Source organism: Companilactobacillus musae (assembly GCF_003967595.1).
Classification (GTDB): Bacteria; Bacillota; Bacilli; order Lactobacillales; family Lactobacillaceae; genus Companilactobacillus; species Companilactobacillus musae.
The window spans coordinates 57,672-115,342 of record NZ_BIFW01000003.1; the positions used below are offsets into that span (position 1 = coordinate 57,672).

Annotated in this window: 50 protein-coding genes and 1 pseudogene (2 of these 51 cut by a window edge); 17 read left to right on the forward strand and 34 right to left on the reverse strand. The window is 34.4% G+C overall.

Annotated elements, in window-relative coordinates; all coding sequences use genetic code 11:
- Nucleotides 1-413 carry the 5' end (the start) of a 2-dehydro-3-deoxy-D-gluconate 5-dehydrogenase KduD gene (kduD, locus tag LAB100_RS05935; protein ID WP_119325460.1) on the reverse strand. 415 nt of this gene lie to the left of the window's left edge, so only the first 413 of its 828 coding nucleotides appear in the window; it begins with the start codon at nucleotides 411-413; its stop codon lies beyond the left edge, outside the window.
- 166 nt (nucleotides 414-579) lie between these two features.
- Here kduD and LAB100_RS05940 point away from each other — a divergent pair, with 166 nt between their 5' ends.
- Entirely contained in the window at nucleotides 580-1,335 is a 756-nt protein-coding gene (locus LAB100_RS05940) for an IclR family transcriptional regulator (RefSeq protein WP_119325459.1), read from the forward strand.
- Nucleotides 1,336-1,430: 95 nt separating this feature from the next.
- Here the strand turns inward: LAB100_RS05940 and dagF are convergent, their stop codons facing one another.
- From dagF to LAB100_RS06010, 14 genes are all read right to left on the reverse strand, one after another.
- Nucleotides 1,431-2,168, reverse strand: coding sequence for a 2-dehydro-3-deoxy-phosphogluconate aldolase (gene dagF, locus LAB100_RS05945; RefSeq protein WP_119325458.1), 738 nt, complete (start codon nucleotides 2,166-2,168; stop codon nucleotides 1,431-1,433).
- A 15-nt stretch (nucleotides 2,169-2,183) separates the two neighbouring features.
- Nucleotides 2,184-3,290 (reverse strand): DgaE family pyridoxal phosphate-dependent ammonia lyase, encoded by a 1,107-nt coding sequence (locus LAB100_RS05950; RefSeq protein ID WP_281273979.1) that lies wholly within the window; start codon nucleotides 3,288-3,290, stop codon nucleotides 2,184-2,186.
- Between the two features lies 1 nt (nucleotide 3,291).
- Entirely contained in the window at nucleotides 3,292-4,404 is a 1,113-nt protein-coding gene (locus tag LAB100_RS05955; protein WP_119325456.1) for an amidohydrolase/deacetylase family metallohydrolase, read from the reverse strand.
- A 52-nt stretch (nucleotides 4,405-4,456) separates the two neighbouring features.
- On the reverse strand, nucleotides 4,457-5,119 hold the full coding sequence (locus LAB100_RS05960; RefSeq protein WP_119325455.1) for a DUF4310 family protein: 663 nt from the start codon (nucleotides 5,117-5,119) through the stop codon (nucleotides 4,457-4,459).
- Between the two features lie 19 nt (nucleotides 5,120-5,138).
- Nucleotides 5,139-5,918, reverse strand: a complete 780-nt coding sequence (locus LAB100_RS05965) for a DUF4311 domain-containing protein (RefSeq protein WP_119325454.1) — start codon at nucleotides 5,916-5,918, stop codon at nucleotides 5,139-5,141.
- Complete coding sequence (locus tag LAB100_RS05970; protein WP_119325453.1) at nucleotides 5,918-6,289, reverse strand: DUF4312 family protein; 372 nt, start codon at nucleotides 6,287-6,289, stop codon at nucleotides 5,918-5,920. Before LAB100_RS05970 ends, LAB100_RS05965 begins: the two co-directional genes overlap by 1 nt.
- A 31-nt stretch (nucleotides 6,290-6,320) precedes the next feature.
- Nucleotides 6,321-6,683, reverse strand: a complete 363-nt coding sequence (locus LAB100_RS05975; RefSeq protein ID WP_119325452.1) for an SFCGS family glycine-rich protein — start codon at nucleotides 6,681-6,683, stop codon at nucleotides 6,321-6,323.
- Nucleotides 6,684-6,695: 12 nt separating this feature from the next.
- Nucleotides 6,696-7,040 (reverse strand): transcriptional regulator, encoded by a 345-nt coding sequence (locus LAB100_RS05980; protein WP_162894142.1) that lies wholly within the window; start codon nucleotides 7,038-7,040, stop codon nucleotides 6,696-6,698.
- A complete protein-coding gene (locus LAB100_RS05985) occupies nucleotides 7,030-8,901 on the reverse strand; it encodes a BglG family transcription antiterminator (protein ID WP_119325450.1) in 1,872 nt (623 codons plus the stop codon). The genes LAB100_RS05980 and LAB100_RS05985 overlap by 11 nt, the downstream gene beginning before the upstream one ends.
- Before the next feature lie 370 nt (nucleotides 8,902-9,271).
- Complete coding sequence (locus LAB100_RS05990; RefSeq protein WP_119325449.1) at nucleotides 9,272-10,219, reverse strand: FAD:protein FMN transferase; 948 nt, start codon at nucleotides 10,217-10,219, stop codon at nucleotides 9,272-9,274.
- 45 nt (nucleotides 10,220-10,264) lie between these two features.
- Nucleotides 10,265-12,040: an FAD-dependent oxidoreductase gene (locus LAB100_RS05995; RefSeq protein WP_119325448.1), complete on the reverse strand. Its 1,776-nt coding sequence runs from the start codon at nucleotides 12,038-12,040 to the stop codon at nucleotides 10,265-10,267.
- 56 nt (nucleotides 12,041-12,096) lie between these two features.
- Entirely contained in the window at nucleotides 12,097-13,596 is a 1,500-nt protein-coding gene (gene glpK / locus LAB100_RS06000) for a glycerol kinase GlpK (protein ID WP_119325447.1), read from the reverse strand.
- 133 nt (nucleotides 13,597-13,729) lie between these two features.
- Nucleotides 13,730-14,665: a nitronate monooxygenase gene (locus tag LAB100_RS06005; RefSeq protein ID WP_119325446.1), complete on the reverse strand. Its 936-nt coding sequence runs from the start codon at nucleotides 14,663-14,665 to the stop codon at nucleotides 13,730-13,732.
- A gap of 692 nt (nucleotides 14,666-15,357) precedes the next feature.
- Nucleotides 15,358-16,137: an alpha/beta fold hydrolase gene (locus tag LAB100_RS06010; RefSeq protein ID WP_119325445.1), complete on the reverse strand. Its 780-nt coding sequence runs from the start codon at nucleotides 16,135-16,137 to the stop codon at nucleotides 15,358-15,360.
- Nucleotides 16,138-16,300: 163 nt separating this feature from the next.
- Between LAB100_RS06010 and LAB100_RS06015 the strand changes: the two genes are divergently transcribed.
- On the forward strand, nucleotides 16,301-17,203 hold the full coding sequence (locus LAB100_RS06015) for a LysR family transcriptional regulator (RefSeq protein ID WP_119325444.1): 903 nt from the start codon (nucleotides 16,301-16,303) through the stop codon (nucleotides 17,201-17,203).
- 105 nt (nucleotides 17,204-17,308) lie between these two features.
- Here the strand turns inward: LAB100_RS06015 and LAB100_RS06020 are convergent, their stop codons facing one another.
- The 3 genes from LAB100_RS06020 to LAB100_RS06030 form a co-directional block, all read right to left on the reverse strand.
- On the reverse strand, nucleotides 17,309-18,904 hold the full coding sequence (locus tag LAB100_RS06020; RefSeq protein WP_119325443.1) for an acyl CoA:acetate/3-ketoacid CoA transferase: 1,596 nt from the start codon (nucleotides 18,902-18,904) through the stop codon (nucleotides 17,309-17,311).
- Nucleotides 18,905-18,990: 86 nt separating this feature from the next.
- Nucleotides 18,991-20,202, reverse strand: a complete 1,212-nt coding sequence (gene fabV, locus LAB100_RS06025) for an enoyl-ACP reductase FabV (protein ID WP_119325442.1) — start codon at nucleotides 20,200-20,202, stop codon at nucleotides 18,991-18,993.
- A gap of 691 nt (nucleotides 20,203-20,893) precedes the next feature.
- Nucleotides 20,894-21,646, reverse strand: a complete 753-nt coding sequence (locus LAB100_RS06030) for an MIP/aquaporin family protein (RefSeq protein ID WP_119325441.1) — start codon at nucleotides 21,644-21,646, stop codon at nucleotides 20,894-20,896.
- 374 nt (nucleotides 21,647-22,020) lie between these two features.
- Between LAB100_RS06030 and LAB100_RS06035 the strand changes: the two genes are divergently transcribed.
- Nucleotides 22,021-22,827 (forward strand): enoyl-CoA hydratase-related protein, encoded by an 807-nt coding sequence (locus tag LAB100_RS06035; RefSeq protein ID WP_246001274.1) that lies wholly within the window; start codon nucleotides 22,021-22,023, stop codon nucleotides 22,825-22,827.
- A gap of 130 nt (nucleotides 22,828-22,957) precedes the next feature.
- On the opposite strand, the gene LAB100_RS06040 is transcribed toward LAB100_RS06035, so the two are convergent.
- Nucleotides 22,958-23,392, reverse strand: coding sequence for a MaoC family dehydratase (locus LAB100_RS06040; protein WP_119325440.1), 435 nt, complete (start codon nucleotides 23,390-23,392; stop codon nucleotides 22,958-22,960).
- A 338-nt stretch (nucleotides 23,393-23,730) separates the two neighbouring features.
- On the opposite strand from LAB100_RS06040, the gene LAB100_RS06045 reads away from it, so the two are divergent.
- From LAB100_RS06045 to LAB100_RS06055, 3 genes are all read left to right on the forward strand, one after another.
- Entirely contained in the window at nucleotides 23,731-24,651 is a 921-nt protein-coding gene (locus tag LAB100_RS06045) for an aldo/keto reductase (RefSeq protein WP_119325439.1), read from the forward strand.
- Nucleotides 24,652-24,838: 187 nt separating this feature from the next.
- Nucleotides 24,839-25,480 (forward strand): FMN-dependent NADH-azoreductase, encoded by a 642-nt coding sequence (locus LAB100_RS06050; protein WP_119325438.1) that lies wholly within the window; start codon nucleotides 24,839-24,841, stop codon nucleotides 25,478-25,480.
- Nucleotides 25,481-25,539: 59 nt separating this feature from the next.
- Nucleotides 25,540-26,400, forward strand: a complete 861-nt coding sequence (locus LAB100_RS06055) for an NFACT RNA binding domain-containing protein (protein ID WP_119325437.1) — start codon at nucleotides 25,540-25,542, stop codon at nucleotides 26,398-26,400.
- Between the two features lie 3 nt (nucleotides 26,401-26,403).
- Here LAB100_RS06055 and LAB100_RS06060 read toward each other — a convergent pair whose 3' ends face one another.
- The 7 genes and pseudogenes from LAB100_RS06060 to LAB100_RS06090 all read right to left on the reverse strand — a co-directional run bounded on the left by LAB100_RS06060 (nucleotide 26,404) and on the right by LAB100_RS06090 (nucleotide 34,824).
- Nucleotides 26,404-26,994, reverse strand: a complete 591-nt coding sequence (locus LAB100_RS06060) for a helix-turn-helix domain-containing protein (protein WP_119325436.1) — start codon at nucleotides 26,992-26,994, stop codon at nucleotides 26,404-26,406.
- Between the two features lie 131 nt (nucleotides 26,995-27,125).
- A complete protein-coding gene (locus LAB100_RS06065; RefSeq protein ID WP_119325435.1) occupies nucleotides 27,126-28,955 on the reverse strand; it encodes a glucose PTS transporter subunit IIA in 1,830 nt (609 codons plus the stop codon).
- Nucleotides 28,956-28,960: 5 nt separating this feature from the next.
- Entirely contained in the window at nucleotides 28,961-30,394 is a 1,434-nt protein-coding gene (locus LAB100_RS06070) for a glycoside hydrolase family 1 protein (RefSeq protein ID WP_119325434.1), read from the reverse strand.
- A gap of 121 nt (nucleotides 30,395-30,515) precedes the next feature.
- Nucleotides 30,516-31,262 (reverse strand): MurR/RpiR family transcriptional regulator, encoded by a 747-nt coding sequence (locus LAB100_RS06075; protein WP_119325433.1) that lies wholly within the window; start codon nucleotides 31,260-31,262, stop codon nucleotides 30,516-30,518.
- Nucleotides 31,263-31,376: 114 nt separating this feature from the next.
- Nucleotides 31,377-32,905, reverse strand: a pseudogene (locus LAB100_RS06080) (glycoside hydrolase family 13 protein).
- Nucleotides 32,906-32,998: 93 nt separating this feature from the next.
- Complete coding sequence (locus LAB100_RS06085; protein WP_119325432.1) at nucleotides 32,999-33,748, reverse strand: YibE/F family protein; 750 nt, start codon at nucleotides 33,746-33,748, stop codon at nucleotides 32,999-33,001.
- Complete coding sequence (locus LAB100_RS06090; RefSeq protein WP_119325431.1) at nucleotides 33,748-34,824, reverse strand: YibE/F family protein; 1,077 nt, start codon at nucleotides 34,822-34,824, stop codon at nucleotides 33,748-33,750. The genes LAB100_RS06085 and LAB100_RS06090 overlap by 1 nt, the downstream gene beginning before the upstream one ends.
- A 380-nt stretch (nucleotides 34,825-35,204) precedes the next feature.
- On the opposite strand from LAB100_RS06090, the gene trpX reads away from it, so the two are divergent.
- The 3 genes from trpX to LAB100_RS06105 are packed head-to-tail and all read left to right on the forward strand — an operon-like array spanning nucleotide 35,205 to nucleotide 37,845.
- Entirely contained in the window at nucleotides 35,205-36,212 is a 1,008-nt protein-coding gene (trpX, locus tag LAB100_RS06095; protein WP_119325430.1) for a tryptophan ABC transporter substrate-binding protein, read from the forward strand.
- A complete protein-coding gene (locus tag LAB100_RS06100; RefSeq protein ID WP_119325429.1) occupies nucleotides 36,209-37,099 on the forward strand; it encodes an ABC transporter permease in 891 nt (296 codons plus the stop codon). The genes trpX and LAB100_RS06100 overlap by 4 nt, the downstream gene beginning before the upstream one ends.
- Complete coding sequence (locus LAB100_RS06105; protein ID WP_119325428.1) at nucleotides 37,096-37,845, forward strand: ABC transporter ATP-binding protein; 750 nt, start codon at nucleotides 37,096-37,098, stop codon at nucleotides 37,843-37,845. The genes LAB100_RS06100 and LAB100_RS06105 overlap by 4 nt, the downstream gene beginning before the upstream one ends.
- A 69-nt stretch (nucleotides 37,846-37,914) precedes the next feature.
- Here LAB100_RS06105 and LAB100_RS06110 read toward each other — a convergent pair whose 3' ends face one another.
- The 4 genes from LAB100_RS06110 to LAB100_RS06125 form a co-directional block, all read right to left on the reverse strand.
- The gene (locus tag LAB100_RS06110) at nucleotides 37,915-40,047 is read right to left on the reverse strand and encodes an SLAP domain-containing protein (RefSeq protein ID WP_162894141.1); all 2,133 of its coding nucleotides are present in this window, start codon (nucleotides 40,045-40,047) and stop codon (nucleotides 37,915-37,917) included.
- A 404-nt stretch (nucleotides 40,048-40,451) separates the two neighbouring features.
- On the reverse strand, nucleotides 40,452-41,831 hold the full coding sequence (locus LAB100_RS06115) for a DUF438 domain-containing protein (RefSeq protein ID WP_119325426.1): 1,380 nt from the start codon (nucleotides 41,829-41,831) through the stop codon (nucleotides 40,452-40,454).
- Nucleotides 41,815-42,060 (reverse strand): DUF1858 domain-containing protein, encoded by a 246-nt coding sequence (locus LAB100_RS06120; RefSeq protein ID WP_119325425.1) that lies wholly within the window; start codon nucleotides 42,058-42,060, stop codon nucleotides 41,815-41,817. The genes LAB100_RS06115 and LAB100_RS06120 overlap by 17 nt, the downstream gene beginning before the upstream one ends.
- Before the next feature lies 1 nt (nucleotide 42,061).
- The gene (locus tag LAB100_RS06125) at nucleotides 42,062-42,388 is read right to left on the reverse strand and encodes a metal-sulfur cluster assembly factor (RefSeq protein ID WP_119325424.1); all 327 of its coding nucleotides are present in this window, start codon (nucleotides 42,386-42,388) and stop codon (nucleotides 42,062-42,064) included.
- 185 nt (nucleotides 42,389-42,573) lie between these two features.
- On the opposite strand from LAB100_RS06125, the gene LAB100_RS06130 reads away from it, so the two are divergent.
- Nucleotides 42,574-45,726 (forward strand): Cna B-type domain-containing protein, encoded by a 3,153-nt coding sequence (locus LAB100_RS06130; RefSeq protein ID WP_119325423.1) that lies wholly within the window; start codon nucleotides 42,574-42,576, stop codon nucleotides 45,724-45,726.
- A gap of 41 nt (nucleotides 45,727-45,767) precedes the next feature.
- Here LAB100_RS06130 and LAB100_RS06135 read toward each other — a convergent pair whose 3' ends face one another.
- Nucleotides 45,768-46,655, reverse strand: a complete 888-nt coding sequence (locus LAB100_RS06135) for a helix-turn-helix domain-containing protein (RefSeq protein ID WP_119325422.1) — start codon at nucleotides 46,653-46,655, stop codon at nucleotides 45,768-45,770.
- 341 nt (nucleotides 46,656-46,996) lie between these two features.
- Between LAB100_RS06135 and LAB100_RS06140 the strand changes: the two genes are divergently transcribed.
- Nucleotides 46,997-48,421, forward strand: a complete 1,425-nt coding sequence (locus tag LAB100_RS06140) for an amino acid permease (RefSeq protein WP_119325421.1) — start codon at nucleotides 46,997-46,999, stop codon at nucleotides 48,419-48,421.
- An 87-nt stretch (nucleotides 48,422-48,508) separates the two neighbouring features.
- Here LAB100_RS06140 and LAB100_RS06145 read toward each other — a convergent pair whose 3' ends face one another.
- A complete protein-coding gene (locus tag LAB100_RS06145; RefSeq protein WP_119325420.1) occupies nucleotides 48,509-49,927 on the reverse strand; it encodes an NAD-dependent succinate-semialdehyde dehydrogenase in 1,419 nt (472 codons plus the stop codon).
- Nucleotides 49,928-50,140: 213 nt separating this feature from the next.
- Here LAB100_RS06145 and LAB100_RS06150 point away from each other — a divergent pair, with 213 nt between their 5' ends.
- Nucleotides 50,141-51,079 carry an AEC family transporter gene (locus tag LAB100_RS06150; protein ID WP_119325419.1) on the forward strand — a complete coding sequence of 313 codons (939 nt, stop codon included), beginning with the start codon at nucleotides 50,141-50,143 and terminating at the stop codon, nucleotides 51,077-51,079.
- A gap of 210 nt (nucleotides 51,080-51,289) precedes the next feature.
- On the forward strand, nucleotides 51,290-52,681 hold the full coding sequence (locus LAB100_RS06155) for an amino acid permease (protein WP_119325418.1): 1,392 nt from the start codon (nucleotides 51,290-51,292) through the stop codon (nucleotides 52,679-52,681).
- A gap of 112 nt (nucleotides 52,682-52,793) precedes the next feature.
- On the opposite strand, the gene guaB is transcribed toward LAB100_RS06155, so the two are convergent.
- Both guaB and LAB100_RS06165 read right to left on the reverse strand, forming a co-directional pair.
- A complete protein-coding gene (guaB, locus tag LAB100_RS06160) occupies nucleotides 52,794-54,272 on the reverse strand; it encodes an IMP dehydrogenase (protein ID WP_119325417.1) in 1,479 nt (492 codons plus the stop codon).
- A 131-nt stretch (nucleotides 54,273-54,403) separates the two neighbouring features.
- Nucleotides 54,404-54,757: a hypothetical protein gene (locus LAB100_RS06165; protein WP_119325416.1), complete on the reverse strand. Its 354-nt coding sequence runs from the start codon at nucleotides 54,755-54,757 to the stop codon at nucleotides 54,404-54,406.
- A gap of 150 nt (nucleotides 54,758-54,907) precedes the next feature.
- Between LAB100_RS06165 and LAB100_RS06170 the strand changes: the two genes are divergently transcribed.
- The 4 genes from LAB100_RS06170 to LAB100_RS06185 form a co-directional block, all read left to right on the forward strand.
- Entirely contained in the window at nucleotides 54,908-55,219 is a 312-nt protein-coding gene (locus LAB100_RS06170; RefSeq protein WP_119325415.1) for a nucleoside triphosphate pyrophosphohydrolase, read from the forward strand.
- A 101-nt stretch (nucleotides 55,220-55,320) separates the two neighbouring features.
- On the forward strand, nucleotides 55,321-55,692 hold the full coding sequence (locus tag LAB100_RS06175; RefSeq protein WP_119325414.1) for a DUF1304 domain-containing protein: 372 nt from the start codon (nucleotides 55,321-55,323) through the stop codon (nucleotides 55,690-55,692).
- A 49-nt stretch (nucleotides 55,693-55,741) separates the two neighbouring features.
- Nucleotides 55,742-57,352: a putative polysaccharide biosynthesis protein gene (locus LAB100_RS06180; RefSeq protein ID WP_119325413.1), complete on the forward strand. Its 1,611-nt coding sequence runs from the start codon at nucleotides 55,742-55,744 to the stop codon at nucleotides 57,350-57,352.
- Between the two features lie 146 nt (nucleotides 57,353-57,498).
- Nucleotides 57,499-57,671, forward strand: partial view of a nucleoside deaminase gene (locus LAB100_RS06185; RefSeq protein ID WP_119325412.1) — the 5' end (the start) only. 304 nt of this gene lie beyond the right edge of the window; only the first 173 of its 477 coding nucleotides appear in the window; it begins with the start codon at nucleotides 57,499-57,501; its stop codon lies beyond the right edge, outside the window.

Consider the following 57,671-nt stretch of genomic DNA (forward strand, 5'->3'; position numbering starts at 1 on the left):
ATATTAATTACTCGATCCCAATCCTCATCTTTTGATTCCAAAATTGGATTACGTTTGATCATACCAGCATTATTTACCAAGATATCAATATGTCCAAATTTATCAATTGCAGTATCTACAACTTTTTTAGCAGCACCAGGAGCAGTCAAATCCAAATCCATAAATTCTACTTTTTGACCAAGACTTTCGATTAGTTCACGTGTGTTGTCCCATTCCTTTTTACCAAATGTAGGAATAAAAATATCAGCACCCGCTCTAGCCATAGCAATTGCATAACCTTGTCCTAAGCCCGTGTTTCCACCAGTAATGATAGCAACTTTACCTTTTAGACTAAACTTACTCATACCAAAATTATTTTTTAGTTCCTCTTCGTGTTGACGAATTTCTTCTGCTGTTTCATGAATTTCTGACATTTCAGAATCCTCCTAAAAGTTTTTGCATTTCTTAATAAGAAACCTCATTTCTTATTTATGAATAAAGTGTAAATCATTATTTCTCCATTTGCAAGCCCTTTCATATTTTTTACTAATCTGATATAGTCCAATATTAGGTATAATGTAAGAAAAGAGAGGCATTATAATGGCTGAAAAACATCTATATGGCACCGTTTTGCTGAAGGCAAAGGAAATCTTAGACTTTATTTCCAATTCAAAAACTGCACCTGGGTTAAAAGAAATTAGTATGAATGTTGAAATTTCTAAACCCACTGTTCTTAAAATCTTACAAACTCTTGAATATTGTGGATTTGTAAGATCATATGGGACTATAAAGAAGTATTACTTAGGTACTATATTTTTGAAATATGGCGATCAAGTCGCTCAAGAATTTGATTTAGTTAAGATAGCGACCCCATTCTTAAATGATTTACGGGACAAAACTACAGAAGCAGTCAATCTTGGCATCGTTGAAGATGATAAAGTAGTACTTTTAGCCAGAGCTAAAAGTACTAATAGTATTCATTTTGATTTGGAATTGGGTGGTGCTATGGATATGTACTCTTCTGCAATGGGAAAGGCCATTCTGGCACATTATCCAGATGATAAATTAATTGACTATCTTAATAAAACACCTCTTAAACCTAAGACCCCAAATACTATTGTTACTCGTGAAGATTTTCTGAATAATATTACTGAAATAAAAAAAGATGGTTACGCCATCGATGATATTGAAAATCAGGAAGGCGTCTATTGTATTGGATTTCCACTGATCAAGGGAAATCAAATCTTTGGTGGATTTAGCATTAGTGCTCCTGTATTTAGAATTGACGATAAGAAACGTCAAGAATGGATTGAATATGGTTTACAAACTGAAAGAAAAATTTTGAGTAATTTTTAGCAAACTCATATCGTTATAACGATGTGAATTTGCTTTTTTTGTACAAAAAAGTAGCAACCCAAGTATTTATACTTAAATTGCTACTTTTCATAACTTTATCCCAATACCTTTTTAACAATTTCATACAACTTCTTAACATCCTCTGGTCTAGTTAAGCCGTCATCACCAATGATTGAACTATATACATGAGGAATAATCTTCTTAACTCCGGCATCAACCGCAATTTGTAGAATTTCTTCAAAGTTATCTAAGTCAATTCCACCAGTTGGTTCCAAATTAAAGTCATATTTAGCACAAGCTTCAGCTACGGCTTTGAACTCTACCTCATGTTTCAAACCACCCATTGGGAAGAATTTAATTGCTGTTCCACCCATATCTTTTAATAAGGCAATGGCTGTTTCAATTGGAACTTCAGCAGCAGGTTGTTGACTGCTTAAAGGACCTGTAGCAATATTTACCAAGCCTACTTTTCCGGTTGGTGAAACTAATCCATTAATAACTGTTTCATCTTCACCTAACAAAGCACGTGATGTTCCAACACCTGTAAATACTTGATTGACATGTTGTGGTTTCAAAACTTTTGATACGCGGCTAACCATTTGACTTTGCTTGGGATCACCAGCGCCTAAACCAACTGAAATAGCATTTTCAACTTCTGCTTGATACTTCTTCATATCTTCAATGGCAGCTTCGTCTGTATCATAATTTTTTGTCAAAACTCCGACTACTGTGTGACCTTCAGCTGCGGCATAAATATCTTTAGCATTCTCCACAGAACCTGCAAGTACATTAATAGCAACTCTATCTTTATAATAATTAGGAATTAGTTTCATCTTTATATAAGCTCCTTAGTCCTTTTGAATTTCTTGTAATCTATTTACAATTGCTTTCATTTCATTCGCATCAACTGCACGAATGTCAAATTCAATAATACCTTCGTTTGCTCTGTATTCACGTGTATAAATAGCAGGATCGCCTTGCTTTAATTCTTTAGTTACTTCTTTAGCGTCTTTCTTAGAAGTTTCTTTAACGGTCACGGCTGCACGATAAATTTCACGACCTGCACCATCTTGAACTTCCTTAGCCTCAATATCAGGAACCTCATTTAAATCTTTTAAGAATGGTGCTAATCTTTGACGCATATGTTCACCATCTTCTGGTCCAATCTTGAGATAGCGTTCAATTGCCGCAGTTAAACCTAAGATATTTTCCTTACCGATCTTCATGGCACGGCCAATACCTTTCTTTTGTAGACGAATCCAATTAATATACTTAGCTTTACCATAAACTAAGCCTGATGCTGGTCCTTCTAGTGCTTTGGCACCACTAAAGATAATAATATCTACGCCTAGATCCAAATATTTCTTCATATCTTCTTCTGCAGCAGCATCAAGAATCAATGGCAAATTATTTTTATGAGCTACTTCTACAGCTTCTTTGACGGATAGCATACTCTTTTGAACTGTGTGGTGACTCTTTACATAAAGTACTGCTGCTGTTTTATCAGTTATCATCATTTCAATATGTTCTGGGGTACACATATTAGCATAGCCAGCTTCGACAACATGTCCTCCACCAAGACTAATCATTACTTCTTCTGGAGTACCATAGTCGACATTGTGACCTTTAGGCATAATGATTTCACGTTTTTCAAAACGTGGATCATTTGCATGATAAACATGATACATACTCCCCTGACCAATTAGAGCTGCAACAGACATTGCAATACCAGCTGAAGCCGAATTTACGACGATTGCATCTTCTGCACCCAATAATTTTGCTAAATGTTTTCCAGTTTGAACGTCCAAATCTGCCATTTCAAAGAAATGTGTATCACCAAATTGTTGAGCATCAATAACATCTTCAGGCACTTGTGAAACACCCAAAATTGTCATCTTACCACTAGCATTAATAACCTTCTTTAATCCATATTCACTGTAAATATCTTCAGCCAATTTACTTTCCTCCAATTGAATATTCATTACCGGCAATAACCGAATAAATAGGTTTGATTAGCGTATCTGTCTTTCTTTGATTTCCATTTGAATCCGTTAAGACTTTTTCACCTTTTTCAACATTGAAAATTGTTAGATCTCCATCGTATCCTAAACGTAGAGAACCTTTGCTTTGTAAGTTGAAATTATCAACTGGAGCCCAAGTTACCATTCTAATTACTTCTGGTAGTGAGTAGCCAATCAACAACATCTTTTCCAAAGTCGTTGCCATATCATAAACGGGACCATTGGCCCTATTTCTATGATAAATATCGGTACTTACTGACTTAGGAATCAAGCCTTCATCACGTGCAATTTCTCCAGTTCTGAAGTTAAAACTGTCTGTTCCATGGCCAACATCAAAAATCACACCACGATCATAAGCATCGAGTACGAAGTCCTTAATATGACCAGTCTTATCTAACATTCCATTAGGTTTTCCATTATAGGCATGTGTTAAGATATCGTCTCTAGACATTGAGTTTAAGACATCTTTTAATTCTGGGGGATTAGCTCCAACGTGAACCATAATTGGTAAATTAAGTTGTGCCTGAAATCTTTTAGCTTCCAATAGTGGTTTAACATCGTTATCAACAACTACTGAATGACTCTCTCTTACCTTAATACCAACAATGAAATCTTGTAATTCCTTCACTGCATCATAAAGAGGAGCTTTTTGAATTCTAGTAATATCGCCTAACTCATCCTGAGCCAAAATACCAGTCTTAGAAATATTAATCATTGCTAAAACATTAGTTTTCTTATCACGAGTAATCTTATAAAAATCGCGAATATTGTCTGCACCAGTTGAACCAGCATCAATAACCGTTGTTACCCCAGTTAAATAACCATCTTTATCGGGATCATCATAATAGAGACTTAGCTTTTCATAAGAATGTACATGATCATCAATCCATCCTGGAGTTACATATGATTCATGATGTAAATCAATCGTCTTTTTAGCAGTTATTCCCTCTAATTTTTCTCCGACTGCCGTAATTTTTCCATTTGTAATTGCAATTTCAATTGGTTGATTACGTTCTGTTTTACCATTCTTGATATATAAATCTTCCATTATAATTACACCTCAAATTTTTAAATATAAATTATTTCATTATTATTGGTAATTAAACTGCAATTGGGAAGAAGAAGCCGAAAAGCATTGCACCTAAGATTGCACCACCTGGCAATGGTTTCTTCCAAGCATAGAATATAGCAGCTCCGGCAGTTGCACCGATACCAATTGGAATTGATGCTGAAATGGCACTCAAGATGATCAATGGTCCTAAGAAACGACCAGTTTCATTACCAGCACCCATCATAACGTCAGCTCCAAAAGTTGCATTTGACTGTCCAACCGTATACTTACGAACAAAGAAAATTATCAAACCGATAATAATTCCAATCACTAATCCTGTAAGTAAAGCTAGTGGAAAGTTTTTAACAGGGGCAGTTAGTCCCATACTTAACATAATTGCTGGAATACCAATTCCAACACCAGTTAAAATCGAACCACCTAAATCCAAGATACCTACAAGTGAACCTTCCAAAACACGAGCAAATAAGAAACTTGCACCAAATGCTGCGGCAGGTCCAAATGACTTACCAGTTAATCCAGCCTTCAACATGGCTACAATAGCAACTTCATTAAAGGCACCCACTCCATAATTTACATACATTGATGTTCCGGCAAAAACACCCATGGACATTAATCCGACAATAATAGGAAATGACCAATCTGCGTACCAGAAACTTTTTGCATGTTCTAGATCTTTCAAATCATCTTGCATGAGTTATTTCCTCCTTTAATTATTTTGGTGTCACTACTGAATGCATATTGTTCAACCATGTTGGAATTCCGACTTTAAACGCCTTCAACATGTTGATATCGAATCCTCTGAAGAAACCACTCAAAACAAACAATGCTATTGTGGCGATAAGAATGATTCTTGTAATTCTCGTCCAACCTAATTCATCGACACCTTTACCAACTAAAATTCCTAAAACAACACCAGGAACTGCATTGCCCATTATTAAAGCGGCTACACCGCCAAATACTGTTCCAAACAATCCAGAACGACGACCAGCATCAATGGCAGCTAACCAGAAAAGAATAGGCATAACCATATTGATCAATGTATCTGCGGCTGGAACCAAAACTTTAACCGCTGTAACTTGTAACGATGCGGGAATTGATGCTGAAGTTACATTTAAAAACGGAACCAAGACTGCACCAATAATTCCACTAACAATACCCATCTTTTTAGGATTGTGGACTGTTTCCGCAACGTTTTTATTTTTTAATAAAAGAATACTTGCCGCCCAGTTTGGAATAACACGATGAGTTATATCCTGTGTAAAAGCACCAGCACCAACTGTTGATGCCCATGCATTGAAGAAGAAACCTAATCCAAATGAAAAGTGAGAAGCTGGATCGCCTTCTGCGGCATTCATTTCTCCAAGCGTTCTAAATGCACCTAGAGCTTGAACTGTTGGTGCATTGAACATACGAGCAGCACCAACACCGGCAGCAAATCCAACAGCAAGTCCAACAATTATGGACTCAATTAAGATTGTTAATATTTGCATTATTTATCGCCCCTTAATAATTTCGTGAAATCAGGTATATTTATATGATCTGGTGACGGTATTTCATTATCAATAAAATTAATATCAGACAATTTAACAGCATTTAATTCAACATCTACATCCAGAGTTAATTTGTAATTAACTCTGGTTCTCTTAAAGAAGAAGAACAGAAACTTTTCTTGATAAGAGACTCTTTCTGCATAAAGTACTCTGACTTCCTTAGGAATTATTTGTAAGGTTACTTGAGATTCATCTTTAATAACTTCATTACGAATATTATTTAAAGCACTGGCAAACGCACGCTGCCTAGTTTCGCCATCACCAGAGACACGAACTGTTTTCACAAATTTTTTATTCAACTCTGAACTCATTTCTTTCACCCTCCAAATTAAAGCTCTATCTTTATGCCTTGTCAGGATATTGTTTTGCAAAAGTTTCAAGTAACTTCTTGCCTAATTCTTCCTTATCCATAAATCCAAATCCAAGAACTGTTTTTCCTTCTTGAATAGCTGTGATGCCTTCTTGAATTGATCTCATACCATGTCTTTCAGGATATCCATATTGTGTATTAGCGGTAATAGCACCTGCACCGCCTGAACCACAGAATGAAATTCCCATATCGGCATTCTCATCATGCATAACTTTTCCTAGACGCATATCGGCTCCCATTCCTGGAACAACAATTGCTTGCCCACCTGCATCTTCAATTCCTTTAGCAACTTTTTGGCCTTTACCCATTCTGTCTGCAATAACAACTTTAATCATAATAAATTCCTCCTAATTATTTTCTATAGCATTTTCAAAATGTATTGATAAAACAAATGGTTCTGATGGTGCTAAATTTCCGATTTTATTAGTAATATCTTTAGCAATGTTTAACGCCGTATCAGACACTCCGCTGAATAATGATTCATCAACTGGATCTAATGATTGATTATCTTTTGATCTCATTACCATCTCTCCTAAGTGATTTGCCAATACAGTCAATTGGAGATCAGTTAGATTCAAGTGATTCGTCGTGAGTTCTTTCATTGCAAATTTAAAAATACTGTATGTTTCATCCGGATATTTTGATTCTTTAATAATTTTGGCTATCTCGGGAATATCCCATTTATTTTGCATCAACTTGACCCCTCCTAGTATCAGATAAATGTACATATTCTAATATTGCGTTTATTTCTGATTCATTAATATCTAATCCATACTGATTAAATGTTTCCTTTAATTGCTTCTTGATCACTTGATTCGATGCTTGAATATTGTTTGTATCTTTATATTGTTCATTGAATTTAATTCGATGTATTGCCATAAATATATGAAGCATTAAAGCATCTTTATATTCATCAGAAACCTTATATTTCAATAAATTCATAACATCCTCATAAATCGAAAACATTGTCATTATCATTTCTCGGGATAACTTTTTAAATGAAGCATTGTTTTCAATTTTTGTTATCGAAGAATCAGGTTCCTTTTTTAAAGTATCAGGATTAACTTTTAAGATATTCGCTACCTTATTTTTTATTTGCTCAATATCTTGGCTAGTAGGTAATGGACTAACTTGAATTAACGGTGCATTCAGATCAGTTAAGTCGAAGATACTAATTACCAAATCCGGTTTAAGTTTGTTTATTTGCTTTTTTGCGGCAATGAGTGAAGTAAAACCAGCAATTTCAATGTTCGGAATATTTTCTTCTATTTTTTGTTGTATCAGATTAGTAACACCTAAACCTGTTGAACAAACATAAACAACTCTCACTTTTCTTTGATTGTTATGAATCCTTTGCTCTGAAACCATAAAATGCAAAGCTAAAAATGAAACGAAGGAATCATTTACTATTGTTGGACTTGAAGAAACCTCTTTGATACAAACCTTATACAAAGCATTGAATAAACCTGGATAATTTGTCTTGATATCTTTTACAAACGGATTATATTCATTGGTAAATTGATATTTGCTATTAAATTTGCTCATTAAGTGCGATAACAAACTATCGAATAATTGCTTATCTTCACTGAATGGCTGGTTAACTTCCTCGCTAACTTCATTGATAATCAACTTTGTTAGAGTTACCAAATTATCATCTTGAGGAATCGTTTGACCACCGTTTATAACATATTGATATTCGTCTTGATACAATGGAAAATCATATTCATCAAACATTCGTTTAAAGAGCTGAAAATCAAAAGTATCAAGCTTAACATCATTAAAATTTATCTCTTGGTAACTGTTAATCGGTTTATTAATACTTAACCTAGCAATAGAGATAGCTAATCGACAAGAAATAGTTAATATATCGTTATAATCTAATTCTGAATTATCTTTATCAATTAGCCTGCTAGCATGTGTCAAAACTCTTTTTAGGATATATTCAAATTCATTATTGAGACCTAGCAATAATCCAGTAACCTCATTAGAATTTAATTGCAATAAGTGAATAACCGAGTATATATCAAATTTTGAGATCACATCTTGTATTGAAGATTCCATATATGATCTAATTGAGATTTCGCTACCAGTTAAGGTATATCCATAAAAATCTTTATGCTTTAGATGTAAATCAAATGTCCGCAAATTTTCTTTTATTTTGTCCAAATCATTCAACATCGTACTTTCACTGACATTTAATTTATTTTGAAGCTGTTGTAAAGTAACAGTCTGGTCTGTCAATGAAAGTAAAAATACTATTTGTAGTATTCTTTTTTGTGGAGCTGGATAATACTCAAATCCCGTTTGACCAATTAATTGTTTCCTAATTTCTTGTCTCACAGTTAACTCATTTTTTAACCAAATGCCAACGTGAGGTTTAGTTTGAAAAACTTGATTATCTTCTTTAAACCATTCTTTCAAATCTTTTAAATCATATTTAATTGTTCTAACACTTACACCATATATATCCGAAAGCCTTTGAATAGTAATTGGATCATCCCGATTCAACAATAGATAGACTATTTTGATTTCCCTATCTGTTAATTGCACCATTTACACCTCCAATCAGCTTTTCTATTTATCCCCTGCTTTCACAACAAACTATAAAGCGCTTACAAAAATTCCACAACACCTAATGTATGCACCATAAATAGTGCAATTGATATATTTATAAAAACCAATTGGGTAATTAGCTCACCTATAAGTCTATGAAATCTACTAGAAAGTAGTTATATAGAGAAAATACAGGTATAGACCAATTTTTATATTTCATAAAAGGTAATTTAAATATAAAAATATTTTTTTGCAGGTAATTATTAAACACTTAATAAAAAAAACGTGTGGTAATATTATTGTAAAAAATTTATTATTCTTAAAAACACATAAAAACACCCATATCGTTGAGAATATGGGTGTTTTTTGATCAATCCAATTTAAAAGAATGATCAGTAAGCGTAAATCTGTTTTTTATATTATCCGTTAAACGAATCGTTCTATCTTTGTAAACAAAAATCAAACCTATAGAATCATTATCTAATAATTCCAAAGTACCTTCATAATCATTATAAAATCCTAAGCTAGACCAAATCTCGCCATCGATTGATCTCGGACTTACAACCGTGACACCCACTAAATCAGTTTTTACTGGATATCCCGTCTTAGGGTCCATAATGTGATGGTAACTGTGACCTTTCTTATTTAAAAATCTTTCATAAATACCAGAGGTCACAATTGAATAATCTTGTGTTTTTAAGACTCCTAAATAATCATCTCTTGTATCAAAGGGCGACTGAACGCCTACGTTCCAAAAGCCACTCTCATGCGTGCTCTGGCCTACCAGAAGAACGTTTCCCCCTAGGTCAATAATTCCTTGATCGACTCCGGTTTCCAGCCATAGTTCCTTGATTGCATCAGCAATATATCCCTTGGCTATTCCACCTAAATCAAGCTCCATTCCTTCATCTAATAAGTAAACTGACCGATCTTTATCATTTAACATAATACGTCCAGGATTAGTCAATTTTAAACGATGAGCAATTTGCTTATCACTCGGAACTTCCGCATCGGAAAATCCTATGTGCCAAAGTTTTACTAAGGGTCCAATAGCTGCGTTAAAGCCATGATTTTCTTGACTAACCCGTACCGCTTCCTTAACTAGATCATAACTAATCTTAGAAACAGGCACTGCATACTTTCCAGAAGCATGATTGATCGACATAATTTCTGACTCTGTCCGATTGACGGTCAATAAGTCTTCACAGTATTGAACCAATTCATAGGCTTTATCAAGAGCTGGTACTTGCCCTTCTTGAAAAACAGTCAATTTAATCTCTGTACCTAATGCATGATAGACCTTAGTAAAATTCGACATAATACAACTCCCAATAACAAAATTTCTCAGAAGTTAATCAGTTTATTATGCTTTAACGGATTCATTTTCTTTCAAATAATCCAATTCAGCTTCACTGATTAATTCGTTTGTCTTTTCTGTATAATCCTTGATTTGATCATCTGTCCAATCGTAGTATTTAGCCATTTCACTAATTACACCATCTTTAATGCTCTTAATTTCGTCATGGTTAAATAGTAAGTTATTTGTACGACGGAAGAGATAATCTTCTGGTGTTAGAGTCATTTCATTTTCCATTGAATAGTGCAAACTCAAAGTTTCTGCCAAACTCAATCCAGCAATTGGTTTAACATCCTTAGCTTCAGCAATGACTTCTTCAGTATTTGAACCAAAGATATTTGCCATCTTCTCGGCTCCGACTGGATCTACACCTGCGGCAACAGCCTCTTGAGCATACTTTTTGAGTTCTTCTTCAGCGTGATTTGAATCAAAGTCACCACCGGAAACTTTGATATTAGCTGAATCAACTGGCTTATAATCACGAGCATATTGTGTATTCATAATTTCAATAATCATCTTCATAGCACCATCAGCCATCTTACGATAGTCAGTCAACTTACCACCGGCTAAGGTAATCAAACCATCATCAGCACGTTTCAATGAGCTACCTCTAGATACTTGAGAAGCAGTCAACTTATGACTACCAGAATCACTAGCACCAGAAACTACATCTGGCTTTTCTTCTTTTTTATCATCTACCGGAGCAGGTTCTTCGGCAACAAGAGGTCTTACACCAGCCCAACTTGATTCAACATCATCAAGTGTAATATGAGCTTCTGGATACTTCTTGTTGATGATCTTTAATAAGTAGTCAACATCGCCTTGTTCTACCTTAGGATGTGTTAAATCACCCTTAAAGTCAGTATCAGTTGTACCGAAGTATGTCTTACCATCTCTTGGAATTGTAAAGATCATACGACCATCATTAGTACCTGATCCAAAGTATGTTGGCTTTGGTACATTCAATCTAGATTGATCAACGACTAAATGAACACCCTTAGTTGGACGCATTTGAGTCTTAGCTTGATCATGCTTGTCATCCAAATCTTTAACAAAGTCTGACCATGGACCTGAAGCATTAAGAACGATCTTGGCTTTAACATCAAACTCTTCACCACTGATCATATCTTTAACAGTTACACCGCATGCATTGCCAAATTGATTATGAATAACCTTGACTGCCTTCATTCGGCTGACCATAAGTCCTCCGAGTTCATGAGCCTTCTTAATATTTTCAATAACCAAACGAGAATCATTATTCAAGTAATCTAGATAAATTCCACCACCTGCAAGATTTTCAGGATTTAGTTGTGGTTCTAGTTTCAATACTTGTTCTTTATTCAAAGTGTAATTAGCATACTTCTTCAAATGTTCTGATTCGTTGATTCCTGCCAAACGATCATATAGATCCATGGCAACTTTTACAGAAAACATTGAGAATGTCGTTCCAGGTTCATCATAAATTGGTAGCAACATTGGATCTGGTCTAGTTACGTGTGGTGCAACATGTTGAATAACTGCACGTTCTTGGACCGTATCAGAAACAACCTCAACATCAAAGCTCTTGAGATATCTGATCCCACCATGAACTAGTCGTGTTGATCTTGATGAAGTACCAGCTCCAAAGTCTTGCATATCAATCAAAGCTGTTCTCATACCAGCAGCGCTAGCTTGTAGAGCAACACCTGCTCCGGTAATACCACCACCAATGATTAGTAAATCAAGTCTTCTAGTTTTTAATTTTTTTATTTCTTCTGCTCTACTTTTAATTGAAAATGTCATAGTTCGTCCCTCGTTACTACGCAAAAGATAATCAATTTGATCATCTGCAATGCATTTTAATTTTTAAAACTTTGTGCTGATTTAATAGCACTTTGCCAACCTGTGTATAGATGTTCACGTTCATCTGCACCCATTGCTGGTTTGAAAATTTTACCTGTTGCATGAATATTCTTTAAATCATCAATACTCTTCCAATACCCGACACTTAATCCAGCTAAGAACGCTGCACCTAAGGCAGTTGTTTCTAGGTTAGCTGAACGATCAATTTCAGTGTTGAGAATATCAGCTTGGAATTGCATTAGATAATCGTTGTTGGCTGCACCACCATCAACTTTTAATTTTGCTATATCAATTCCAGAATCAAGCTTCATTGTGTCAATAACATCACGACTTTGATAAGCCAATGATTGAAGTGTGGCCTTAATAAAGTCTTCTCTAGTAGTTCCACGTGTTAATCCAAAAACTGAACCTCTCACGTCTGAGTCCCAATATGGGGCACCTAAACCAGTAAATGCTGGTACAACGTAGACTTCATTTTCGTTATTAGACTTCTCAGCTGCAGCTTGTGACTCTGAGGCATGTTCAAATAGTCTCATTCCATCACGTAGCCATTGAATAGCTGATCCAGCAACGTAAATACTTCCTTCTAGAGCATAATGCATCTTGCCATCAATACAATATCCAATCGTTGTTAAAAGATTGTTAGCAGATAATTTTGGAGTATCACCGGTATTCATAACAACGAAAGCACCTGTACCATATGTGTTCTTAACCATTCCCGGTTCAAAAGCTAATTGACCAAATAATGAAGCTTGTTGGTCACCAGCCATACCAGAAATTGGAACTTCGCTACCATAGAAGTGATATGTTGCTGTACGTCCATAAATTTCAGAATTAGATTTTACTTCTGGGAGCATAATCTTAGGAATATTCAACATCTTTAAAATATCGTCATCCCAGTCCAAATCGTTAATGTTGAACAACATCGTACGACTGGCATTTGAATAATCAGTTACATGTTGTTTGCCACCCGTAAGCTTCCAAACTAACCATGTATCAATTGTTCCAAATAGTAATTCTCCCTTTTCGGCTCTCTCTTGAGCACCTGGAACTTGATCTAAGATCCAACGAATCTTAGTAGCTGAGAAATAAGCATCAACGATCAATCCAGTTTTTTCATGAATTTGATCCTTATAGCCTTTCTCAATCAATTGATTAGCAATCTTTGAACTCTGACGTGATTGCCAAACAACTGCGTTATAAATAGGTAACCCTGTTGTTTTATCCCATATAATGGTTGTTTCACGTTGATTAGTAATACCAATCCCACTAATTTGACTAGGTTTAACACCTGATTCAATAAATGCATCGGCTATTGTTGATAGAACACTGTTCCAAATCTCATTAGCATCATGTTCTACCCAACCTGGTTCTGGAAAATATTGTGTGAATTCTTTTTGTGAATCAATCACTTTATTTCCCTCATGGTCAAAAATTACTGCCCTTGTACTTGTCGTACCTTCGTCGATTGATAAGATATATTTTTTCTCTGTCATTTTAACCTCTCCATATAGGATTTATGAAAGAGGTGTGACTAGCTTAGTAGTCCCACAATTGCCACCATCCCTGACGACAAATACTAAGTTAACTTTTATTAACTCCTAACATAAATCTAAATCTTACTTTCTTTTAAGCTAATTCAATTTTTTTGTTAAGAACTTCTTGTGCTTCATCCATTAATTTCTTGACGATTTCTCCAGCTGGTAATGATTCTTTGATTAGGCCTGAAACTTGTCCACTAAATACCAAGCCATCTTCAACGTCATCTTTTTGAACGGCGTTTCTCAAGCCTTCATTCATAACTGAATTGAATTCATCACGTGATACTTGATCTAATTCAAGTTCTGTCAATTTGTTAGCAATGTTGTTCTTGATAATACGTGAAGCATCTTTGATTGTGGCACCAGCAACAACTGTTGATGTATCAGTAGCATCAATAACTAATTTTCTCCAGTTATCTCCAACAGGACTTTCTTTAGCAATTGAGAAGATTGTTCCACATTGAACACCCTTAGCACCAGCAACAAAGGCATTTACAACACCACGTCCATCACCAATACCACCAGCAGCGATAAGTGGAATTGAAACTGCATCAGCAATTTGTGGCCAGAGAGTTTGTGAAGTCAAGACACCAATGTGACCTCCACCTTCCATACCTTCGGCAATAACGGCATCAGCACCCATTTCTTCCATCTTCTTAGCGATTTTAACGTTAGGAATAACAGGACATACCTTAATTCCAGCGGCTTTCAAATCTTTCATATATGGCTTTGGTGTACCAGCACCAGTTGTGACAACTTTAACGCCTTCATCGATAACGACCTTAACAACTTCTGGTGTGTTAGGATCCATCAACATCAAGTTAACGGCGAATGTATTATTAGTTAATTTCTTAGCCTTTTGAATTTCTGCTCTTACTTGTTCAGGTGTTTTACCACCAGCAGCGATAATACCAAGGCCCCCACCATTTGATACGGCAGCTGCTAGATCAGCAGTAGCAACTTCTTGCATAGCTCCTTGTACAACTGGGTATTTGATTCCTAAAAGTTTACATACTTCATTCATTTTTAACATCCTCCAATAGAAAATTAAGTGATAACCAAATCCATAAATGAAATTCATAGTTTTAAAATCAATTTTCATTTTCCTAGGCTAAATATTGAAAATTGATTTTCGTTTGCAATAATTTTTATTATGCAAACGATTACTTGTGAAAACCATTTCTTTAATCTCTCGAGCGCTCCTACAATTTATAATACAAGCGATTATTCTAATTGCAAATTACGTTCAAATTTTTACTATTTATTAAATTATCAAAAATGCTGATTTAACAGCTTTTTGTAAATTCAGCAATTGTAAGCGTTTACCTGATTTTTGTGGCAATTGTTGATAAATTATAGCCACTACCGCTTTTATATCAACGTTTTTACGTAGTATAACTAGCTATTATGGTTATTATGATAAACAGTAAAGCATTTTTTTGCTTGAATTCATCAAATTAGCTTTATTGTTGATATATGTCATTTTAAGATATTTATTTTTGGATATTACGATAACATTTGCATAATTTAAAGTTATAGTATCTATATACGTTCTTTATTGCTCTGGTTTTTATCAAAAATTAAGCATTACAATTTTTAGTTATTGTATTCAAATAATAGACTTATTTTATTATAAATATCAAACTACATTTTAACCAGAAAAATCGTATAATTTAAGTATAGTAGTTTGTATCTATTTAAAACAATTTTCATTAATTATTTTTCTAAGAAATCCAGCATGATCGTATTAAACAATTCCTGTTGTTCGGACATTATTATGTGTCCTGAATCTGGAACGACGATTGCTGTACCATTTTTACAAAGTTTTGCTGAAGCAATCGCATGGTCAGGTGACCAAAAAGGACTTTCTTTTCCAGAAAGAAACAGAACCGGTACCTTTATGTCCTTGATGACATCTCGCCAATCTTGAAAAGCATGATCAAATAACAATGGACGATTCAAGACGTAGTCAAACTTTCTACCATCTTGAACTGACTTAACCAACTTATAAGTTTCATCATCAATATTTCGATAAGTCGTATGAACTTGGTACATTTTTTCAGCTTCATTAGGAAAATTATCCCAGTTAAGATTCAATAAACCATATGGCCAATTTGCATCAGATATCATCTTTGGTGATTGATCGACACTAATTATTTTATCGATCCTCTTATCACCATAGAGTGAACAATATGCCCAGATTGTTGCAGCACCCATAGAATTACCCATCATACTGATCTTATTTATTTTCAAATAATCTAATAATTCAGCAACATCTTTTCCTTGGCGACTCATGCGTAATCCTTTAGTAGTTGTCTCAGACCGTCCATGATTTCTTCGGTCTAAATTAATGACTCGATAATGTTGACTTAAAACTTCAACTTGGGAACGCCAAATTTCTTTATATCCAGCATATCCCGTCATAATAAGGATTGGTTCACCTTGTCCAACGTCATCGTATTCTAATCGCACACCATCACTTGTAATAAATTGCATTTCGCATACCTCATACTTTCTTTGAATTACTAATTCATCTAAATAATTAAATATGAAACCACTACTATAATTTTTTGTTATATTGTAAGTTTTATTGCTATGATTGTAAGCGGTTACACGTATAGACCAATTATAGCTATAACTTTAAAGGGGGAACTACATTATGGATATTCACCAAATCCAGTATTTGTTAACAATAGTTGACAATGACTTTAATCTCACTAAGAGTGCTCGTGTTTTAAATGTCTCACAGCCAGCACTGAGTAAACTTATTAGTGAATTAGAAAATGTTGAACAGATTCAGATTTTCACTCGTGGCAAAGGTCGCATCACAGGCCTAACTCCAACCGGTGAAGATTTGATTAAACATGGTCGAACAATTAGTAAGGACTATGATAACTTACTTAAAAGTCTTCACGAAAGGGCTGATATAAAACGCGGTACGGTCAAAATTGGAATTGCTCCAGTTATTATTTCAACTGTATTTAATCGTGCAATACCGAAGTTCATTCAAGAAAATCCCCAAATTGATTTACAAATAGTTGAGAAAGGTGCTTATGAATTACAGAAAAAGCTCATTTTACAAGAAATTGATCTTGCCGTTCTGGTTTCGCCTGCTACCTACCCTTCTATAAAAGAAAAAACTATTTATGACGGTTCCGTATCGGTTTGGTTCAACAAAAATCATCGTTTCCACGATTTTAAAGGTCCTATTCCTTTTGAAGAAGTTGCTAAAGAAAAACTAGTAACTTTAGATGATAGTTTCATGGTTACTTTCCAAACTAACCAAAAATTTTCTCAAAAAGATCTCAGCCCTAATTACTTCTTTAAAACTAGTTCGTGGGATCTTATTTTAAACATCTGTTCAGAACTAGATGATACTGTTGGAATTATTGCCTCACCAATTGGTCAAAATTATTCCGGAACTAATATTGAACATCGTGACTTCGACCCAACTTTTCCATGGAGAATCAGTATGTGCAGTCTTAAAGATGTTTATCAAAATGCTGCTGTTAAATATACTCAAGACTGGTTCGTCAATTACTTTAAAAATAAAAATGAATAGCCTTTAAAATAAAAATGTCTAATTCACCTAGGTGGATTAGACATTTTTTATTAGGCAGAAATAACCATATGATCGTTTTTGTTATTTATATTTGCCAAGTTTATCCTATACAGTTTGTGCCACTTTTTCACCGGGATGGTTGTCAACGCTACCCATTAATGGTTCTTCAAAAATACGTGCATCCATGTAACGTAAGTCATCACTAATTTCTGGCTTAAAGTCCATGTGATCCAAGATATCCTTTTGTAGATCCATACCTGGAGCAATTTCGATCAACTCAATACCACCGTCAACCAACTGGAAGACAGCACGTTCTGTAATATAGTAAACATTTTGTTTATTATCATGTGAAACTGGACCAGAGAATGTGATCTGTTCAACATTATTTACTAATTTATTGAATTTACCTTCTTGAATAATATGTAATTTGCCATCTTTAACTTCTTCTTTTAGGCCACCGGCTGTAAATGTTCCAGTAAAGACAACGGTTGGAGTATTTTGAGTAATATTAACAAATCCGCCAGTACCAGCAATCTTTGGACCAAATTTAGAAACATTGATATTTCCAAGTTTGTCCAATTCAGCAAGGCCTAGGAAAGTAATATCAATCCCACCACCATCATAGAAGTCAAACATATATGGTTGATCAATAGTTGATTCTGGTGAAATGGCACAACCAAAGTCACCACCACCCATAGGAACACCGCCAAAGGTTCCGGGTTCAACTGTTGTAGTAATATTTTCAGCAGCTCCTTCTTCTTTCAAAATCAAAGAAACAGTTTCTGGATATTTACCAATACCATAGTTAACAATATTATCGTTTTCATTCTTGTACATTGCAGCACGTCTAGCGATAACCTTCTTAGCATCAAGAGGCACGTTGATAGCACCAGCTGCTTTAACAACAGCTTGGTTAACATAGTCAGGGTTAAATTGTGTATCAGTACTTTGTTGTGTCATAGTAACATCTGAAGTTTCTACAACATAGTCGACCAATAATCCTGGAATTCTAATATCCTTAGGTTTCATTGAACCTTTCTTCAAGATTCTCTTAACTTGAACAAAGACTTTACCACCATTATTATGTGCAGCCATAGCAATAGAAGTTGATTCCAAAGTTAAAGGTTCATCATCAAAAGTGATATTACCATCTTCGTCAGCATAAGTACCACGCAAGATAGCTACGTTTGGCTTTGGTACTTCATATGCTAAGTAATCTTCACCATGGATCTTCATCTTAGAAACTAAATCGTCTTTTTTAGCTGCAGCATTTAATTTACCGCCCTCAATGTCTGGATCGACGAATGTTCCAAGGCCAACTCGACTAATTTGAACAGGCTTATGAGCAGCTGAATCACGGAAAATCTGTGACATGACACCTTGAGGGAAGTTATATGCCTCAAAGTCGTTATTTTCTACTAATGGTTCAAGTTTTGGTGCTAAAGCCCAATGTCCACCAACTAATCTTCTTAATAATCCCTTAGTGGCAAAATTGTTAGTACCTCTGTCTTTACCATCGCCAATACCTGATGCATGCCATACTTCTAGGTCCTTTGGATGACCTTCTTTATCAAATCTCTTACGAATATTTTCGAGGATCTCTTCAGCAACATCTGAACCTAAGAATCCTTCCAAAGCAATGGTTGCATTATCAGGAATAAGCTCTGCAGCCTTTTCACTGTTAATAAATTGTACAGTCATTAAAAACACCCCATCCTTTTCTAACTCATCGATCACAACTACCTACTGCTTTGAAAGTTATAGGTAAGATGCTATTCGAAAAAATATTATGGTCTCAATTTCATTAATTCATCTAAATCTACAGTATCAATGTCAGCTCCTGGAACTTCAAAACCATTAAGTTGCATGAATTCTCTTCTAAATTCAGCATAGCCTGTTAAAGAACTATTAAAGTTTTCAGGTGTGATCTTTGTCATCAATTCAGAAACTTTTTCTTGGATATCTTCACGTTGTTCCCATGCATCTGGACGCAAACGACCTCTGTCATCTACTTCACGATTATTTCCATAAACCATGTCACGGAAAAGTCGATCCTTGTGCATAATTGGTGTCTCATGTGTTCCTGTTTCTTCTTCAATCTTATAAAGTGCAATACAATACATTGGGAAAATAGGAATAACAACAGATGCCTTAGTAGTAACGGCACGAGATACAGAAATTAGAGCTTCACCATTAATATCCTTGATTTTGTCTTGAATCTTATGTGATGACTCTTCGGCAGCGTCTTTAGCGGCTCCCAAAGTTCCTTCATGGTAAAAATCATATGTACTCTTTGGTCCAATATATGAATAGAGGATTGTCTTGAAACCATCAGCTAAAACTCCGGCTTGTTTCAATTCATCAACCCAGATCTCCCAATCTTCTCCACCCATAACGTGTTTTGTTGCTTCCACTTCATCGTTTGTGGCTGATTCGACAGTTTGTTCAAATAGTTTATTTTCTTCTAGGTTAATATTTTCACCAGTTACAGATTTCCCAACACTTTTGATTACTGAACGCCAAGTTTCATCCGGATTCTTAGGATTGGTACGTTTAGGTGCAGCGACTGAATATACTAGAAGATCAATCTTTCCACCAAAACTATCTTTGATATATTGGATAACTTGGTCCTTCATATCTTGTGCAAAAGCATCCCCAATAAAGTTCTTGCCAATCAATCCTGCCTTTTCAGCTTCTTGACGGAAGTAAATATTGTTATACCAACCGGCAGTTCCGAGCATCTTTTCATCACGAGGTGGTCGTTCGAAGGAAACTCCGATTGTGTCAGCTCCTTGACCAAAAGCTGCTGTAATTCTACTAGCAAGTCCATAACTAGATGACCCCCCAATAATCAAAGCCTTCTTGGCACCCTCATAGTGACCTTTACCTTGTACATAGGCGATTTGATTAAGTATTTCTTGACGACAACCCTCTGGATTAACTGAACGAGCAACGTTTCCTTTAAGCTTTCCAGTGATTTTTACCATTGTATCTGACATATTCAACTCCACCTTTGTAAATAAATTAATGTAATGAATGAAGTCAATTATTATCTTTTAACATTTGATTGAAAGTACTCGCTGGCGTTTAGAGTTTTCAAATGTTTTTTGATAACTTAAAATAATTCCGCTCATTTTGATTGAAAACCTCGATAGCTAAATCACATTGTGACATCTATAACTATCTTCAATTGCTAATGTAAGCCTTTACAATAATTCAAACCAATATTACTTGTTTATCCACTATATAACGTTCAGTTATAATCCTGTCATACCAGTAGTCACAGCTTAATAAGCTAAAAATAGACAACAAGATATTGCATGTTATAAAATATTGCTATTTTAATGATCATTTTGATTCTATATTTTGAACACTTCAAAAAAACAAAAAAATAACACCGTGACCGTTTTTGGTCATTGTGTTATTTTTTGTTATTTGAAACGAACTATACAGAGGCAACCCATTCCGGTTAAGTCAACTTTACGTGTCGCTCGCTTCGCGAGCAACGCGTAAAGTAGTCTTAATCCTCGTGGGCTGACCGCCTCTGTTCCGCTCTCTGATCTTGAAACGAGCTGCACAAACCAATTTCTTCCGCTTAGCTACGCATTGTAAATCATTCGTAAAATACACGAATAATTCACAACGCTAAGTAATGCTCGGAAATTCCTAGGCTTGTTTCGCTCTCTCATCTTATAATCCAAAGAACATCTTATAGATAAAGATACCTATAACTGCACCAGTAATTGGTGCTACTACTGGAACCCAACTATAATTCCAGTTTGAAGATCCCTTATTTGGCACTGGCACAATAGCATGTACAATTCTTGGCCCTAGATCACGTGCTGGATTCAATGCTGGGCCAGTTGGGCCACCGACTGACATAACTAATGTTGTAATTACTAAACCAACACCGATATTAGCAATATCAATACTTTGCTTGAAGAACATTCCACGATACAATCCCATTGCTGCGAAGGTCAAAACTGCTGTACCAATAGCTTCAGTCCAAAAACCATTCATAGTACTACCTGCTGTATCACCGGTTGAGAAAGTAGCAAAGATTGCTCCCTCGTCTTTGGAACGTTTATAGTATGGCCAATAAATAACTAGGACTAATAATTGACCTACCATCGCACCTAAAAATTGAAAAATAATATATGGAGCTACTTTAGCCCATGGAAAAATTCCTGCTGCCGCTTGAGCAATTGTAATAGCTGGGTTCAAATGATTACCTGAAATTGAACCAAACATCATGGCTGGAATCATAACACCCAGACCGTATCCAACGGCAATGAAGATCCAACCACCGTTGGCCTGTCCGTTTTCTCCATTACCAGTTGTATCTTTTAGAAATGAATTGGCAACCGCACCATTTCCGAATAATACCAGAATCAAAGTTCCAAAGAACTCAGCTGCAAAGCGAGCATCCCACGTTCCACTCATTTAAAACACCCCCAAAGTTTTTACTAAGTCAAAATTTAGATCATTTGTTTAATTATTTAGCGTGCAATTAACTTAGCAAACTGAACTATAACGGAGAAAATCTTTGGCGTAAATATTGATATTTATTCATACTCTCAATAACTTTATGTTATGAATGGCTCGATTTACCAAAGTGACAGCGTTTACATTTATATAAAAAGGCATTTTTTCACAAACTTTTGTTCAATAAAAATTTTTATCAAAAAATGAAATGCTTTAATTTCGGCATTTAGGTTTCTAACTTTTTCATTCAAAATTTGCATTTTTCAAATTTAACTTTAGTATGAATCTCGAAAGTACTTGCTGGTAACTACTTTTGAAGGGATGTTACTAACATGACAGAATTAACAGGTATGAAAAATTTCGAAAATGTACTACTAGGGGTTAAAGATGGTATTGCTACTTTAACAATTAACCGTCCAAAATCACTAAACGCTTTGAACTCAGCTACATTAACAGATATCGGTGATGCACTTGATGTTGTTAAGAATAATGAAGATGCCATTAAAGTATTGATCGTTACAGGTTCAGGTGAAAAGGCATTCGTTGCTGGCGCAGATATTTCTCAAATGAGAGATATGAATCCTATTGAAGCCGCTGAACTTTCAAAACTAGCTCATAATTCATTTGGCAAGATTGAAAACTTGAAACAATTTACAATTGCTGCTGTTAATGGATACTGTTTAGGTGGTGGACTTGAATTAGCTTCATCATGTGACATGCGTATTGTTTCTAATAAAGCCAAGTTTGGTCAACCCGAAGTAACACTTGGAATTGTGCCTGGATTTGGTGGTACACAACGTCTAACACGTCTTGTTGGTCGTGGTAAAGCCAAGGAAATGATTGCTACTGGTACAATGATTGATGCTGACGAAGCTTACCGTGTAGGCGTTGCTGATGAAATTGCTGCACCTGAGGAATTGATCAGCAAAGCTACAGAAATTGCTAAGACAATCATGAAGAATGGTTTGATTGCCGTTGGTATGGCCAAGTACGTTATCGACCGTGCCGCTGATTTACCATTGGATACAGCTATCGACTTCGAAACACAAATGTGGGCACAAACATTTGCTACTGAAGATCAAACTGAAGGTATGACAGCATTCTTAGAGAAACGTCATGCTAAATTCACTGGTAAATAAAATAAATTTGCCCTCCATAATGCTGACGAGAACTTTAAGTTCTCGTCTTTTTTTGTCTACTATAAATATAAATAAAAAAAACTCTATCGATCTAGTCGCAGATCAGTAGAGTGATTTAATTATTATATTTTCATTTTCTGGCTGGCATTATTTGAGCTGTTCCTTCAGTTACAATGACCCCATCTTGGTTAGTTACAATTGTTGATAATGTTGCAATTTGGAAATGAGCTTTTTGATCAATTTTTTCAACTTTTACGGTCACAACTAAGACATCACCAAAGTAAACAGGTTTATCAAATTTAAGAGTTTGGTTTAAATATATGGCTCCAGGACCAGGCATTTTATTACCTATACATGCAGAAATCATTCCTGCTGACAACATTCCGTGAGCAATTCTTTTGTGAAATTGTGTCTTTTTAGCAAATTCTTCATCGACGTGCATTGGATTATAATCACCTGTTACTTTGGCAAATGTATCTACATCTTCTTCGGTAACTCTTTTAGATAGCGTTCCTGTCATACCTACTTCCAATTCACCTTCATAAATTATCTTGTAATCTTCCATCAATGCGACCTCCCATGATATGTGCTTTTCTTCACATTCTTCATAGATCATCGTATATTGAAATCGCTTACATTAAAAATATCTATTCTTTATAGCACGTATAACCAAATGAAATATCTATATCCTAGCAAATAAAATTCTCCTAAAATTTGAAAGTATAATTTAGCTTTCCTTCGTTATACTCAAATTAATATAAATAATTAGACTACTTTATAAACATTGTAAAATGTTGGCAAATTTTCAAAAACCGCTTTTTTGAAAGCGCAATCTTTATCGTTGACTTCCCCTACATAACCTTTAATAATTGAAATGATATTAAAAATATTGGAGGTACTTTTATGAAACAACGTTATATTGGCGAAACTAACTGGCAAGCTTCAGCTGTGGCACTTGGTATTATGCGAATGAACAGTTTAACTCCTCAGCAAGCTGCAAAAGCACTTGATACGGCTTATGACAGCGGCATTAATTATATTGATTCTGCTGACATCTATGGTGGCGGCGATTCCGAAAAAGTCTTTGGTCAAGCACTTAAACAAAGTAATATTAATCGTGATGATATTTACATTCAATCCAAAGGCGGTATTATTTCTGGACAAAGATACGATTTTTCTAAACAGCATTTGATTGATGCCGTTGATGGTTCTCTAGAACGTATGGGTATCGACTATTTGGATTCCTTCTTACTTCATCGTCCTGATCCATTAATGGAACCAGAAGAAGTGGCTGAAGCCTTTGACGAACTCCAAAGAACTGGCAAAGTTCGTCATTTTGGAGTTTCTAATTTTAATCCTGAACAATTTCTATTAGTTCAAGAAGCTGTCGATCAAAGATTAATTATTAATCAATTACAATTCAGCATTATGCATACTGGCATGATCGACTTTGGCATGCACACTAATATGACCGATACCCGTTCCATTAATCATGATGGTGGAATTCTCGAATTTTCAAGACGTATGGGCGTTACTATTCAAGCTTGGTCGCCATTCCAATATGGTATGTTTGCAGGAACTTTCATTAATAACGACAAGTTCCCCGAATTGAATCAAAAATTACAAGAACTAGCTGACAAATATGATGTAAGTAAAAATGCTATTGCCTCAGCTTGGATTTTAAGACATCCAGCTAATATTCAAGTTATCATCGGAACTATGAACCCAGAGCACATCGCGGATAGTGCTAAAGGCGGAGATGTTAATTTGACGAAACAAGAATGGTACGATGTTTACTTCGCCGCAGGCAATGATTTGCCATAAAAGAATAGAACATTACCAATCCCTGTATGATGATCAATCAAAAATGGTCAACATATGGGGATTTTTTATACGAGAGAAACTGGGCCCCATTCCACATTTGCTACATACTTAACGACAAAAGTAGTTATATATCGAACTCTCTTTGAGAGTATAATGTTAGATATATTGTGAAAAAGAGGAATTTCTTATGCCAAAAGTACTCGTGATTTATGCTCACCCTGAAACTGCCAAGGGTTCTTCAACACATGAACTATACAAGCATTTTATAAATTCATATATTGAAAAAAATCCTGATGATGAAATCATCGTTCATAATGTTTCTGAGTATATGCCGTTTCCATTAAACAAAATTGCCGTTTCAATTTACAACAAAAATTTAGCCAAAACTGCTTTGAATGCCGACGAAGCACGTTTTAATGATTCTCGTCAACAATGGATTGATGAATTTGTTAATGCTGACAAATACGTCTTTGTCAATCCAATGTATAATCTCTTCCTTCCTGCTGAAATGAAGAGCTATATTGACATGATCATGCAAGCTCATGATACTTTCCACTACGATAAAGATGGAAATTCAGTTGGCGACTTACACCACAAAAAGGTTATTCATTTACAAACTAGTGGTGGAAATTACCACGATTCTAATAGCAATCCTGATTCTAAAATTCAAGATCTGGCTGATCAGTATCTCTGCATGATGCTTCATCTAATGGGAGTTGATGATTATACTAGTGTCTTTGCTGAAGGCATGGATCATGATCCATTGCATGCAATTGAAATTTTAGATAACGCCTATAATAATGCTGAAAAAGCTGGTAAAGAGTTCTAGTAAGTCAACTTACTAGAGCTTTTTTATAATCCGTTATAACGATAAAAAAGAGGTAAAACATGACATTTTCATCTAATAATATTTCTGTTTCGACAATTCTTGAAGCTATCGACTGGCAAATCGAACATACAGAAAAACAAATTTCATCTTTAAATAAGGCAGTTAATAGACTAAATACTCTCGATGATTTAAAAGTAAAAGGCACTCTTCTCAAGACTTATGCCAATAAAATTGATATCAAAAAAGGTTATGTTATTTTACCAGACTACCGCCCAGAAAAATCTGACATAACCATTTACTTAGATATTAAAAAATCAGCCATGGAAAATGCTGAAACTTATTTCCATCAGTACCACCGCGACAAAAGAGGTCTAGAAACAATTCAAAAACATTTAGAAACGGCGCAAAATAATCTCAAAAAACAATTAAATAGAAAAGATACATTTGATTCTGAAGATCCTGATCAAGTTCAAACAATTAAAAATGAGTTAATTGCTGAAGACGCCTTAAAAACTAAAGTTCTTCATTCTTCAAAAGCTCCTGAACCAGCCCACCCTAGACGCTTTTATACAACCGATCATGTCTTAGTTGAAGTTGGTAAAAACAGTGTTCAAAACGATCATCTTACTTTGACTGCTAAAAAAGACTACTACTGGATGCACGTCAGTGAACTTGCTGGTTCTCACGTGGTTATTCACAGTACTGATCCTAGTCAACAAACATTAATAGAGGCTGCAAAATTAACTGCTTATTACAGCAAAGGACGTGGCTTGAATCAAGTTCCTGTAGATGTTTTAAAAGTAGGTCAACTATTCAAGCCTAAAGGTGCAAAACCCGGATTAGTACTTTTCACTGGTAAATCAAAAACTATAACGGTAAAACCTGATGAAAAGTTAGCCCAAAATCTGATGGCTGATTAATAATTATTTTTTCTTTCTATTAATTAGTAAAACGATAATGCATCCAAATGCTATGCCACCAAAAATACCTGATACTCCTAACTGTCCTAAATATCCTAAAATGATTGATATAACGATCGATATTGCTACAATTGTGACATAAATTGGAATCCTCTTTTGATAATTAGTTGGTTTGGCACTGACTTTTTTCATAAATACACTCAATAGTATTAGTGCAATAGCATTTAAAATCCCCATTACAAAGACTAATCTAATTACCCATGAATTGAATTTGATAATTCCCAAAAGATCGGTGCAAATAAGAGCAATAAACATTACATCAATAATGGTCAAAACTATAGTTACCGGCTTAATACTTTTCAATACTTCCTGTTTCTTTAAATATTCAGTCATACCTGTATCCTCCTTTAGAAGAGTATCTAATGAAACTTGATAATAATTACTTAACTGAATCAAACTTTCAATATCAGGATAGCTGTTCTCGGTTTCCCAACTAGAAATTGTTTGCCTTGAAACATTTAAATCATCAGCTACTTTTTGTTGCGTCATTTGTTTTTTCTGTCGCTCCTGTTTTAGACGATTACCAAATTTCATTTTTCTCACTTCTTTCTAAAATCGATACTAAATTAGTATACTTGAAAAACCTAGCAAAGATTCTAAGCACATAAAATAACCTATGACTAAAAGCTTTAGTCATAGGTTATTCATCGTTATAACGGTCGTAATTAGTTTGCCGACACTACTTGTCCAATAGTACTACCGACCTGATTACTTCCAAGAGCTTGATTCTTCAATTCTTTATCTGGTTCAGTTAGCACAACTATAACAGTTGGATCTTTCTTTTCCTTTTTTATCATATCGATATTCATATCCGCTATTAAATCACCTTTAGAAACATGACTACCTTCTTTTACCTTTATATCAAATGGTAACCCATTCAATTCAACTGTATCAATTCCCATATGAATCAAAACTTCATTTCCTGAATCAGACTTTAACCCAATAGCATGTTTAGTATTGGCTACCATTGAAACTGTACCCGTAACAGGACTATAGATCCCCCTATTATTAGGTATAATCGCAAATCCATCTCCGACTAATCCCTTAGAAAAAACGTCATCATTCACATCTGATAATGAAATCACTTTACCTCCAACTGGTTGATAAAGATTGAAATCACTATCTGAATTATCAATGGAAGCATTAACCTTTTTACTAATAAAGAATGTTAACACAAAGGAAATTACAACTGACATTATCAATGTTAATACAGCCATATAAAAATTAGAATCTACTTTACCATTATTCGCATGAATAAATGTAGGTAAGGCCGCAATTCCTGGTGATACAATTGCATATTGTTTTAATGAAATAAATCCAGCAAAAGCCCCACTAACACCGGCAGCCAACATCGTACTTAGTAAAGCTATTTTATTTTTAATTAAAACACCAAATATCGCAGGTTCAGTAATTCCCATCACACCGGTAATTCCGGCTGACAAAGCTAACTGTTTCTTCTTACTTTCTTTGGTAGTCATTGAAACGGCTAGTGCTGATGCTCCAACGGCAACATTTGCTGCTAGCATGCCAGGTAAAACAAAGGCATCATATCCAATGCTAGCTACTGACGCTATACATAATGGGAATAATGCTTGATTCGTTCCTGTCATTACCAACAGTGGTGTCAACGCACCCATTAGTCCAACTGAAACCCAACCTAATTTCAAATTAATGAAGCTTAAAGCATTGGCAATAATGGTTCCAATTTGGAATCCTAATGGTCCTAACCAAAGTAATGTTACAGGCACAACAATCAGCATAGTGATTAATGGTTTAGTAAAAAATTTAATACTCTTTGGAGTTATTTTATCCATACCAATATCTATTAATTTCATGAATAAAACACCTAATAGAATAGGTATTACACTAGTATTATATTGAATCTGAGGGACTGATAATCCCAAAAATTCGAGTCCTTTAGCACTATCAATTGTCTTATAAACTAGCGTAGCACCTAAAAATGCTCCCATCATTGGATTCATATTCAATTTCTTTGCTGCACTATATCCTAAATACAATGGTAAGAAATAATATCCAGCTTCATAAATACCATCGAGAATAGTATAAGTCCCACTTTTAGTACTTAATCCAAAAAAACTAACGCCAATATTCAAAACGGCAGAAACAAGTCCAGCGGCAACTAAAACTCCTAAAATTGGTACAAAAGTCCCACTAATGAAATCAATTACAACTTGTCCAAGATGTTTCCAAGTAAATTCAGTTCTTGATTTTTTTTGACCTGAAACATCACCAATTAATTTAGAAAATTCATTATATACATTACCAACATCAGTCCCAATAACAATCTGATATTCATCTTCACGTAATACTGTTCCAGCGACGCCTTCTACCTTAGAAATGGTATTGTCATCAATATTATTTTTATCTTTATATTGAATTCTCAACCTAGTGGCACAGTGATTAACATTAATAACATTATCTTTTCCACCAATACCACTTAAAATTCCAACTGCTATATCATGGTATTTACTCATTGGTTTTACCCCCAATTTTTACCATTTGATTTAACTAAATCTGCATACCAATAATATGAATCCTTCGGAATACGTTTAAAATCGAGCTTTTCATCATCTGTCGTATTGATATAAACAAATCCATATCTCTTTGACATTCCGTTACCTGTACTTAAAAGATCTAAGAAGGACCAAGGATTATATCCAAATACTTTACATCCATCTTGAATAGCTAATCCTACTTGATAAATTTGATCCCTCATAAACTTAATTCTCTCAGGATCATGCACCTTTCCATCTTCAGAAACTTCTTCATGCTCTCCGAAACCATTTTCACAAATGACCATTGGTAATTGATAATGATCCCAGACGTAGCGCAACATATATCTCATTGCAACTGGATCGATTTCCCAATCCCAATCAGTAGTTTTAACATATGGATTTTTAACTAATTGATACATTCCAGGAACTTTAGGGAATTTAAGATTTCCCTTTTTACCTGATTTATTTAGTTCATAAGCTTGTGCTTCATCATCAGGAGCACAATATTTAGCAGTATTAGAGCGGTAACAATTCAACCCAAAGAAATCTATATTTGCCTGACCGATTAATTCCATATCACCGGGTCTGATATCGGGGTTAATATTATTTTCTTTCCAATAACTCTTTATAAATCCACTATATTCACGATGTGCATACAAATCATCCCAGACTTTTTCAGTCATTTCTTCAGCGTTCATAGCAGCAATTTGGTCTTTAGGATCACTTGAATATGGATAAATTGGAACATATCCAGGAACTGGTCCAATTTTGCCATCTGGAACTAATTCATGACAAGCAATAACTGCTTTAGCATGACAAAGATTCATAATATGATTTACTTTCCATTTATCTTCAAACCAAGTTTCGGGGTTTTTATCAATACCGAGCCAATCTCCATAACAGATCTGCATATTTTGTTCATTTATTGATAGCCAATATTTAACTCGATCACCAAATTCTTTAAATAAAGTGCGAGCATATTTATCAAATTCATCGATAATTCCACGGCCATACCAACCGTTATATTCTTTATCAATCCAAACAGGCATATCATAATGATAAATTGTTACAATCGGTGTGATTTTATTTTTGATTAATTCGTTTATTAAATTATTGTAGAATTCCAACCCTTTTTTATTAACTTTCCCATCTTTAGTTGGATAAATTCGCGACCATGCAATTGAAAACCTATACGATGACAACCCTGCATTAGCCATCAACTTAATATCTTCTTTATAATGATGATAATTATCTGAAGCATATGTATCATCAGCATATGGTTTCTTCGTACGAGTATTTAAATCCATTAATGATAAAGTTTTTCCGTCTTCTTCTACAGCTCCTTCAACTTGCCATGAAGAACTGGAACCTCCCCATAAAAAGTTATCTGGAAATTTAGGATCGTGATTATAAAACATATCTAGCACCTCGCCCTTCTCATTTACTTTACAAATAAATATTAGCAAAGCGCTTACATTGATGCGTTACAGTCTTTGTTACCAAAAAGGAATTAGGGAACATCTTATGCTCCCTAATTCCCTATTTATAATGATTCTGAATAATATCCAAGAAATAATGTAACCCGTATGCTCTATAAATATCTGGATTCTTTGAATGATCTAAGTGGCTCATATAATAAGTATTGGAATATGTTTTTTCAAAATCATGTATTCTATTAACTGTTATTAAATCTTTAGTACAATTTACTTTACTCATATATTTTTCAATTGATTCCGCAAACATTCCCGAAACCGATAAAACCATTACATAATCTTTTACCGCTATATCATTTAACATTTTTAAATTGTCAGTTATGATATATGACAATTTCCCTCTACTTGCCAATTGAATTTGAAAATCTCTAGCGTTAGACATCCCGGTTCTAGAAGTAAATATATACATTTTTTTGGAATCTTTTATCCTTTTACAAATAACATCTATTTCATGAGTGTTCATTCTATCATCTAATTCATTCACTATTCTTATTAGATCTCCTGTTAACAATTCACGATAATTTTTATCAGGAATAACCTCAACCTCTGAAAGATGATCCTTAACCATAGACTTCATATGAGCAAAGTTATCAAATCCCATACTTTTAGCAAATCTTCTGATACTAGCCCTAGAAACATTACATTCCTCTGCCACAGAATAAATATTTGCTTCAGGTATCTCTCTCAAATTTTTTATAAAATACTGAGCCAAAGTAAAATTAATACTTCCCACGTCATTTTTATCAAGCTTGTCATTTAATGAGTACAGAATATTATATAAAATATTATCCATAATTAGGACCCCTCTTCAAAATACTGTTTTATCTTTATCATAACTAAAAAAAAGAGATGCTGAAAAGTTATCAGCACCTCTTCTTTTTCATATTACTCCAATAATAGACAAACCTTAATTTAATAAATAAACCTTACTTTCATAAGCTCTAAATTCTGTGTCCTTATCATCACTATAATTACCAATTAACAACTTGCCTTTACTCTGGTTATAATCTCTCGACACTTCTTTATCAGTAAAGTTGCTTATCACTAACAATGTTTCTCCGTTATAACGACGCTTATAAGCAAACACCTCTTCGTCCTCTGGATCAAGAAGCTCATAATCACCATAGACAATCAAATCACTGTTATGACGTAGATCAATCAATTTTTTATAATAACTAAAAACAGAATTTTTGTCTTCAATCTGACTTCTAGCATTGATTTCTTTGTAATTGGGATTCAGATCAAACCATTGATAGATTCCAAATCTTCATATTGTGAAAGCTTCTGATAATGAACATTAGTCATACCGAGTTCTTCACCTTCATAAACATAAGGAGTTCCTTGCATCATCTGTAAAGTAGTTCCTAACATCTTGGCAGCCCTATCTCGATATTTAGGCTCATCTGTTGCAAATCTAGAAACTGCTCTTGGTTGGTCATGATTATTCCAATACAAGCTATTCCAGCCTTTTCCATTTAAATCGGTCTCCCATTTACTTAAAGATTGCTTTAATTCAGTCAATTTCACCGGTTCATCATTCCATTTACCTAAACGTCTATCCGAATTTCCAGCCAATCCAACATGATCAAATTGGAAGACCATATTTAATTCGTTTGAATCCAATCCTGTATATTTAATAGCATCTTTAGGTGTAGAGTCTGGCATCTCTCCCACTGTCATTACGTCATATTTCGACAAAACTTTACGATTCATTTCTTGCAAAAACTCATTCAACCTTGGTCCATCAGCTACAATTTTACCTACATCAGCATACTTTTCATCAGGTGCCTTGGTTCCATCTGGTAACCCTTCTGGCTTAGAAATTAAATTGATGACGTCCATTCTGAAGCCATCCACCCCTTTGTCTAACCAAAAGCGCATTATATTCCAAACTTCATCACGTACCTTAGGGTTTTCCCAATTCAAATCAGGCTGTCCTTCGGCAAATAAGTGTAAATAATATTGTCCGGTTGCTTTATCGAACTTCCATACTGATCCATTAAAATAAGAACCCCAATTATTTGGTTCATGACCATCTACTGGATCTCTCCAAACGTAATAATCCCGATATGGGTTGTCCTTAGATTTTCTACTCTCTTGGAACCACTTATTTTGATCAGATGTATGATTAACTACCAGATCCATCATAATTTTTAGTCCCAAAACATGCGCTTTTTGAAGCATTTCATTAAAATCATCCATTGTTCCATAAGCTGGCTGAATACTACGATAATCACTAATGTCATAACCATTATCTTTATCAGGAGACTTATAAATTGGATTAAGCCAAATTACGTCAGCACCTAGATCCTTAATATAAGGCAAGCGACTTGTTAAGCCTGGTAAATCACCGATACCATCGCCATTACTATCTTGATAACTTCTTGGATAAACTTGATAAACAACTGATTTCTTCCACCAATCACTTTTTGCCATAAAAAAAGCCTCCCTTAGAATTATTAATTCCATTTTAGAAGGTCTTTCAAAAGATAACAACGGTTACAAAGAATCTGTTACCGGTCACACTTCTTATTTTCTATTTTTTTGATTCGCTTTTCGATAAACCAGATACGAAGTGATTGGTACGGTCAGAATTACCCCAATAGTACAGATCAAAGTAGTTAAAACTTCCGCCGCCACTAATTTGTCATTAAGAATTTCAGTGAATTTATATCCCAATGAATGAATAACGAAAAACAAGGGAAAAGTTGATGCAAAGAAATTAAATAACAGAGTATTAGTTTGTGTGTTTAAAATCTTATTTCCAACTGAAAAACCATCATTAAAAATTTCATTTGGAGTTAAAGTCGGTTTGTTCTCTACGATTTCATTCAAACCGCTTGTAATAGCAACGCTAGTTTCAGAAATTACTCCTAAACTATTAATGACAATAATCGAAATAGCTAGTTGAGGATAAGAAATTCCCGCTGCTAAAGAAAATCCTTCCAGTTCATCTTGATTTTCAACCGCCATTCCTTGAGCACTAGCCCAATATTCTAGTGGAATAGTAATCAACAAAATAACTACCATAATTATTACTGATGTTTTAAAAGCTGTACTTGCGGTATTAGGATTATCAACGTTCATATAAATTGCAACCACTAAAATAACCATAGCGATTATCCCCGTAGTAACTAAGACATTGAATCCATCAGCAATTAATATCAACAAAGCAATAATTGAAATCACATTTATTCCTAAACCAAACAGTAACGTAAAACCACGACTACCAGTAACCAGTAACAATAAGACAACGAAGGTCAAAAATAAATACAACATTATTTCATCCTCCTTGTTATTACTTTACTAGCAATGAAACTAGTAATTGGAACGGTTAAAACTATTCCGATCGCACTGATCAATAATTGAGCGATTCCTAAACTCAAGGTCATATTCATTGTATATCCAATCGAATTCCCGTTACTCAAATACAATAGAACAACATTTAAATTCTCAGCGATAACAATAAATAACAAAATATTGATTAGTGGTCCGATTAATTCTCGACCGATATTAATACCAGATTTAAAAAGCGTTTTTTCCGCCACATCGGATAATTCTCGCTTCATTTCAATCAAAGAAGATGAGATATCCATAGTTTCGTCCAAAATTACTCCTAGCACACTGAAGATAACTTGCGATAAGAAAACACCTAAATAAGGTTGTAATTCAAAATCATTCAATTCCAAATGAATACTGCTAAACCCAGATATACTTAAGACAAACGTACTAAGTAATACCGCCACTGTTGTAGCAAGAACCGTACTAGAATAAGCCATTAAGGCCGGATAAGTTGGTCCTAAAATCACTAATAAAGCCGTTGCTGATATCAATAACGCCGTTATGACGGTCAACGGTAAAAGCACACTATTGTGTGTTCGAATTATTGTCTGTAGATATCCATAATAAATCACAATATTGATCAAAATACTAACAAATAATTTACGTCGATCAAATTTCATACAATAAAGCAGAAATACTACTAATCCTACCGTAAAAACTAAACTAGTATCTCGTTTAATATTCTTAGGCATATAAGTTTTGCCGGTTTTTGTTAGAATAACTTGTTGACCAGTCGCATATTTAGTATCCGTTAATTGTGATCGATAATATGTATTTTTAAAACTAATTTTTTTTCCTTTTTCATTGGTATTAAGTAACTTTCCCTCAACGTGTTGTGTTATCTGCGTATCGGTATTTTTATACTCATCAGTTGAGGTACTTTTATCCAAATTCCTAACCGTCTCAACTCTAACTACCGGATCGTGATACATAAAACTATCAAAATAGGTGAATCCAGTAAAAATAGCTACCATCAATCCAACAATTAAGAGTATTCGTATATTTTTTTTCATAAAAATTCCTCGCATTTCTACCAATGCTTACATTATATGTTTTTTCAGAAAATAATTAATAGTTTTCTTATCAAAAATTTACAGTTGACAATCTCTAACTATTGAAATATATTTGAGACATCAATTTGTTAGGAGAAAACATTATGAAATCAATTAACTCTCTAAACATCGTGAATATTCGTTGGCAAAGCCGATAACTCAGATTGATCCGATATGGATTCAATCTGAATAGGATTGAATCCGTGCCGGCTTATTAAACTATGATAATTTTAGAGCCCACATGGAAAATTTTTTAAAAATTTAGCCATGTGGGTATTTTATTTTTTAAGACAATCCCACACAATCTGGGGTTGTCTTTTTAATTTGGGGGAAATATAACGATGAAACATACGAGAAGACTTTACGCAACACTTGCTGCACTAGCGATGTTCTTAATTTTTGCATATTTTTATACGGGTCGTGCTGATAGCCAAAAGCAAAATGCTATTCCAAAAGTTGGGGTCTTACAATTAATGTCACATCCCGCTTTGGATCAAATTAATAAGGGAATCGACGACACTTTGAAAAAGAGTGGTTATATTGATGGTAAAAACGTCAAAATCGAATTTCAAAATGCTCAAGGGGATCAAAGTAATTTAAGAACTATCAGTAAACAATTTGTTCAAGATAACGTCGATGTGGCTGTTGGTATCGCCACTCCATCAGTTCAATCACTAAAGAACGCTACTTCTAAGATTCCTATCGTCATGGGGGCTGTTACCGATCCTGAAGGCGCTGGAATCATCAGTAATAACAATAAACCTGGTGCTAACATCACCGGAGTTTCCGATCAGGCTCCTTTGGAAGCTCAATTGAAACTTATGAAACAAGTAATTCCTAATCTAAAAACTATCGGTATTATTTATACGTCTAGTGATGCATCTGCTACTAGCCAAATGAAAAAGATGCAAGCTCTTGCCAAAAAACAAGGCTTAACTGTTAAAGTTTCAAGTATCAACTCCGTTAACGATATTCAACAAGTCGGAACTGCTTTAGCCGAAGGCGTTCAAACAATCTATGTTCCAACAGATAACACCGTTGCCTCTGGTATGAAGCTTCTATCATCAATCGCTGCTAAACAAAATATCGCTGTTTTCCCAGCCGCTACTACCATGGTTAAAGACGGTGGACTTGCCACAGTCGGTCTAAGTCAATATGAACTTGGTGAAGAAACAGGTAAACATGTTGTTAAGATTTTACAACACAAAGAAGATCCAGCCACTACACCCGTTACCTTCATGAAAAAAGGACATCTAATGCTCAACGAAAAAATGGCAAAGAAACTTAACATTCAATTCCCAGACTCACTTGTTAAGCAAGCTCAAAAGAAAGGACAAATCATCAAATGAATCTAATCGTATCTACTATAAGTCAAGGTTTCATCTGGTCCATTATGGCAATTGGATTATTCATCACATTCCGTATTCTAGATTTTCCTGATATGACAGTTGAAGGAAGTTTTCCATTAGGAGCTGTGACAGCAGTTAGTCTCATCCAAAGTGGTCACTCAACTCTTTATTCACTTTTGATTGCTTTTATTTTCGGTTGTTTAGCCGGTTTTGCAACAGCCTTTCTCTATGCCAAACTAAATGTTCCTATTCTATTAGCTGGTATTTTAACTATGACTGCTCTCTATTCAATTAATTTAAGAATTTTGGGTAAAGCTAATATGTCACTAACTAAATCTACTAATATTTTCAATCAATTTGGTTTGGACAAATTACCAACTAACTTTAACGGTATCATCCTAGGTATTGTCATCATCGCATTGATTATTTTCTTATTAATCATCTTTCTCAATACCGAAAAAGGTCAAGCTGTTATTGCCACTGGTGATAACGAAACTATGGCCGCATCAATTGGTATCAATACAACTGTTATGAAATTCATCGGTTTGATGGTTTCTAATGGTATTGTCGCCCTAACCGGTGGCCTAATTGCTCAACAAAATGGTTTTGCTGACGTTAACATGGGAATTGGAGTTATCGTTATCGGACTTTCAGCCATTATTATTGGTGAAGTAATTTACCCTGATGTTCCATTAAGTGTACGTCTAATTACCGTTGTTATTGGTAGTATCGTCTACCGTTTAATCTTAATGATCGTGCTACAACTAGGCTTCAACACCAACGATTTGAAATTGATTTCAGCCATTATTCTAGCTCTTTGCTTGGCATTGCCAACAATCAGAGCACAATTTTTAAAGACTATGAGAAACGGGGTTAAAACAAAATGAAACCATTACTAGAAATTAAAGACGCCGTTAAAACCATTTATAACGACGATGACAACTTGAATATTCTCAATAACATTAATCTAACAATTAACCCTAAAGATTTCTTAGTTGTTTTAGGAACTAACGGTGCTGGTAAATCAACACTTCTCGATGCTATCACTGGAACTAATCGTTTAACATCAGGTCAGATCCTTTTGAACGGCGATGACATAACTAGTGAAAACCTAGCTAAAAGAAGTCGTCATATCAGCCGAGTTTATCAGGATCCTAAATCTGGTACTGCACCCAGAATGACGGTCGCTGAAAATTTGCTTTTGGCAAAACGCCGTGGCCTTCCCAGACGTTTAAGATTACGTAAATTAAAAGAAAATATGCCTGAATTCAAAGAATTGATTTCTAATCTTCCTACCTTAGATAATCGTTTGAACACCTTTACTGAAAAGCTTTCTGGTGGTCAAAGACAGACTTTAAGTTTCTTGATGGCAATTATCCAAAAGCCTGAGTTATTGTTGTTAGACGAACATACAGCTGCTCTTGATCCTCAAACAAGCAAGGATTTAATGGAATTAACTAATCGTATCATTTTGGAAAAAGAATTAACTTGCATGATGATCACTCATGATCTATCCGATGCTATGAAATACGGCAATCGTTTGATTGTTTTGAAAAAAGGTGAAATCATTCTTGATTTGAATCAAGAAGAAAAGAATAAGTTAACTGAAACTGACTTATTGAAGTATTTCTAAGGAAAACAAAAATGCCAGTCCTGTATAAGGATTGGCATTTTTTTGTGTAAAATTATTTCTGAATAAATATTAATGAACGTCGCTTGCTTTAACCCATTCGTTAGTCGCTACACGGTACATCTTTGAACCATTAATTATTGCATATCTATCGGTAAACCAAGCTGTTTCCGGTGCTAAAGCTCTAGCAGTATTTTTTTTGCCATTAATATCGAATAATTCTTTTATAGATTCAGATTTAGTTTGAACAACGCCTTCATTTGAAACATACTCAATTATTTCATTTGTTTTGACGTATTCATTATTGCCCACACGATAATAGGTAGTTCCATTTAACATCAACTTTTGATCCGTTTTCCAACTACTATTGAAATCTAAAGCTCTATTAGCATGTTCTTTACCACTTCTATTAAATAACTTAGTCATAGATAACTTAGTTTGAACAAATGAATTATGATCTTCAACAGTTGAATTAGACTGCTTTTCTTTAACATAAAGATTAAGCACTTTCTGAGATTTATTCAAAGTCATTTTACTATTTGAAGAATTTTCTAATTCGTAATTTTCTGGAATTTGTATATCCACACTTTGTCCATGTTTTCCTTCGACAGTGTAAGTATAGATTGTTCTCCCAGTAATTTTGTCTACCAAATTGATTTGAGTAGTTACCTTATCTTTGTCATCTGGCATTTGAATTCCGTTAGATGGCACTACCAAAATATTTTGAACGGGCTTTTTGGAACTAGCAGTGATCTGACTACTATTATTATCAGTTACAACATAACCTTTAGGTACCTTTAAAGCCATTGGCTGACTTTCAGGAGAATTCAACACTTGCTTTCCAACGACTGTTCCATTTGCCAAAACGAAATATATTTCAGTTTTAATAATTTTATTTACCAAAACGGTACGGTCCTTCTCATCGGCAGACACAACAATATCAAACGGATCTACATAGTCTTTTTCATACTTACTTAGATTTACTTTATCTCCAGTATTTCCCTTAATAGTGATGGTTTTTACAACTTTATCAGTTGCTCTATCTTTTAAGTGCAATACATTAGTCTGTGGCAATCCCTCTAGTACAATTTTTGGGAAGTTTTTTTCATCATCGTTATCAACAAATGGAACTCTATCATTTCCAACAATTTTATATCCATTTATTGGCTTGACCTTGGAAAATTTTCCTTTTTTTACAGGAGCACTAGATTGATCTATTATATTGCCTTTTTTATCAACAAATAAAAAGGTTTGATACTTATCATAGTCATGATCATATTCTGGCCTTAATTTAACTATAACTGTTTGATCATCATCAACAAATGAGAAACTATTCCACTGATAATATCCATCCGGTAACTTACCATCAAGGTCGATATCGTCTCCTTCTCTACCCTCTACTTCAACCATATCGCCTATTTGATTGCTATCTTCATCAACAAATTTCACTTTTTTCTTAACGTTAGATTTTAATATAACAAGTTCAAATATATCTCCCTCTTGTTCTATATAATTGCTATATACAAAACTATTCTGATATTCAAACCCTTTAGGTAATTTATCATCGATTTCATCAAAAGGAATTCTTGCTCCTACTTCTCCAGCAGTATTAAGTTCAACAAGAACGTCACCATTCAATCTCTTCAAAATAACTTTTATTTTTACAGCATTATAAACAACTCTAACGATGATCCTATGTCCATCTTTTCCTATAAAGCCTTCGGAGGATTGTGTTTTTGCTAATTTATAATTCCTAGGAGCATATATACGTAAAAAATTTCCTTCTATTCCCCTTACTTCTTCAGTTCCAACCTCTTTACCATCTTCTGTTTGAAATATCAGCCAATTCGTTATCCTCTTATCTGAAACTTTAATGTTAATAATGGTTCCATCTTGTTTCAGCATTATTTTTTTATCTTGATCTGGACTTACCTCATATCCTTCTGGTAAATGAACTCGTGAAACAATTTCAGAAATATCATAAATTTTATTTTCTTCTCCAAAGAACTGACCATTGTCAATTTCTTTTCCATTTTCATCAATAAATTTTATTTCATTATGAACATTATTTACTTGCTCAAATTCATTTCGAATTTGTGAACTTACAGCACTAGCCATAATTATATTTGCACTAGTCGCAATATTTCCTCCACCCAAAACAATTGTTGAAAACATGATTCCTGCTGTTAATACCTTTTTATTCATAAACATCCCCTAAAATTATGTGTCTTGTACTTTTTCTTTTTATAAAATTTAAATAATATTTTTTCCTAACGATTTAATAAGTTAAAACTAATGTAATATAATCAAAAATCTTTCGCAATAAAAAAACAAAACATTTAAAAATCGTTGGATATTTTATTATAAAATCAACTTAATGCTAATTATTTATGCATTGATTTCTCATATACATCCATAAGAAAATAATTATGAAACCGAGGAATTTTAATTCTAATTTAATAAAAAAAGTCACAAATCATATCTGATTTGTGACTAATTATTATGATTGTAAATTTTATTTACTAATTGGAATTTTGATTAATATTATCAGTTTAACTTCCTTGGAGGTTAAAAAAGTTTTCCATACGATATTTTCATCAAAACGACACTTAACCATTCAATAATTTCTTTTCACCTTTCAATCCTCTTATATGTGTAACGTTTTGAGTTACTTCCAAACATCCCAAGTAATTTCCATCTTCATCATGTAAAGCATAATAGCGGATATATACGAAAATCTTTCCATGTAAATTGATCCAAAATTCATTTTTTTGTGATGTTCCTGCGTGGAAATCAGCTAGTATCTTCTTAACTTTATCAACACTCTTAGGTGGATGACAGTTCACAACGGCCCTTCCAATAACAGCTTTAGTCCTAGGGAATACTCGATCTGGTGAATTGGAGAACCATTTAACATGATCGGTGGCATCTACTAATGTCAAATCAACCGGCAACACTTTGAATAAGGCTGTTAATTCTGCCAAGTTCAAAGTACCACTATCAAACTTTACATTAATGCTATCTAATGAAGGAAACTCTAGTGAAGTCGGTTCTGTCTTCGATCTTTGTGCAATTCTTTCATGCACCGACATCTTCTTTTTAGGCTTTGACTCTGATTTTGGTTTTAAATCTTGAGTTTTTGCCAAATTCATCGCCATTTGATTCAACTCTTGAGCTACTGAAGATGGTTGTTTCTTTTTTCCTTCAGCAATTTCTTCGGCTGTTGGCTTCCATGGTAATGGTTGAGAAATCAAAGTATAACCTAATTCTGGTTCTTCTTTAGCAATCGCGTACCAATCCTCTGGTGTCGCCACTTCATCAAGCATCGGAATCATAATTTCTTCTTCTTTAAAAATCATTTCCAAAACTTCTTTTGTGGCCTTCTCAATAGACCTTTCTATTTCATACTTATCAGGAAGTGGTTTCGAATTGACCATCTTGTTAGCATCTTTAATCCAACCTCTGATTTCATCATCAACGCCCCACATTACCTTAGGCGGTGCCGTAATTCCATACTTATCCATCAATGGAAAAATCAAATTTTCCTTACGAGTATAGTGTTTATCTATCTTCAAAAGATCCTTTAAGGCGCTACGCATCCGTTGTAAATACTTTTCATTCTTCCCATCTTGTTGCCATTTCTTCAAACAAGGCAATAACTCGTCATTTATCAGTGAAGTTATTACCAAATTCTCCAATTTCATAGTTGAAACTGGATGTCCCGGTTTTTGAAAAGCTGGTGTTGTTTGATTATCGGTAATTGAGCCCTTGAAGACAGCAGCATGAACATTACAGAGATTTTGAATTTCCATTGGATTTAAGCCATTGGCAATCAACTCTCTTTCCGCGGAAGTGATTTCAGAAACATCAACACTGGAAAAAGAATCATCGAACATTTTCTTAGCCTCATCAAAATCTCCACCTTGATGTAGAAAGTTTAATATCTCGACGATTTTTTTCTGACGCTGACTGCTATTTGTTTTGTTCATAATTTTTTATCGTATATCCTCTCTGTGAAAATTCATTGGCAATTTTTTCTAAAGGTATCCCCATTGCTCGCGAACCTTTTTTTAAATTAATAAACTTACCAACACTATTGATCATTCCTGGAATTTTGATTTTAGTAAAACCCAAATCATACATGATCTGTACAAAATCAGGATATTCATCTGCTAAAACTTTTATCGGTACTTCAAAATCAATTACTTTTTCTGCCATCTTAACCCTCATAGTCTTCTGGGATACCCAAAGCCGTACGACCGGCTGACGTCATTTTACTAATACTCCACATCGGATACCAAACTACTTGGATTTCAGATTCTGTAATTCCTTGTACCGACTCGATTGCTTGTTTGATCATATCGTTCAACATATCGCTTAAAGGACACCCCATAGTCGTTAAAGTCATCGTAACAATAGCTCGATTGCCATTTTCTATTTCTACTTCATAAATTAAACCCAAATTAACAATATCAATTCCTAATTCCGGATCAATAACCTGTTTTAAAGCATTCACGACTTGTTCTTTTTTGATATTTTCTTCCATTATTAATATCCTTCATACTTTAAATATATTTCTCAAGTAAATTAATTATAGTATAGGAACAAATAAATTATTATTAAACTTTCCTTATTTACATAAATATTTCTATAAAATTAGTAGTACCATTACATATAGATAGATTTAATTGGGAATTAAATCTTATTACTACAATTGAGGAGATTTTGAATATGTTAAAAAAGGGAAATAACATATTTAGTCTACTAATCATAATACTGTCTATTTTTATGACTAGTTCTATAAATATTGTTAAAGCTGCTGATGGGACAACCAACTGGGGAGACCAGTTCATAACAAAGGTACAATTACAAAATGCTGATGGTTCTCCAATATCTACATCAAACACAGATGCACGTAATATGAGTGCTACTTGGGAATTTTCAACTGGAAATAATGTCGTTAAAAAAGGTGACACTATTACAGTAAAAGTTCCTGAACAGTTTGCTGTAGCTGGTGCAAAAGATGCTGATGTCATGGAAACTGATGCTACTAATCCACAAGTACTTGGTACAAGTCATCTAGATGTCGATACTAGAACTATAACTGTGACATTTAATGATTATGCAGCAAACAAATCCAAGACAAGTCCCGTAAAGGGGCAGTTTTGGCTTAAACAACTTGGTTGGGATGTAAATCATGTCACAACTGGTGACCAAAAATTAGACTGGATAACACAGGGAACCGCATCTCAAGACAATACTTCCACGGGATCAGTTAATATTGAACCATCTATTCCTGATCAAAATGAAACTCTTTCAAAATACGGTGGTATTGATCACGATACAGTTAGATGGACCGCTCGTATAAACTATAAGGGTGAATCTCTTCCAAATGCTACTTATAAGGATATTCTTGGTCCTAACCAAACTTTGCTAGTTGATGACACTCATCCAGTTTCAATTAAGTCAGGTGTCTTTGATCACGATACTGGAAAAATCACTTATGATTCTCCTAACCTAATGGAGGGTAAATCAATAGTAGAAACAAAAGATTCAGATGGAAATACTAATGGATTTACCATTGATCTTGGTAATATTGATCATTCAATTATGCTCGAGTATTCCACTAAAATAACTAATTACGATAACTTATCCAATGCATACGGAAATACTGGAGTTCTATCGTCAAATCAAAAAGTTATAAATACTAACACAGGAAATGTATTCACAAATATTCTAGGCAGTGATGCCGGTTACTCAGATATTGTCTCTGTAACTGGTCACAAACTTTGGGATGTACCTGCAGGTACAACTATTCCAGACAATGTTCAAATAGATTTAATGGCTAATGGCACTGATACTGGTAAATCAGTAACTGTTAGTTCATCCAATGATTGGTATTATGAATTTGATAACTTATCAGAATATGACACTTCTGGTAAAAAAATAACTTATACCGTTAAAGAAGACAAAGTACCCGACGGTTTCCAATCATTACCAAGCTCTACCAATTATGATATAACCAATACTCTGTCTCAAATAATTGTTAAAAAAGCATGGCAAGATGGTAATAATCCTAACCGACCTAAATCAGTTATAGTTAATGTCTACGATGGTAACGGAAACGGTCTTTCAAATGTAAAACCAGTTACGCTTGATAACTCTAACGAATGGACAACTACCTTCTCCAATCTACCAAATGATAGACGTTGGTATCTTTCCGAAATTGGTTCCAATGGAAATATCGATTTCAAAACTCCTGAAGGATATATTGAAAGTCAAAAGTATATTAATAATAATCCATATAATATAATATTGACTAACACATTAGCCACAAGTCTAACTGTTAACAAAAAATGGGTAGAAAATAATGTAGATCAAAAAGAACATTCAGGTTCTATTCAAATTCAACTATATGCTAATGATAACGGTCAAGGTAATAAGAAGTTGGGTGACCCAATCACTTTGAATAATGAAAATAATTGGACGCATATATTCGGTCAAAACATTGACAAACCTACTGCAGAAGATTCTTCAACAAACCAACTGCCCAAATATGATATTGATGGAAACGAAATAGTCTATACCGCTCAGGAAATTACACCATCTGATGGATATAAAACGACTTATTTATATAACACTGATAAAACTAAAGAAACTATTACTAATACCCTCAAAACCACTACTCCAACTGATGACAAAACAAAATTTACTGTAGTAAAAAAATGGGAAAATGGGAAAAATACCAATCCTCCAAAATCAATCCAAGTTCAGCTTTATGATAACGATGGTAAAGATGCAATTGGTGACCCTGTTACTTTGACTTCTTCAACAAATACAGATGAAAATTGGACGCATACATGGACTGGATTGGATGCAACCAAAACTTACTCTGTTAAGGAAGTAGATCACCCTTCCAACTATACATCCTCACAATCACAAACTGACAATACTGTAACTATTACAAATACTTATCATGACAGTGGTTCAACTAATCCTCCGACTGATGACAAAACGCACTTAAAGGTTACTAAGTATTGGCGCGACAATAACAATAAAGATGGTAAACGTCCTAATTCAGTTACTGTTGATCTTTATAATGGTACACAAAAAGTTGATTCAACTACTTTAAATGCAGATAACAGCTGGTCATATGATTTTACCAATCTTGATAAAAACGGTCAGTATACCGTTCGGGAGGAACCAGTTTCTGGATATACTTCGAATTCTGAACAAATTTCATCAACCAATGTAAATATCTACAATACACTAACAAACACTTCGACAGGTGATATATTGAAGACTATCACTGTTAATAAACATTGGCACGACAACAATAATCGGGATAATAAACGTCCCAATTCAGTTAAGGTCAACCTCTTAAAGAACGGCAATATCATTCAAAGTGCTACTTTAACAAGTTTAAATGGCTGGTCATACGATTTCACTGGATTGAACAAAAATGATCAATATACTGTTGCAGAAGTTCCAGTTGAAGGTTATACAACAACTACTTCTACAAATGGAAATATTGTAACAATCACAAATACTCGTACGCCAACAAAAACACCAGATAATCCAGGTAACCCTAGTACTCCTGTAAATCCAGATAATCCAAGCAATCCTGGATCTTCTACGGGCACACCCTCTGGTTCAAACACACCAGGTAGTTCAACTGCAATTCCTGGTGGCAATGATACAACTACATCATTTACACCAAGTAATCCGATGATTCCAAGTGTTCCATATTCTAATAAAACAACAAATAATAATTCTAACCTATTGCCACAAACTGGCTCTGTTACTAATATTATTTATACGATCATTGGTTTTATTATTTTAACTATCTTAACAACTTGCTTAATCAGAAGAAAATTAGTTTAAACAAAAAGACATCCTGTAGTGAAGGATGTCTTTTTATATTTCTAGTTATTTTTTTGCTTATCATATTCTTTTCTTAAAGCATTAATTCGTAATTCAACTACTTCATTACGGTTAATCTTGGCAAATGCCAAAGACTCAGTTAACAAGCCATCAACAACTTCCCCAGACTTATTTTGCCCAATCGCTATTTTAGCTGCCAAGAATTTCAAACGAGGTAAGTAATAAGTAATATGTTGCTCGGAACATAGCTTAATACCTCGATCGACTAACTCAGAACTCACTTCATAATTCTCAACTTTAATGTAAAATTCAGCTGCAAAGAATACTACAGTCAAAATTCTTAAATAAACATTGATACTACCCTTTTGGAAAGTTTGATCTTTATGAATATTAATATAAGACAAAACTTTAGAGAAATAGAATTCGGCCTGCTTAACTTCACCGCGCCTTGAATAAAAGATTCCCATTCCTGTATAAGCTAAATAAGTATAAATTGTTTGATGTTTTTCATCCAGATCATCTAAAATTTGAGAAAGTGAATAAAATAATTCTTCAGAAGTTCCATTTGTCAAAGCTATGAACAAACCTTTTTGATAAAAGAACTGCATTTTCAAAGCATTATTATTTATCTTATCGCTATCAATCTCGGATAAACTCTGAGATACTTTCGGATAATTTTCCATCATTAGTTCGCTCTCAACTCGATTGAGTACCGTTCGCATATGTGTTGTTGACTCTATTGAATTTCTATACAAATCATCAACTGACAAACCAAGTCTTTCGCATAACCTATTTAAAATATTTAAAGATGGGACCCGACCATTGTTCTCAAATTTACTCAACGTTGATTGTGTACAGATTCCCTTACATAACTTAACTTGGGATATCTTTAAAGACTTTCTCCGTTCAATAAAAATGTTAGTATCCATAATATTATCCTCATTATCTTTTGAAATCTAAAGAATGAATTATGCAATTTATTCAAAAAAATCACGGAATATTTTACATAAAAATTTAGATTTAAAATCACCATTACTACTATATTCAATTATCTAATTTATAGGTTGATTTGTAAACATATATATCAAATTTATATTGAATCAAAAAATAATAATATTTATTTTATTTATTAGTCCCGAAAATTTTCTGAAATTCTTTTTCATTACAAAATGAAAAAAATATATGACAATTGAGCAAGTCTGCGTTATTATATATTCCATGTTAAAAAAACAGCTGTTCACAGATAGTGAACACAAAGGGTGGGATTTATATGGCTAAAGATAAGGAAAACTTAAGCCGCAGCTTATCTTCAAGACAGATGCAAATGATTGCTTTAGGTGGAACCATTGGGGTTGGTCTATTTATGGGGTCAGCTTCTACTATTAAATGGACCGGACCTTCAGTTCTATTAGCTTATGCTTTGGCTGGATTAATCCTTTATATGGTTATGAGAGCTTTGGGGGAAATGCTCTACGTTGATCCATCTACGGGATCTTTTGCTAAATATGCAACTGAATATATTCATCCCGTTGTCGGATATTTAACGGCTTGGAGCAATGTCTTCCAATATTTAGTTGTTGGTATCAGTGAAGTTATTGCTGTTGGTACTTATCTGGAGTTCTGGTTTCCAACAATGCCTAAGTGGATTGCAGGTGTTGTCGTTGTTGTAACACTCTGTGCGGCCAATTTGACTTCTGTTAAAGCTTACGGTGAATTGGAATTCTGGTTCGCCTTAATCAAAGTTTTAACAATTATCATGATGATTATCTTAGGATTCTTCGTAATCGTCTTCGGTGTTGGTAACGGCGGTCATCCTGTTGGTATCAGTAATCTCTGGACAAATGGTGGCTTCTTTACCGGAGGTCTAAAAGGATTCATCTTTGCACTATCAATCGTTGTAGCATCTTATCAAGGTATTGAAGTTATCGGTATCACAGCTGGTGAAGCTGAAAATCCTCAAGAAAATATTGTTAAAGCCATTCGTTCAATCGTTGGTAGAATTTTAATTTTCTATATTGGTGCTATTTTCGTGATTGTCTCTATCTATCCTTGGGACAAATTAGGTACAATTGGTTCTCCATTCGTTGAAACCTTTGCCAAGGTAGGTATCACTTTTGCGGCCGAAATTATCAACTTCGTTATGTTAACAGCTGCCATGTCTGGGTGTAACTCTGGTATCTTCAGTTCCAGCCGTATGCTTTACACTCTAGGACTTGAAAAGCACTTACCTAAATCATTCGTTAAATTATCAAAACACAACGTTCCTTATATTCCAGTTCTTACAATTTCCATTGGTATTCTATTAGGCTTGATTTTAAATTACTCACTACCGTTACTACTACATACCTCAAGCAATATCTTCGTTATTGTTTATAGTTCTAGTGTACTTCCAGGTATGGTTCCTTGGTTTGTTATTTTAATCAGTGAACTACGATTCAGAAAGATCAATAAAGAAAAAATGAAAGATCATCCATTCAAAATGCCGCTCTTCCCTATCAGTAACTACCTTGCAATTGCTTCACTATTGGTTATTTTAGTTTTCATGTTCTTAAACCCTGAGACAACCGTTTCACTATTAGTTGGAGTTGTTTTCTTAGTCATTATGACATTGCTCTACTTCATCAAAGAACGTAAACCAAATAAAGCTGCCGTCACAGAAAAAAACTCTGAAACAGAATCAGAAGAACTAGATTAAAAATAAAACGCCACCTACTAAGACCTCTTATATATCTAGGTCTTTAATAGATGGCATTTTATTTTTTTATATCTTAATTTTTAAAGTTTAGTTCTTAAAAACAGCTAATCCTCCAGCAGGATTATTCCAATCTGGTTCTTGGGCTGTTACAACTAACTTTTCATTTGTAAAGGCTGTTAATCCCAATTGGCTCATTTCACGACCGTATCCTGAACCTTTAACACCACCAAATGGTAACTCTGGCAATGAAACAAGGAATGAGTTTACAAAAACCATACCAGTTTCAATCTTCTCTGCAACTGACTTACCATGTTGTGGATCGGATGAAACAACAATTCCACCTAATCCTAATTCAGAATCATTGGCCAAATCAATTGCTTCTTGATCAGAGCTTACTTTAAATACTTGAGCAATTGGTCCAAACATTTCATCATAGAATTCTGGATTGTCTTTTGAAATATCAGTCAAAATAGTTGGTTGAATAAATTGACCTGGCAAATCTATTGGTTGGTTACCGTAATATACCTTAGCACCACCAGCTACAGCCTTATCAATTTGTCCTTGAAGTTTATCCTTAGCACGCTTGGAATTCATTGGAGCAATTGTAGTCTTAGAATCCATTGGATCACCAGGAACTAATTTTTCAAAATTAGCTTTGAGTTTCTTTAAGAATTCATCGTATAAGTTATCTGCCACAATAAATCTTTTATCTGAGGTACATACTTGTCCGGCGTTATAAATTCTAACTCTCCAGGCTAAATCAACTGCTTTATCTACATCAGCATCTGACAAAACGACAAAAGCATCAGAACCACCTAATTCCATCGAATTCTTTTTAAGGTTCTTACCAGCCGTTTCAGCAACTGACTGACCACCACGTTTTGATCCAGTTAAAGCCACACCTTGAACACGAGGGTCGGCAATAATGTCACTAACTTGATCGTAACTAGCGAAAAGATTTGTCAAACTTCCTTCTGGAGCTCCAGCTTCTTGAACAATTTTCTCAAAAGCGGCAGCTGAACCAGGAGTATTTGAAGCGTGCTTCAAGATCATTGGGTTACCTACCATAAAGTTAGGAGCAAAGACACGCATGATTTGATAATATGGGAAATTCCATGGTTCCACCATCATCAAAACACCTGTAGATTGATGTAAAATCTCAGCATCTCCAGTATTTCGACTAGTAATTGGTGTTGGTTTTAACATATCGGCACCATTATCAGCGTAATAATCAGCAATAATAGCACACAATTCTACTTCACCCTTTGATTCGGATAAAAGCTTCCCCATATCTATGGTAGCAATCTTGGCTAATTCATCTTCATTCTTTCTCAACAAAGCCGCTATTTTGTGTAACACATTAGCTCGATTATTAACTGGTTCATTACGCCATTCTTTGTACAATGCATGTCCGACACTTAGTGCTTTCTCAATTTTTTCTGATGTTGCATTGGGATATTCTTTAATAAGTTCATTTGTATATGGATTAACAGTTTTATAGGCCATTATTAATTCCTCCTGAGTAATAAACGAGAACACTTTTATTAATTTATACATCTATTGTAAGATACCGTTTTCATTTTTCAAGCATTTGCACTCCACCACTTCTCACATTGGACCGTACCTATCCTGAAAATTAAAAAAATATTAAAATCTTTCAAACCCTTTTTAAAAAAAGTGTAGTATTGAGCATATATAATTAATGAAGGGTGTTTTTATATGGGCGTTTTCTTCTCAAGTATTCAAGGAATCCTAATTATCATCGGTTTAATTGCTGTTGGTTATGGTCTAAGTTATTTAGGTTGGTTTTCAGAAAATTCAACTCGACTAATTGCTAAATTGGTTACACAAGTTGCATTGCCTACTTATATGATTTCTACTATTACTAAAGATTTTACTGCTAAAAAATTGATAAAACTTCTGCCTGACTTAGCAGTACCTGTTTTATCAATGACCATTTTGATTTTTATTTCGATTCTTTTGATTAAAATTTTAAAAATTGATCCTAAACATAAAGGACTTTTCTCATCAATGTTCTTTAACTCCAACACGGTCTTCGTTGGTTTGCCAGTTAATATGGCTCTCTTTGGGGAAAAGAGTTTGCCTTATGTTCTAGTCTATTACATGGCTAACACTACATTTTTCTGGACTTTAGGTACTTACCTAATTCAAATGGATGGTGAGATCAAAGGTACATTTAAATTAAAGACAACCTTAAAGAAAATATTCTCACCACCATTGTTAGGATTCATCATTGGTTTGATATTAGTTATGTTACATATTCAATTACCTAACTTCTTAATGTCAGATTTTGAATACCTTGGAAATCTAACAATTCCTCTTTCGATGATCTTTATCGGTATTTCTATTTACAACGCTGGACTTAAAAATGTTTCCTTCCACAAAGATAATTTGGCTATTCTCTTTGGAAGATTCATTTGTGCTCCTTTACTAATGGCTGGTTTATTTCTTTTCATTCCTGCTACTCCACTAATGAAACAAGTCTTTATCGTCCAAGCCGCTATGCCAGTTATGACCAATGCACCGGTAGTTGCTAAACTCTATCACGCCGATTCTGATTATGCAGCTATCATGGTTACTGAAACAACTTTGATGAGTTTGATTGTGGTTCCAATTATTATGATGTTAATTAAATAGAATTTTTAAGAGTTTGGAACGAAATATATCTCAGCTCTCAAACAACAAATAGTCTCCGCGCAGTGATCATCAAGAATGATTGCCACACGGGGATTTCTTTATGTTATCTCAGTACAAATATTAAAATTATTATAATGTTATTAGATTTAATGCTGTGATTTTAACTTTCAAAATGTCATAATGTATTTACATAAAGTTAGGAAGTGTACTATGCCATCATTATTTAGAAAAAAGGATATCGTTAACGATCTTTTAAATGAAAAAACTAGTTTACCTAGAACGCTCTCTGCCAAAGATCTAATTATCATGGGTGTTGGTGTCATTGTTGGATCAGGTATTTTCATTACTCCTGGTATTATTGCCGCTAATTACGCTGGTCCTGGGGTTATTTTGACGTATCTTTTAGCAGCTTTAGTCTGTATTGGTGCCGCATTTTGTTATTCTGAATTCTCCTCGACTATTCCTTTAGCAGGTAGTGCCTACACTTATTCCTACTCCGTTTATGGGGAAATCGTCGCTTGGATAGTTGGTTGGTCTTTAATATCCGAATATCTATTTGCGGCGTCCTCAACTGCTGTAAGTTGGTCGGCTTACTTTAGAAATCTTTTAGCTGGTTTTGGTATCCAATTACCCAAAGCTTTGCAATCTGCTGCCGGAACTGCTGGGAATACTGGTGGTCGATTTGATATTGTTGCCTTCGTAATTGTCTTTATTGCTACGGTTCTTTTATTACAAGGTATGACTGAATCAATGAAAGTTAATACAATTATGGTTTACGTCAAAATCTTTGTTATCTTGCTATTTGTTGCTGTAACAGTATTTTATGTTAAGCCTAAAAACTACAATCCTTTCTTACCGTTTGGAGTAGGTGGGATTGGACGTGGTGCTGCAGTTGCTTTCTATGCTTTCTTAGGATTTGACGTTGTTTCCTCAGCGAGTGAAGAGGTTAAAAATCCTAAAAGAAATATGCCCATTGGTATCATAGCTTCACTTTTGATTGTAGCAATTCTATACAGTTTGGTTTCACTAGTATTAGTAGGAGCTGTCAATTACAAGAAATTGAATGTTGCTGATCCAGTTTCTCATGCTTTGAACCTACTCAACCTAAATTGGGTCTCAGGTATTGTTTCATTGGGCGCCATAATGGGAATGACAACCGTCCTATTAGTCGTTATCTACGGTGGAACTCGGTTGATCTTCTCCTTTAGCCGTGATGGCTTGCTTCCAAAGCAGTTCAAGAATCTCAGTTCTAAAGGGGTTCCCGTTCGTAGTACTATTTTAGTTGGATTGATTGCTGCTACTTGTGCCGCCGTAATTCCCATTGAAAAAATAACTGAACTAGTTAATATCGGAACATTGTTAGCTTTCGCAGTAACATCAATCGGTGTCATCTTTTTACGTCACAGCAAAAATACTAAAGACTTGCAACCAGCTTTCAAAGTTCCATTTTACCCAGTCTTTCCTTTAATATCCTTTGTTGCTTGCATTTATTTAATGACACAATTGCAAAGTTTTACTTGGAAAATGTACGCCATTTGGACCGCTATTGGTCTGATCATTTATTTCGGCTATGGTTATCGTCATAGCAATGAGAAAAAATAACTATCTAACCTTGTTCCTATGTCAAAAAAAACGGCATCTATATAAGAAATATTCAGGGCATGTAATATATACCTGAATTTCTTAATAGACACCGTTCTTTTTTATCTAAATTTTATTTAACTGAATAATTAGGAGCTTCTTTAGTAATTGTAACATCATGTGGATGTGATTCTCTCAAACCAGCATTTGAGATTTGAACAAATTGTGCATCTTGCAATTCTTTCAAGTTATGAGCACCAACGTAGCCCATACCTGAACGTAAACCACCAAGTAATTGATAAATTACATCGCCAACAGCACCCTTAGCTGCGACACGACCTTCAATACCTTCGGGAACCAATTTATTAGCTTCATTAACTCCACTTTGGAAGTAACGGTCTGATGAACCATGTGACATAGCAGCTAAACTACCCATTCCACGGTAAGTTTTGAATCGGCGACCTTGATAAATTTCAAATTGACCAGGAGCTTCGTCAGTACCAGCCAACATTGAGCCTAGCATAACGGCGTTACCACCACCGGCCAATGCCTTAACGATATCACCTGAATACTTAATACCACCATCAGCAATAATTGTTTTGCCATATTCATGAGCAACACTTGCAGCATCATAAACAGCAGTTAATTGAGGAACACCAACACCAGCGACAATTCTTGTTGTACAAATTGAACCAGGTCCGATACCAACTTTAACAACGTCTACACCAGCATCATATAGAGCACGTGTACCTTCTGCAGTAGCAACATTTCCAGCAATTAAGGTTGCTTCTGGGAATTGTTCTCTAATTTGAGCAATCTTTCTTAGTACACCGGCTGAATGACCATGAGCAGTATCAATAATAATTGCATCGGCACCAGCTTTTAATAGAGCTTCAGCACGTTCAAATGTATCACTTGTAACACCTACTGCGGCAGCTACTAGCAAACGACCATATTTATCTTTTGCGGCATTGGGAAATTCTTTAACTTTTTCAATATCTTTGATTGTAACTAGACCACCTAGACGACCATTCTTGTCAATCAAAGGAAGCTTTTCAATTTTATGATCTTGGAGAATCTGTTCGGCCTCTTGAAGTGAAGTACCTAATGGAGCTGTAATCAAAGCTTCACTTGTCATTACAGTACCGATTTTAACGGAATAATCTCTGATAAAACGTAGATCTCTGTTAGTAATAATACCAACCAATTTTAAATCAGTTGTATTAGTAACGATTGGTACACCACTAATGTGATATGTACCCATTAACTTTTCAGCTTCACTAACTTCATCATCAGCTGTTAAGTAGATTGGATCAATGATAACGCCATTTTCTGAACGCTTAACTTTTGAAACTTCATCAGCTTGTTGTTCAACACTCATATTCTTGTGAATAACACCCAATCCACCTTGGCGCGCCATTGCAATAGCCATTGGGGCTTCAGTAACGGTATCCATACTTGCACTCAAAATTGGAGTGTTTAACTTAATATTCTTAGCCAATTGAACTGATAAATCTACTTCGTTTGGTAAAACGTGACTCTCTGCTGGTATTAATAAAACATCATCAAATGTGAATCCCTTTTTATCAAATTTTGTATCCCATGCCGACATGATATTCCTCCTAAGTATTTGTCTTTACCTATATCTAGGTAAAATTTATAAACATGGTATACGATTTTTTTAAGATAGTCAATCAAAGTTTGTGAAATAAAAAAGAGCTTATCGTCATAACGACAAGCTCATTAATACATTTTTATAGCTACTACTTTATAATTCCATAAATTTTGTTTTTTTAAATAAAAATCAAAACTTCTTTTTTTAAGACATAATTTATATTTGATAAGATTATTTTCTTTAGAAATAATCTCATCTACTCGATACAATTCATGCTTATAATTCCGAAGCAAATAATCGGCGGTCTTGTTATCAACTGAAATTTGGGATATTTTCTCCCTATCCAGTAAAATATTACGACAAGCAAGTACCATCCTCTTACGAATAAAATCATTAACAAATAAAACAATAATTATGGCAGCTACAATAACTAAAAGTACCCCACCATAAATCTCCGTAATTACCACATTAGATAAACTCATAATAATCAACACTTTTTATATTTTTATTTAAATAAATCATATCATGGTAATATTATTGTTATCAAATAGTGCGCTTGTGGTTTTTGACTTGGTTGTTTTTTATCTTCATGGTAAGATTTCTCTACAAGTGTTTTAGGGGGAAAATATATTATGAAAAAATTGGTTAGGGACAAAATACCCGATATTCTTTCAAACGATGCCCAATTTGAAATTCTTTCTAATGAGGACTACAGAAAATCATTACGCGATAAGATCACTGAGGAAGCTCAAGAGGTCAAACAGGCTGAAACAAGGGCAAATCTTGTCGAAGAACTAGGCGATCTTGAGGAAGTTATCCGTGCAATTTTAGACGATGCTTCGATCAATTATGAAGAAATGGACAGTCTTCGCCAAGCAAAAATAAATCAAAAAGGCAAATTTGCTCAAAAATTTGTTATGATAAAACCCGATGAAGAATTGTAAAAAGATTATAATTCTTCTTTTTTGTTCAGCAAATACAATTTGTACATAAATTCAAAACGGTTTAATATGGTACTTATACTTTTAATAGGAAGAAGATTACAATGCAAATCTTAACTTTATTTTTAGTCGCATTGGTTGCTCTGGAACATATTGGTATCGCCGGTTTAGAGATGTTTGCTAAACCTGATATTCAAGCCAATGCTTTTGATATGTCAGTCAACTTTGTGAAAACTAAGGAAGCTCAAACAGCCTTAGCCAATCAGGGCATTTATAACGGTATGCTTGGCGTTTTAATTCTACTAATGATCTTATTTTTCACGGGCTCAGTTTTAAAAACTATTTTGATCCTGTTAATGCTTTACATCATTGTTGTTGCTATTTATGGCGCCGTTACTGCCACTAAGAAGATCCTTTATTTACAAGGATTACCTGCTTTGATTGCTTTAATTTTCGTGATGGCTTTTTATCACTAATTCGTAGCACTCTACAATTAAAAGCAACTTTATAAGAATGGAAAATAAAATGAAAAAAGATTCATTACTCAAAAGTTCTCTCTGGATTTCTATCAGTGGAATTCTTTCTCGAATTTTATCTGTTATCTACATTATTCCTTGGAATATTTGGATTGGACCCCTAGCTGTTGGTGCAGCAAATGCCTTGTATGGTAAGGTTTATAACATTTACAATTTGTTTTTGATCATTGCCACAGCAGGAATTCCTTCAGCTATTTCTAAAGAAGTGGCTGCTCACAATGCTTTAGGTCGCTACGATCAAAGTGAAAAGCTTTTTAAAAAATACACTATATATATGTCATTGGTCGGCATCGTTTTAGCCTTAATTATGTTCTTTGGTGCAAAATACGTCGCAATTGTCTTAGCAGCCGGCGATATGCGTGTTGTAACGCCAATTAAATACTTGAGTGTGGCTATGCTGATTATTCCTGCTCTTGGTATTTTACGAGGTTACATTCAAGGCTATGCGTTCATTTCCTATTCAGCCTTTTCACAAGTTATTGAACAAATCGCTCGTGTAGCTTATATGCTTTATGCTACTTATACAATCATGATCCTTCAAAAGGGTAATTACATGACGGCTGTAAATCAGTCAACTCTAGCATCTTTTATTGGTGCTACATTAGCTTATCTGTTCCTACTTTGGATCAGAATTAAAGTTAGACGTTCTGTCACCGTTACAGATATCACGACAAGTACTGATTCACCTGAGTCAGCTCCAGACATTAACTTCGCCTCAATGTTACGTTCGGCCATTCCGTTTCTTTTGGTTGATACGATCATGACTGTTCTACAGTTATTTGATCAAACCACTTTTACTTGGATCTATGAACTGATTCTTCATGCCAGTCAAAAAACAATCGATGACCTTTATGCTATGTTTGGATTCCAAGCTAATAAATTAATCATGGTCTTAGTATCTCTAGCTATTTCCGTTTCATCGTCTGTCATACCAGCTCTTTCAGCCATGATTAGTCGTAAAGTTGGCAAAGAACCAATTCAAAAATTAATGCAAAATATCGTTCAATTCACGGTATTCATTATTTTACCAGCTACATTAGGAATGATGGCTATTAGTAGACAACTTTGGACTGTTTTTGTATTTTACAATCAAAGCATCCTCGGCTCCAAAGTATTGATTGTTTCCTGTGTTGAAGCTTTCTTCTATTGCCTATTTATGATTTTGGAAAATATTCTTCAAGTTACGCATCATGTAAAGAAATCATTATTCTATTTAGTCCTAGCCTATGTTATCAAAATGATATTACAAGTTCCTTTAACCATCTACTTAGGCGTTTACGGACCTGTTACAGCAACTGCTATTGCCTTTATAGTGATGTCGCATTTTGCCTTCAGACTTATCAATAAACAATTCCAAATTGTCGATAAAGATTTAGCCAAAAAGCTACTAAAGATTCTTATTGATGGCATCATTATGCTAATTGTCGTTGTCGCTGCTAATTTCTTAGTTGTTAAAGTTATCTCTGATGCTACTAAGATTGGTGCCATGATTGTCATTATTATTTGCGGTCTAATTGGTATTGCGGTTTATGGTTTCCTTAGTTACAAAGATGGATCATTGAAAATATTAAAAGACATTCGTGATACAAAAATTTATTAATTAAGTTACTTTCAAAAGAATAATGAGATTGGGACATAACTAGTTTCTTCCCCAACATTGCAGCATAAAGGCGGAACAAAACACAGCTTCTTCCGCTCTCATTTTTTTATGAACTATAATAATCATAAATGTTAGGAGATGTTTGAATGGCTTACGAATCAAAATTCATGAAATTAGCCGCCAATGAAGCTCAGAAAAATATCGGTACCAACGTTGGTGGTCCTTTTGGAACTGTAATCGTTAAGGACGGAACAATTATTGCCCAAGGACGGAATCACGTTCTTTCCGACAATGATCCATCAGCCCATGGTGAAATTTA

Excerpts from the sequence above, each read along its gene's own strand:
- LAB100_RS06035 (WP_246001274.1), top strand. The coding sequence starts at position 22,021 with ATGACAGAATTAACAGGTATGAAAAATTTCGAAAATGTACTACTAGGG.
- LAB100_RS05995 (WP_119325448.1), bottom strand. The coding sequence starts at position 12,040 with ATGACATTTTCAATTAAAAGTAGAGCAGAAGAAATAAAAAAATTAAAA.
- LAB100_RS06155 (WP_119325418.1), top strand. The coding sequence starts at position 51,290 with ATGCCATCATTATTTAGAAAAAAGGATATCGTTAACGATCTTTTAAAT.
- LAB100_RS05980 (WP_162894142.1), bottom strand. The coding sequence starts at position 7,040 with ATGCAAAATAAATGGGATATTCCCGAGATAGCCAAAATTATTAAAGAA.
- LAB100_RS06020 (WP_119325443.1), bottom strand. The coding sequence starts at position 18,904 with ATGACTGTACAATTTATTAACAGTGAAAAGGCTGCAGAGCTTATTCCT.
- LAB100_RS06010 (WP_119325445.1), bottom strand. The coding sequence starts at position 16,137 with ATGCAATTTATTACAAGTGATGGTGTGCGATTAGAATACGATGACGTT.
- LAB100_RS05940 (WP_119325459.1), top strand. The coding sequence starts at position 580 with ATGGCTGAAAAACATCTATATGGCACCGTTTTGCTGAAGGCAAAGGAA.
- fabV (WP_119325442.1), bottom strand. The coding sequence starts at position 20,202 with ATGTCAGATACAATGGTAAAAATCACTGGAAAGCTTAAAGGAAACGTT.
- LAB100_RS06145 (WP_119325420.1), bottom strand. The coding sequence starts at position 49,927 with ATGGCCTATAAAACTGTTAATCCATATACAAATGAACTTATTAAAGAA.
- LAB100_RS06120 (WP_119325425.1), bottom strand. The coding sequence starts at position 42,060 with ATGGCAGAAAAAGTAATTGATTTTGAAGTACCGATAAAAGTTTTAGCA.
- LAB100_RS06100 (WP_119325429.1), top strand. The coding sequence starts at position 36,209 with ATGAATCTAATCGTATCTACTATAAGTCAAGGTTTCATCTGGTCCATT.
- LAB100_RS06050 (WP_119325438.1), top strand. The coding sequence starts at position 24,839 with ATGCCAAAAGTACTCGTGATTTATGCTCACCCTGAAACTGCCAAGGGT.
- LAB100_RS05985 (WP_119325450.1), bottom strand. The coding sequence starts at position 8,901 with ATGGTGCAATTAACAGATAGGGAAATCAAAATAGTCTATCTATTGTTG.
- LAB100_RS06040 (WP_119325440.1), bottom strand. The coding sequence starts at position 23,392 with ATGGAAGATTACAAGATAATTTATGAAGGTGAATTGGAAGTAGGTATG.
- LAB100_RS05960 (WP_119325455.1), bottom strand. The coding sequence starts at position 5,119 with ATGCAAGATGATTTGAAAGATCTAGAACATGCAAAAAGTTTCTGGTAC.
- LAB100_RS06005 (WP_119325446.1), bottom strand. The coding sequence starts at position 14,665 with ATGAATGAAGTATGTAAACTTTTAGGAATCAAATACCCAGTTGTACAA.
- LAB100_RS06015 (WP_119325444.1), top strand. The coding sequence starts at position 16,301 with ATGGATATTCACCAAATCCAGTATTTGTTAACAATAGTTGACAATGAC.
- LAB100_RS06060 (WP_119325436.1), bottom strand. The coding sequence starts at position 26,994 with ATGAAATTTGGTAATCGTCTAAAACAGGAGCGACAGAAAAAACAAATG.
- LAB100_RS05955 (WP_119325456.1), bottom strand. The coding sequence starts at position 4,404 with ATGGAAGATTTATATATCAAGAATGGTAAAACAGAACGTAATCAACCA.
- LAB100_RS06085 (WP_119325432.1), bottom strand. The coding sequence starts at position 33,748 with ATGTTGTATTTATTTTTGACCTTCGTTGTCTTATTGTTACTGGTTACT.
- LAB100_RS05970 (WP_119325453.1), bottom strand. The coding sequence starts at position 6,289 with ATGAGTTCAGAGTTGAATAAAAAATTTGTGAAAACAGTTCGTGTCTCT.
- LAB100_RS06135 (WP_119325422.1), bottom strand. The coding sequence starts at position 46,655 with ATGGATACTAACATTTTTATTGAACGGAGAAAGTCTTTAAAGATATCC.
- LAB100_RS05975 (WP_119325452.1), bottom strand. The coding sequence starts at position 6,683 with ATGATTAAAGTTGTTATTGCAGACAGAATGGGTAAAGGCCAAAAAGTT.
- LAB100_RS06105 (WP_119325428.1), top strand. The coding sequence starts at position 37,096 with ATGAAACCATTACTAGAAATTAAAGACGCCGTTAAAACCATTTATAAC.
- LAB100_RS06140 (WP_119325421.1), top strand. The coding sequence starts at position 46,997 with ATGGCTAAAGATAAGGAAAACTTAAGCCGCAGCTTATCTTCAAGACAG.
- LAB100_RS06170 (WP_119325415.1), top strand. The coding sequence starts at position 54,908 with ATGAAAAAATTGGTTAGGGACAAAATACCCGATATTCTTTCAAACGAT.
- dagF (WP_119325458.1), bottom strand. The coding sequence starts at position 2,168 with ATGAAACTAATTCCTAATTATTATAAAGATAGAGTTGCTATTAATGTA.
- LAB100_RS05990 (WP_119325449.1), bottom strand. The coding sequence starts at position 10,219 with ATGTCGAATTTTACTAAGGTCTATCATGCATTAGGTACAGAGATTAAA.
- LAB100_RS06070 (WP_119325434.1), bottom strand. The coding sequence starts at position 30,394 with ATGTTTTATAATCACGATCCTAAATTTCCAGATAACTTTTTATGGGGA.
- LAB100_RS06180 (WP_119325413.1), top strand. The coding sequence starts at position 55,742 with ATGAAAAAAGATTCATTACTCAAAAGTTCTCTCTGGATTTCTATCAGT.
- LAB100_RS06165 (WP_119325416.1), bottom strand. The coding sequence starts at position 54,757 with ATGAGTTTATCTAATGTGGTAATTACGGAGATTTATGGTGGGGTACTT.
- guaB (WP_119325417.1), bottom strand. The coding sequence starts at position 54,272 with ATGTCGGCATGGGATACAAAATTTGATAAAAAGGGATTCACATTTGAT.
- LAB100_RS05965 (WP_119325454.1), bottom strand. The coding sequence starts at position 5,918 with ATGCAAATATTAACAATCTTAATTGAGTCCATAATTGTTGGACTTGCT.
- LAB100_RS06115 (WP_119325426.1), bottom strand. The coding sequence starts at position 41,831 with ATGAACAAAACAAATAGCAGTCAGCGTCAGAAAAAAATCGTCGAGATA.
- LAB100_RS06045 (WP_119325439.1), top strand. The coding sequence starts at position 23,731 with ATGAAACAACGTTATATTGGCGAAACTAACTGGCAAGCTTCAGCTGTG.
- LAB100_RS06075 (WP_119325433.1), bottom strand. The coding sequence starts at position 31,262 with ATGGATAATATTTTATATAATATTCTGTACTCATTAAATGACAAGCTT.
- LAB100_RS06055 (WP_119325437.1), top strand. The coding sequence starts at position 25,540 with ATGACATTTTCATCTAATAATATTTCTGTTTCGACAATTCTTGAAGCT.
- LAB100_RS06130 (WP_119325423.1), top strand. The coding sequence starts at position 42,574 with ATGTTAAAAAAGGGAAATAACATATTTAGTCTACTAATCATAATACTG.
- LAB100_RS06110 (WP_162894141.1), bottom strand. The coding sequence starts at position 40,047 with ATGAATAAAAAGGTATTAACAGCAGGAATCATGTTTTCAACAATTGTT.
- glpK (WP_119325447.1), bottom strand. The coding sequence starts at position 13,596 with ATGACAGAGAAAAAATATATCTTATCAATCGACGAAGGTACGACAAGT.
- LAB100_RS06125 (WP_119325424.1), bottom strand. The coding sequence starts at position 42,388 with ATGGAAGAAAATATCAAAAAAGAACAAGTCGTGAATGCTTTAAAACAG.
- LAB100_RS06065 (WP_119325435.1), bottom strand. The coding sequence starts at position 28,955 with ATGAGTAAATACCATGATATAGCAGTTGGAATTTTAAGTGGTATTGGT.
- LAB100_RS06175 (WP_119325414.1), top strand. The coding sequence starts at position 55,321 with ATGCAAATCTTAACTTTATTTTTAGTCGCATTGGTTGCTCTGGAACAT.
- trpX (WP_119325430.1), top strand. The coding sequence starts at position 35,205 with ATGAAACATACGAGAAGACTTTACGCAACACTTGCTGCACTAGCGATG.
- LAB100_RS06150 (WP_119325419.1), top strand. The coding sequence starts at position 50,141 with ATGGGCGTTTTCTTCTCAAGTATTCAAGGAATCCTAATTATCATCGGT.
- LAB100_RS06030 (WP_119325441.1), bottom strand. The coding sequence starts at position 21,646 with ATGAGTGGAACGTGGGATGCTCGCTTTGCAGCTGAGTTCTTTGGAACT.
- LAB100_RS06090 (WP_119325431.1), bottom strand. The coding sequence starts at position 34,824 with ATGAAAAAAAATATACGAATACTCTTAATTGTTGGATTGATGGTAGCT.